43 protein-coding genes and 4 pseudogenes (2 of these 47 only partly in view) are annotated in these 57,671 nt (G+C 62.8%); 34 read left to right on the forward strand and 13 right to left on the reverse strand.

Features of this window, described 5'->3' with window-relative positions; all coding sequences use genetic code 11:
* From iolD to FOY51_RS06210, 6 genes are all read right to left on the reverse strand, one after another.
* Positions 1-1,676, reverse strand: partial view of a 3D-(3,5/4)-trihydroxycyclohexane-1,2-dione acylhydrolase (decyclizing) gene (gene iolD / locus FOY51_RS06185; protein ID WP_149429296.1) — the 5' portion only. The gene continues 220 nt to the left of window position 1, outside the view; 1,676 of the gene's 1,896 nt are visible here — the first part of the coding sequence; the start codon lies at positions 1,674-1,676; its stop codon lies off the left edge, out of view.
* Positions 1,677-1,678: 2 nt separating this feature from the next.
* Entirely contained in the window at positions 1,679-2,542 is an 864-nt protein-coding gene (iolB, locus tag FOY51_RS06190) for a 5-deoxy-glucuronate isomerase (RefSeq protein ID WP_149429297.1), read from the reverse strand.
* Positions 2,539-3,444 carry a Cgl0159 family (beta/alpha)8-fold protein gene (locus tag FOY51_RS06195; protein WP_149429298.1) on the reverse strand — a complete coding sequence of 302 codons (906 nt, stop codon included), beginning with the start codon at positions 3,442-3,444 and terminating at the stop codon, positions 2,539-2,541. Before FOY51_RS06195 ends, iolB begins: the two co-directional genes overlap by 4 nt.
* Positions 3,437-4,399 (reverse strand): 5-dehydro-2-deoxygluconokinase, encoded by a 963-nt coding sequence (gene iolC / locus FOY51_RS06200; RefSeq protein ID WP_149429299.1) that lies wholly within the window; start codon positions 4,397-4,399, stop codon positions 3,437-3,439. Before iolC ends, FOY51_RS06195 begins: the two co-directional genes overlap by 8 nt.
* Positions 4,400-4,434: 35 nt before the next feature.
* Positions 4,435-5,925 (reverse strand): DEAD/DEAH box helicase, encoded by a 1,491-nt coding sequence (locus FOY51_RS06205; protein ID WP_149429300.1) that lies wholly within the window; start codon positions 5,923-5,925, stop codon positions 4,435-4,437.
* Positions 5,926-6,190: 265 nt separating this feature from the next.
* A complete protein-coding gene (locus tag FOY51_RS06210; protein ID WP_371830408.1) occupies positions 6,191-6,817 on the reverse strand; it encodes a TetR/AcrR family transcriptional regulator in 627 nt (208 codons plus the stop codon).
* A gap of 91 nt (positions 6,818-6,908) precedes the next feature.
* Here FOY51_RS06210 and FOY51_RS06215 point away from each other — a divergent pair, with 91 nt between their 5' ends.
* The 5 genes from FOY51_RS06215 to nrdF all read left to right on the forward strand — a co-directional run bounded on the left by FOY51_RS06215 (position 6,909) and on the right by nrdF (position 11,811).
* Positions 6,909-7,457 carry an NAD(P)H-dependent oxidoreductase gene (locus FOY51_RS06215; RefSeq protein ID WP_149429302.1) on the forward strand — a complete coding sequence of 183 codons (549 nt, stop codon included), beginning with the start codon at positions 6,909-6,911 and terminating at the stop codon, positions 7,455-7,457.
* Between the two features lie 479 nt (positions 7,458-7,936).
* On the forward strand, positions 7,937-8,170 hold the full coding sequence (gene nrdH / locus FOY51_RS06220; RefSeq protein WP_149429303.1) for a glutaredoxin-like protein NrdH: 234 nt from the start codon (positions 7,937-7,939) through the stop codon (positions 8,168-8,170).
* A gap of 47 nt (positions 8,171-8,217) precedes the next feature.
* Positions 8,218-8,661, forward strand: a complete 444-nt coding sequence (gene nrdI, locus FOY51_RS06225; RefSeq protein ID WP_149429304.1) for a class Ib ribonucleoside-diphosphate reductase assembly flavoprotein NrdI — start codon at positions 8,218-8,220, stop codon at positions 8,659-8,661.
* The gene (nrdE, locus tag FOY51_RS06230) at positions 8,619-10,799 is read left to right on the forward strand and encodes a class 1b ribonucleoside-diphosphate reductase subunit alpha (protein WP_149429305.1); all 2,181 of its coding nucleotides are present in this window, start codon (positions 8,619-8,621) and stop codon (positions 10,797-10,799) included. The genes nrdI and nrdE overlap by 43 nt, the downstream gene beginning before the upstream one ends.
* Positions 10,800-10,848: 49 nt before the next feature.
* Positions 10,849-11,811 carry a class 1b ribonucleoside-diphosphate reductase subunit beta gene (gene nrdF / locus FOY51_RS06235; RefSeq protein WP_214633075.1) on the forward strand — a complete coding sequence of 321 codons (963 nt, stop codon included), beginning with the start codon at positions 10,849-10,851 and terminating at the stop codon, positions 11,809-11,811.
* A 308-nt stretch (positions 11,812-12,119) separates the two neighbouring features.
* Here nrdF and FOY51_RS27825 read toward each other — a convergent pair whose 3' ends face one another.
* The 3 genes from FOY51_RS27825 to FOY51_RS27505 all read right to left on the reverse strand — a co-directional run bounded on the left by FOY51_RS27825 (position 12,120) and on the right by FOY51_RS27505 (position 14,133).
* Positions 12,120-12,254: a hypothetical protein gene (locus FOY51_RS27825; RefSeq protein ID WP_290367875.1), complete on the reverse strand. Its 135-nt coding sequence runs from the start codon at positions 12,252-12,254 to the stop codon at positions 12,120-12,122.
* A gap of 506 nt (positions 12,255-12,760) precedes the next feature.
* Positions 12,761-13,963, reverse strand: a complete 1,203-nt coding sequence (locus FOY51_RS06245; RefSeq protein ID WP_149429307.1) for an MAB_1171c family putative transporter — start codon at positions 13,961-13,963, stop codon at positions 12,761-12,763.
* Positions 13,960-14,133, reverse strand: coding sequence for a hypothetical protein (locus FOY51_RS27505; protein ID WP_235916146.1), 174 nt, complete (start codon positions 14,131-14,133; stop codon positions 13,960-13,962). The genes FOY51_RS06245 and FOY51_RS27505 overlap by 4 nt, the downstream gene beginning before the upstream one ends.
* A 463-nt stretch (positions 14,134-14,596) precedes the next feature.
* On the opposite strand from FOY51_RS27505, the pseudogene FOY51_RS28175 reads away from it, so the two are divergent.
* From FOY51_RS28175 to FOY51_RS06260, 3 genes and pseudogenes are all read left to right on the forward strand, one after another.
* Positions 14,597-14,810, forward strand: a pseudogene (locus tag FOY51_RS28175) (DDE-type integrase/transposase/recombinase); the annotation flags it as partial.
* 274 nt (positions 14,811-15,084) lie between these two features.
* Positions 15,085-15,777: a helix-turn-helix domain-containing protein gene (locus FOY51_RS06255; protein ID WP_149429308.1), complete on the forward strand. Its 693-nt coding sequence runs from the start codon at positions 15,085-15,087 to the stop codon at positions 15,775-15,777.
* The gene (locus FOY51_RS06260) at positions 15,767-16,171 is read left to right on the forward strand and encodes a hypothetical protein (RefSeq protein ID WP_149429309.1); all 405 of its coding nucleotides are present in this window, start codon (positions 15,767-15,769) and stop codon (positions 16,169-16,171) included. Before FOY51_RS06255 ends, FOY51_RS06260 begins: the two co-directional genes overlap by 11 nt.
* Here the strand turns inward: FOY51_RS06260 and FOY51_RS06265 are convergent.
* On the reverse strand, positions 16,168-17,589 hold the full coding sequence (locus tag FOY51_RS06265; protein WP_290367878.1) for a cytochrome P450: 1,422 nt from the start codon (positions 17,587-17,589) through the stop codon (positions 16,168-16,170). The two genes, FOY51_RS06260 and FOY51_RS06265, sit on opposite strands and share 4 nt — an antisense overlap.
* Positions 17,590-17,725: 136 nt before the next feature.
* Between FOY51_RS06265 and FOY51_RS06270 the strand changes: the two are divergent.
* From FOY51_RS06270 to FOY51_RS27940, 21 genes and pseudogenes are all read left to right on the forward strand, one after another.
* Positions 17,726-18,656, forward strand: a pseudogene (locus FOY51_RS06270) (IS5 family transposase).
* A gap of 78 nt (positions 18,657-18,734) precedes the next feature.
* On the forward strand, positions 18,735-19,028 hold the full coding sequence (locus FOY51_RS06275; RefSeq protein WP_149429311.1) for a hypothetical protein: 294 nt from the start codon (positions 18,735-18,737) through the stop codon (positions 19,026-19,028).
* Entirely contained in the window at positions 18,976-19,422 is a 447-nt protein-coding gene (locus tag FOY51_RS27930) for a transposase (RefSeq protein ID WP_149429312.1), read from the forward strand. The genes FOY51_RS06275 and FOY51_RS27930 overlap by 53 nt, the downstream gene beginning before the upstream one ends.
* A 369-nt stretch (positions 19,423-19,791) precedes the next feature.
* A complete protein-coding gene (locus FOY51_RS06285; protein WP_290367876.1) occupies positions 19,792-25,524 on the forward strand; it encodes a type I polyketide synthase in 5,733 nt (1,910 codons plus the stop codon).
* A 2-nt stretch (positions 25,525-25,526) separates the two neighbouring features.
* Positions 25,527-32,252 carry a beta-ketoacyl synthase N-terminal-like domain-containing protein gene (locus tag FOY51_RS06290; protein ID WP_149429314.1) on the forward strand — a complete coding sequence of 2,242 codons (6,726 nt, stop codon included), beginning with the start codon at positions 25,527-25,529 and terminating at the stop codon, positions 32,250-32,252.
* Complete coding sequence (locus FOY51_RS06295) at positions 32,249-33,850, forward strand: PfaD family polyunsaturated fatty acid/polyketide biosynthesis protein (RefSeq protein ID WP_149429315.1); 1,602 nt, start codon at positions 32,249-32,251, stop codon at positions 33,848-33,850. The genes FOY51_RS06290 and FOY51_RS06295 overlap by 4 nt, the downstream gene beginning before the upstream one ends.
* A gap of 3 nt (positions 33,851-33,853) precedes the next feature.
* Positions 33,854-34,129 carry an acyl carrier protein gene (locus FOY51_RS06300; protein WP_149429316.1) on the forward strand — a complete coding sequence of 92 codons (276 nt, stop codon included), beginning with the start codon at positions 33,854-33,856 and terminating at the stop codon, positions 34,127-34,129.
* Positions 34,126-35,130: a 3-oxoacyl-ACP synthase III family protein gene (locus tag FOY51_RS06305; protein ID WP_149429317.1), complete on the forward strand. Its 1,005-nt coding sequence runs from the start codon at positions 34,126-34,128 to the stop codon at positions 35,128-35,130. The genes FOY51_RS06300 and FOY51_RS06305 overlap by 4 nt, the downstream gene beginning before the upstream one ends.
* A gap of 37 nt (positions 35,131-35,167) precedes the next feature.
* A complete protein-coding gene (locus tag FOY51_RS06310) occupies positions 35,168-36,037 on the forward strand; it encodes an SAM-dependent methyltransferase (protein ID WP_235916147.1) in 870 nt (289 codons plus the stop codon).
* A gap of 26 nt (positions 36,038-36,063) precedes the next feature.
* Positions 36,064-37,179: a fatty acid desaturase family protein gene (locus tag FOY51_RS06315; protein WP_149429318.1), complete on the forward strand. Its 1,116-nt coding sequence runs from the start codon at positions 36,064-36,066 to the stop codon at positions 37,177-37,179.
* An 8-nt stretch (positions 37,180-37,187) separates the two neighbouring features.
* On the forward strand, positions 37,188-38,540 hold the full coding sequence (locus FOY51_RS06320) for a cytochrome P450 (protein WP_149429319.1): 1,353 nt from the start codon (positions 37,188-37,190) through the stop codon (positions 38,538-38,540).
* Position 38,541: 1 nt separating this feature from the next.
* Positions 38,542-39,411 carry a cyclopropane mycolic acid synthase family methyltransferase gene (locus tag FOY51_RS06325; RefSeq protein ID WP_149429320.1) on the forward strand — a complete coding sequence of 290 codons (870 nt, stop codon included), beginning with the start codon at positions 38,542-38,544 and terminating at the stop codon, positions 39,409-39,411.
* 2 nt (positions 39,412-39,413) lie between these two features.
* Positions 39,414-40,577: a ferredoxin reductase gene (locus tag FOY51_RS06330; protein WP_371830409.1), complete on the forward strand. Its 1,164-nt coding sequence runs from the start codon at positions 39,414-39,416 to the stop codon at positions 40,575-40,577.
* Between the two features lie 58 nt (positions 40,578-40,635).
* Positions 40,636-41,613: a Rieske 2Fe-2S domain-containing protein gene (locus FOY51_RS06335; protein WP_187776198.1), complete on the forward strand. Its 978-nt coding sequence runs from the start codon at positions 40,636-40,638 to the stop codon at positions 41,611-41,613.
* Between the two features lie 96 nt (positions 41,614-41,709).
* Positions 41,710-43,068: a cytochrome P450 gene (locus FOY51_RS06340; RefSeq protein ID WP_149429323.1), complete on the forward strand. Its 1,359-nt coding sequence runs from the start codon at positions 41,710-41,712 to the stop codon at positions 43,066-43,068.
* A gap of 184 nt (positions 43,069-43,252) precedes the next feature.
* Complete coding sequence (locus FOY51_RS06345) at positions 43,253-44,227, forward strand: methyltransferase (protein WP_149429324.1); 975 nt, start codon at positions 43,253-43,255, stop codon at positions 44,225-44,227.
* A 71-nt stretch (positions 44,228-44,298) separates the two neighbouring features.
* On the forward strand, positions 44,299-45,336 hold the full coding sequence (locus FOY51_RS06350) for a ketoacyl-ACP synthase III family protein (protein WP_149429325.1): 1,038 nt from the start codon (positions 44,299-44,301) through the stop codon (positions 45,334-45,336).
* Positions 45,337-45,825: 489 nt separating this feature from the next.
* Positions 45,826-47,298, forward strand: a complete 1,473-nt coding sequence (locus FOY51_RS06355) for a DHA2 family efflux MFS transporter permease subunit (protein WP_149429326.1) — start codon at positions 45,826-45,828, stop codon at positions 47,296-47,298.
* Positions 47,299-47,618: 320 nt separating this feature from the next.
* A complete protein-coding gene (locus FOY51_RS27935) occupies positions 47,619-47,669 on the forward strand; it encodes a KxYKxGKxW signal peptide domain-containing protein (RefSeq protein WP_353961359.1) in 51 nt (16 codons plus the stop codon).
* Between the two features lie 109 nt (positions 47,670-47,778).
* On the forward strand, positions 47,779-48,336 hold the full coding sequence (locus FOY51_RS06365) for a PaaI family thioesterase (protein WP_149429327.1): 558 nt from the start codon (positions 47,779-47,781) through the stop codon (positions 48,334-48,336).
* Between the two features lie 53 nt (positions 48,337-48,389).
* Positions 48,390-48,560, forward strand: a complete 171-nt coding sequence (locus FOY51_RS27940) for a transposase (protein ID WP_149429328.1) — start codon at positions 48,390-48,392, stop codon at positions 48,558-48,560.
* Positions 48,561-49,002: 442 nt separating this feature from the next.
* Here FOY51_RS27940 and FOY51_RS06375 read toward each other — a convergent pair whose 3' ends face one another.
* The gene (locus tag FOY51_RS06375) at positions 49,003-49,902 is read right to left on the reverse strand and encodes a MerR family transcriptional regulator (protein ID WP_149429329.1); all 900 of its coding nucleotides are present in this window, start codon (positions 49,900-49,902) and stop codon (positions 49,003-49,005) included.
* Between the two features lie 600 nt (positions 49,903-50,502).
* Here FOY51_RS06375 and FOY51_RS06380 point away from each other — a divergent pair.
* The 4 genes and pseudogenes from FOY51_RS06380 (at position 50,503) to FOY51_RS06395 (ending at position 54,595) form a co-directional block, all read left to right on the forward strand.
* Positions 50,503-51,612, forward strand: coding sequence for a ParB/RepB/Spo0J family partition protein (locus FOY51_RS06380; protein ID WP_149429330.1), 1,110 nt, complete (start codon positions 50,503-50,505; stop codon positions 51,610-51,612).
* Positions 51,613-51,949: 337 nt separating this feature from the next.
* Positions 51,950-52,367: pseudogene (locus FOY51_RS06385) on the forward strand (VOC family protein).
* Positions 52,368-52,396: 29 nt separating this feature from the next.
* Entirely contained in the window at positions 52,397-52,993 is a 597-nt protein-coding gene (locus FOY51_RS06390; protein ID WP_149429331.1) for a CHAP domain-containing protein, read from the forward strand.
* Between the two features lie 127 nt (positions 52,994-53,120).
* Positions 53,121-54,595: pseudogene (locus FOY51_RS06395) on the forward strand (carotenoid oxygenase family protein).
* On the opposite strand, the gene FOY51_RS06400 reads toward FOY51_RS06395, so the two are convergent.
* Together FOY51_RS06400 and FOY51_RS06405 are read right to left on the reverse strand one after the other, a co-directional pair.
* Positions 54,592-55,065 (reverse strand): NUDIX hydrolase, encoded by a 474-nt coding sequence (locus tag FOY51_RS06400; protein ID WP_149429332.1) that lies wholly within the window; start codon positions 55,063-55,065, stop codon positions 54,592-54,594. The pseudogene FOY51_RS06395 and the gene FOY51_RS06400 sit on opposite strands and share 4 nt — an antisense overlap.
* 3 nt (positions 55,066-55,068) lie before the next feature.
* Positions 55,069-56,073: an ABC transporter substrate-binding protein gene (locus FOY51_RS06405; RefSeq protein WP_149429333.1), complete on the reverse strand. Its 1,005-nt coding sequence runs from the start codon at positions 56,071-56,073 to the stop codon at positions 55,069-55,071.
* A 387-nt stretch (positions 56,074-56,460) separates the two neighbouring features.
* Here FOY51_RS06405 and ctaD point away from each other — a divergent pair, with 387 nt between their 5' ends.
* Positions 56,461-57,671, forward strand: partial view of an aa3-type cytochrome oxidase subunit I gene (gene ctaD / locus FOY51_RS06410; protein WP_187776199.1) — the 5' portion only. Its footprint extends 577 nt past the window's final position; the window shows 1,211 of its 1,788 coding nt (coding positions 1-1,211); it begins with the start codon at positions 56,461-56,463; its stop codon lies beyond the right edge, outside the window.

The raw sequence follows: 57,671 nt of genomic DNA on the forward strand, positions 1-57,671 counted from the left end.
GCGTTGGCGACGCGGATGACGTTGGCGCCGAGGCTTGCCGCATTTGCCGCCAGATCGACGGGCAGGTGGTCGCCGTCGAGCCGGCCGCCTGCCGATCGGTATCGATACTGCGTACCGAAGCGTTGCGAGCCAACTGATTCCGACAACGAACCGATCGATGCGAAACCGTGGTTCTGCACCACCACCACGATCACCTTGATGCCTTCCTGTATCGCGGTGACCAGCTCGGTGGCCATCATGAGATAGGAGCCGTCGCCGACCATGACGAACACGTCGCGGTCTGGACACGCAAGTCGCACGCCGAGTCCACCGGCGATCTCGTAGCCCATGCACGAGTAGCCGTACTCCACGTGATAGCCCATGATGTCGCGTGTGCGCCACAACTTGTGCAACTCACCCGGCATCGACCCCGCTGCACAGACGACGATGTCGCGTGGATCGGACAGCGTGTTCACCAAACCGATCACCTGGCTTTGATTCAGCGCTGAACCAGGGTTGTCGATCCGGTAGGCGGAGTCGACTGTTCGGTTCCAGTGAGACGTCAATTCACCTGTGCGAGAACGAAAATGTTCGTCCACCTGGTAGTCGGTCAGCTCTGCCGTCAGCGCGTCGAGGGCTTCGCGGGCGTCCGATATCAAGGCGGCGCCGCTCAGTTTGGCTGCGTCGAGGGAAGCGACATTGATGTTGACGAAGTGAACGTCTGGGTGCGCGAATGCCGTCCTGGACGCGGTGGTGAAATCGCTGTAACGCGTGCCGATTCCGATCACCACGTCTGCCTCGGCTGCCAGCGCATTGGCCGCAGTGGTTCCGGTCGAGCCGATGGCGCCGAGGCATTGCGGGTGGTCGTGGGGCAACGATCCCTTTCCCGCCTGCGTCTCGCCGACCGGAATCCCGGTGTGCTCCACGAATTTCGCCAGGGCGTCGGTTGCCTGCGAGTACCCGACACCGCCGCCCGCGACGATCAGCGGAGTACGGGCAGAACGCACGATCTCGGCGGCGCGGGCAAGTGCGCCGTGCTCGGGGAGCGGCCGACCGACATGCCACACCCGTTCGGCGAAAAGCGATTCCGGCCAATCGTGCGCCTCGGCCTGCACGTCCTGCGGCATGGCGACGGTGACGGCTCCGGTCTCGACCGGATCGGTCAAAACCCGCATCGCGCCGAGCAGGGCGGCGGGCAGTTGCTCTGGACGCCACACCCGATCGAAGTAGCGGGAGACCGGCTTGAAGGCATCGTTGACCGAGATGTCACCGCTCGACGGCAGTTCGAGCTCTTGCAACACCGGCGCGCTGACGCGGGTGGCGAACGTATCGGCGGGCAACAGCAGCACCGGAAGTCGATTGACGGTCGCGAGTGCTGCGCCGGTGACCATGTTGGTTGCGCCGGGTCCGATGCTGGTCGACACCGCCCACGTCTGTAGTCGGTTCTTCATGCGGGCATAGGCGACGGCGGTGTGGACCATCGCCTGCTCGTTGCGGCCGAGTACGTACGGCAATTCGGTCAGGTCGTCCAGCTCCGCTTGCAGCAGCGCTTGGCCGAGGCCGGCGACGTTGCCGTGTCCGAAGATTCCGAAACAGCCCGCAAACAGCTTGTGCCGCACTCCGTCACGTTCGGTGTACTGCTGGGCGAGGAAGCGCACCGTGGCCTGAGCGACGGTGAGCCGAAGCGTCGGTTCCATGTTCACACTCCTCGCTTCTGGAAGGGCAGACGGGCGTCGATGGTCTGGTCCTTCCAAGTGTCTCGGATCCAGGTGAGTGCGGGATCGTCGACGATCTTCCACGCCCGGTCGGCCCCCGGCCCTGCCATGACGTTGAGGTAGTACATGTCGTATCCGGGTGCTGCTACGGACGGGCCGTGGTAGCCGTGGGGAACGAGGACCGCGTCGCCGGTCCGGACTTCGGCGAGAACGTCGATCGGCCGGTCTGCGGTGCCGTAGACCCGGTGATAGCCGAATCCTGCTGCATCACCAGCGATCTCGAAATAGTAGATCTCTTCCAACGCCGACTCGTGTTCTGTCTCCTCGTCGTGCTTGTGACTCGGATACGAGGACCAGTTGCCGCCCGGAGTGAGCACCTCGCACGCGATCAGGGATTCGGCGTCGAAGGTGTCGGCGCTACCGAAGTTGTGTATCTGCCGACTGCACGAACCTGCGCCTCGCAGTTCGACGGCCACATCGCCGGCAGGGACGTATCGAAACGGCTTGCGGGAGTGGGCCCGAGCCCCGCACAGCGCGAACCGTCCGCCTAGCTCGCTGCTGATCGTGTAGTCGGAATCTATACCCACGTAGGCGAAGTCGGTCGGACCGTCGAAAACGGACCGTCGCCCCACGAGACTGAATGTCACGTCCTCCGATTCGACGACGGCGGGTCCGGTGAGCGGAACGATCATGACCTCGTCTTCGTCTGTGGACAACGCCTGGCTGTCGCCCGCAGCCAGGTCCAGAATCCGCAGGCTCGATTCGGTCCAGCCTGCGGTCTGTGGCGTGATGGACAACGAGAACGGTTCAGCAGCAGTGGAACCCGCGCGCAGGTGGTAGTCGGTCATCGGACCATCGATACTGCCGTGTGCACCGCGGCAGCGACGTCGTCGTCTGCCGGATAGAGCAACGTCCGACCGACGATGAGGCCTCGAACCGAAGGCAGTTCCAGCGCCTTCTCCCAGCTCGCGTACGCCTCGTCCTGATCGGTGGGATCGCCGCCCAACAGCAGTGTCGGAAGCGTCGTCGATTCCATGACACGTTCCATGTCGTCGACGACGGGCGCTTTGATCCAGGTGTACGCAGAGGTGGAGCCGAGGCCTTGCGCGATGTGGATCGACTTGATGACCGCGTCAGGGGTCAGATCGTTGCGGACCGCGCCGCCGACTCGAATCGAAAGGAACGGCTCCACCATTGCGATCAGACCGGCGTCGGCAAGTTCGTCGATGGCAACTGCACACGCCGCCATCGTGGCAACCGTTCCTGGATCGTCGAGTGCGATGCGGCACAGCATCTTTCCGCCATTCATTCCTGCCTGTGCTGTCGCTGCCGCGGTGGCGCCCGTCATCGTGTCGTCGAATTCGAAGCGCGAGCCGGCGAGTCCGCCGCGATTCATCGACGAGAACACCACCTTGTCGTCGAGCGCGCCGAGCAGAACCAGGTCGTCGAGGATGTCAGCGGTGGCGAGGACACCGTCGACGCCGGGATCGGCGAGTGCCGTACGAAGCCGATCGAGGAGATCGGTGCGGCTGCTCATCGCGGTAGCGCGCTCGCCCACCTTCAAGACGCCGCGAGCCGGATGGTCGGCCGCAACGATCATCAGCCTGCCGTTGCCCCGCGCTATCGGGCGGCGGATGCGAGCCGACCACGCGCGCGAAATGGCTTGTGGTTCGGTAGCGCGGAGTTCGGTCACGTCGGCGTAGGTGCGGCACAGCGGTTTTGGGCGCTCAGGCTCTGCATGCTCAGACATCGGCTGTCTTCTCTGCGAGCTGGGCAACCTCGGCAGCGGTGGGCATGGCAGTAGAGCATTCCAGCCTTGACGCGACGATGGCGCCCGCCGCATTGGCATAACGCAGAATTTTCTCCAGCGGCCAGTCGGCGAGCAGTCCGTGGCAGAGGCTGCCACCGAAGCCGTCGCCTGCGCCGAGCCCGTTGACCACGTCGATCCGGTTGGGCAGCACAGTGATCGACGTGTTGCGGGTCTTGCCGAGTACGCCGTCGGGCCCCTGTTTGACGATGGCGAGTTGGACGCCGAGGTCCAGCAACGCGTCGGCCGCTCGGTGCGGATCCGTTTCACCGACGGCGATTTCGCATTCCTCACGATTGCCGACGGCGACGGTGACGTGCTCCAAGGCACGCTGCATCTGCGTAGAGGCGTCGGCGGGGGAGGCCCAGAACATCGGTCGATAGTCGAGATCCAGCACCGTGTGCGACGCGCGTCCCCGCGCCGCCCAGGCGGCGAAATGCGCGCTGCGGCTTGGCTCTTCGGACAACCCGGTGACCGTCGACCAATACAGGCGAGCGTTCCGAACGGCGTCGAAGTCCACGTCCGTCGAACGCACCTGCAAATCGGGTGCGCTGGGGCGTCGATAGAAGTACAGGGGAAAGTTGTCCGGCGGAAAGATCTCGCAAAACGTCACCGGCGTCGGGTAATTCGAGTCGGTGCCGATATAGCGGTTGTCGACGCCCAGCCTGGCGAGTTCGTTGCGAACGTAGTCACCGAAGGGGTCGCTCCCGACACCGGAGATGAGCGCGCTCCTGCGGCCGAGCCTGGCCGCGGCGACCGTGACGTTGGCGGCGCTGCCGCCGAGGAACTTGCCGAACGTCTCGACCTCGGCAAGGCCGACCCCGACCCGCAATGGGTAGAGATCGACCCCGCAACGTCCGATGGCTAGGACATCGAAATGTGACTCGGCGGCGGGCACGCCTCCGACTCTATGCGTTCAGAGGCTCCATGCGTTCAGGGGCGAGTGGCGCGTCGACGTTGTCCGTTGCCGGAGCCTGTGCCGTTCGGAGCTGCTGCACGGGGTGCAGAAGTCCGTGGTGCAGACGTGCGGGGTGCGGCGGTTCGGCCCGACTGGCCGCGGCCGCTGCCCTGCGAGCTTGCGTGACCGGAACCCTGGCCGCGACCGCCCTGACCGGCTCGGCCGCGGCCACCCTGGGCGCCACCGCGTCCGCCACCAGCGCGTCCGCCACCATTACGGCCGCCACCGCTACGGCGTTGTCCGCCACCGTGATTGGTGGGTTGCGTCGTGGGACGAGCGGTCGGAATCACGTGGGGCGCGATCTCGCCGACGAGAGCGTTGACCGGCTCGGAATCCGCCGTGACCTGCTGCGGCGTCACCTTGATGGCTGCCTTGCGCATGAGGATCGCGAGATCCTTGCGCTGCTCGGGCAACACGACGGTCACCACGTCACCTGCGCTACCCGCGCGGGCGGTACGACCGGACCGGTGCAGGTAGGCCTTGTGCTCGGCGGGCGGATCCACGTGGACAACGAGTTCCACGTCATCGACGTGGACGCCACGTGCGGCGACGTCGGTGGCGACGAGGACGCGGGCCTCGCCTGCCGAGAATGCGGCGAGGTTCCGGTCACGGGCGGCCTGCGACAGATTGCCGTGCAGATCCACCGAGGGGATACCGGCTTCGGTGAGCTGACGGGCCAGCTTGCGGGCCTGATGCTTGGTCCGCATGAAGAGAATGCGACGGCCGGTGCCGGACGCCAGCTTCTGCACCAGTGCCTTCTTGGCGTCGACGCCGTGCACGTCGAACACGTGGTGAGTCATGGCGGCGACGGGGGAGTTGGCGTCGTCGACCGAGTGCAGCACCTCGTTGTGAAGGAAGCGCTTGACCAGCTTGTCGACGCCGTTGTCCAGCGTTGCGGAGAACAGCAGACGCTGACCGTTCTGCGGAGTGGCGGCGAGCAGCTTGGTGACGACGGGCAGAAAGCCGAGGTCGGCCATGTGATCGGCCTCGTCGAGGACGGTGATCTCCACGGCGTCGAGGCTGACGAGCTTCTGCTTCATCAGGTCTTCGAGGCGACCGGGGCAGGCGACGACGATGTCGACGCCGGCCTTGAGGGCCTGCACCTGACGATGCTGCGAGACGCCGCCGAAGATGGTGGTGATGCGCAGGTCGTAGGCGGCGGCCAGCGGCTCCATCGCAGCTGTGATCTGGGTAGCCAGCTCGCGGGTCGGGGCCAGCACCAGCCCGAGCGGGCGGCCCGGGCGACGCTTACCGCCTGCGAGGTCGCCTGCGAGCCGAGCAACCATGGGGATCGAGAAGGCCAGGGTCTTGCCGCTGCCGGTCTTGCCGCGGCCGAGCACGTCGCGGCCTGCGAGCGAATCGGGCAGGGAGTCGACCTGGATGGGGAACGGCGATGTGATGCCGTTGGCGGTGAGCGCCTTGACGAGGGGGTCGCGCACGCCGAGTTCTGCAAAAGTTTTGGTCATCGAGATTCGATTGCCTTTCAGGCATCGGGTTGCACTGATGCGGCGGTGCAGTTGTGAATGCACGTCGATCAGCACAAGGTGGCGAGATTGCCGGTGGGCAACATCGATCGCCGTAAGAAGAGCTTGTGCTGGGGTGCACCGATCGCACGTCATCGGGAGTGAACCCGAGTCGGAGGAGGAAGCGTTCCACGACGTCTGGCGCAGGTGTTGCGCGCGCCAAGTAATTTAAATATTAGCGAACTTTCCGACCTGTGTCTCTAGACGACTACGTCACACCACCCGCGACGCGGCGCGCGAGGACTTCCCAGTTGTCGGCGATGCGATCGATCGGCATGTGCTGGTCGTGGATCTGATGGAGCACGAGACTCGCGTCGAGGGCGGCGAGCAATGCGTCCGCGAGCAGTCGAAGATCGCCGGGAGTTCCGTTCTGGCGCAACATCATCACGATGTGAGAGACGCTGACCAATCGTGGCGCTGCGGTATAGCGCATGTCGATTCCAGCTTCCGCCGCGCGCAGAATTTCACCTTGCAGCTCGATCAGATCCAGGCGGGCGCGACCGAATGCAACCAGCCGGTCGATGGGCTCGGCGCCGGGCCCGAGTGGGGGTGGGCCGAACATGAATGCGGACTGCAGCTCTTTCTCGGAGTGATCGAGCAGGGCGTGCATCAAGCCCGCGCGGCTACCGAAGCGGCGAAAAACGGTGCCCTTGCCGACGCCGGCGCGGGCGGCGACGGCCTCCATGCTGATGCAGTCGACGCTGCGTTCGGCAACCAGGAGAGCGGCGGCGTCGAGCAGCAGGCGGCGGTTGCGGGCAGCGTCGCCACGCTCGGATGTGTCGGTTCCGAGCAAGTCCGCGTCGCCGCCGGCGATGGGTAGCTCGGTACGGTTCACGAAGTCGATGCTACCGTCGGGAATGAAAGTGGACCTCGGTCCGTTTAAAGCTGTGACTCTCACAAGAGACACCACACATACAGGAGAAATCATGGCTCAGTCCCGAGTACTCGTTCTTGTCGGCAGCCTGCGCACGGCGTCGGTGAACCGACAGCTCGCCGAAACGGCAGTGCATGTTGCACCGGAAGGTGCCGACGTGGTGGTCTTCGACGGCCTCGGCTCGATCCCGTTCTACAACGAAGACATCGACACCCCGGACGCACCGATCGATTCCGTCGTCGCGCTGCGCTCGGCTGCTGCAGATGCAGACGCGTTGCTGCTGGTCACGCCCGAATACAACGGCACGATCCCGGCTGTGTTGAAGAACGCGATCGACTGGCTCTCGCGGCCGTACGGGCAGGGCGCCATCTCCGGCAAGCCTGTCGCCGTCATCAGCAGCTCGATCAGCGCCAACGGCGCCAAGTGGGCCCAGGATGACGTTCGCAAGTCCGTCGGCGTCGCGGGCGGCAAGGTGCTCGAGGATGTCGCGCTGACCGTCGGCGCCACCGGTCAGAAGTTCGGTGAGCTGCACCCACGTGAGAACGCCGAGGTCGCCGGTCAGATCGCCGTGGTGGTGAAGGACTTGGTCGCCGCAGCCTGATCTTCGCTATCTACAACTGAGCGCGTCACCTGGTTTCAGGTGGCGCGCTCAGTTGTGTGGGTAGGTCCTTAGCCACCAGCCCCATCCGCCTCACTCCGTTGGGATGGGCCGAGAAATCGATGGTGCGGCAGTGCGCTGCGCTCGCCCCGGTGTCGGTATGACTGCATGCGGCGTACACGGTTAGCTGGACCGGCGCATATGGCACCGAAATGTGATCCACGACACGCCGAGACACGCCGCTATTTTTCGTCTTTCGGAGTTTGTCACCTGGGAATTTCATCGATGTGACTCGCAACATGTCGTGTTTGCATTTTCTGTCGGACACTAGGTGTAGTGTCTTGAGGACTGGAAGACCACAACGGGAAAGAGCCGAAAAGGGCCCCGAACCGCAGCTCCGAGGCGGTCGACTCCAGCTACCACTTGTTGAGCACAGCAGCACGAAACCCACTATCTCAATGGCCGCGGAAAGAGGGACTTCAATGACCATCACCGTCTACACCAAGCCCGCCTGTGTTCAGTGCAACGCCACCTACCGCGCGCTCGACAAGGCCGGTATCGATTACTCCGTGGTCGACATCTCGCAGGATGCGGATGCGCGTGACTATGTGATGGCGCTGGGCTACCTGCAGGCACCGGTCGTCGTAGCCGATGATGCGCACTGGTCAGGCTTCCGCCCCGATCGCATCAAGTCGCTCACCGCGAACGCTGCCTGATCCACATCGGATCGTCGGACTCGGACGAAAGTGATGGCGAACACACCATGGCATCACTCGTCTACTTCTCGAGCGCATCGGAGAACACCCACCGATTCGTCCAGAAGCTCGATATTCCGGCAGCTCGAATTCCATTGCACGACCGCGAAGGCAACTTTCGCGTAGACGAGCCGTACGTATTGATCGTTCCCACGTACGGCGGGGGTAATCACTACACCGGCGCCGACAAGGGATTCGTTCCCAAGCAGGTCGTCAGGTTCTTGAACAACTCGCACAATCGATCATTGCTCAGGGCGGTCATCGCGGCCGGCAACACGAACTTCGGCGACACTTATTGCTTTGCCGGAGACGTGATCTCGAAGAAGTGTCAGGTCCCGTACCTGTATCGCTTCGAACTCATGGGGACTACCGAGGACGTCGAGCGCGTCCGAGAGGGATTGGGATCGTTTTGGTACCGACAGTTACAGATGCAGGACCGGTTGAGCGTGTAGACGCTTCGGGTCGGGTCGAGTCCACCGAAGGACTCGACTACCACGCGCTCAATGCGATGCTCAATCTCTACGGCCCCAATGGCGAGATCCAGTTCGAGAAGGACCGCGAAGCCGCGAATCAGTACTTCCTGCAGCACGTCAACCAGAACACCGTCTTCTTCCATGATCTGGACGAGAAGCTCGACTACCTGATCAAGGAGAACTACTACGAGCGCGAGGTGCTCGACCAGTACTCGCGCAATTTCGTCAAAACCCTTATCGCGCATGCGTACTCGAAGAAGTTTCGGTTCCCCACCTTCCTCGGCGCGTTCAAGTACTACACGTCGTACACGCTCAAGACGTTCGACGGCAAGCGCTACCTGGAGCGTTTCGAGGATCGCGTCTGCATGGTCGCGCTGACGTTGGCGTCGGGCGACGAGATTCTCGCGACGCATCTGGTCGACGAGATCATCGCCGGACGTTTCCAGCCTGCCACGCCCACGTTCCTCAACTCGGGCAAGAAGCAACGCGGCGAGCCGGTGTCCTGCTTCTTGCTTCGCATCGAAGACAACATGGAGTCGATCGGCCGGTCGATCAACTCGGCGCTGCAGCTGTCCAAGCGCGGCGGTGGAGTTGCTTTGCTGCTCAGCAACATTCGTGAGAACGGTGCGCCGATCAAGCGGATCGAGAACCAGAGCTCGGGCGTCATTCCGATCATGAAGCTGCTGGAGGATTCGTTCTCCTACGCCAACCAGCTCGGTGCCCGACAGGGTGCAGGCGCGGTGTACTTGCACGCGCATCACCCCGACATCTACCGCTTCCTCGACACCAAGCGCGAGAACGCGGACGAGAAGATTCGCATCAAGACCCTCTCGCTGGGTGTCGTCATCCCGGACATCACGTTCGAGCTGGCGAAGAAGAACGAGGACATGTATCTGTTCTCGCCGTACGACGTCGAACGCATCTACGGCGTGCCGTTCGCCGACATCAACGTCACCGAGAAGTACTACGAGATGCGCGACGACAAGCGCATCCGGAAGACGAAGATCAAGGCGCGCGAGTTCTTCCAGACCATCGCGGAGCTGCAGTTCGAGTCCGGTTACCCGTACATCATGTACGAGGACACGGTGAATCGCGCCAACCCGATCGCGGGCAAGATCACGCACTCGAACCTGTGCTCGGAAATCCTGCAGGTGTCGACGCCGTCGAAGTTCAACGACGACCTCACCTACAGCCATGTGGGCAAAGACATTTCGTGCAACCTGGGTTCGTTGAACATTGCGAAAACGATGGATTCGCCGGACTTCGCGAAGACGATCGAGACGTCGATTCGCGCGCTGACGGCAGTGTCGGATCAGACGCACATCTTCTCGGTACCGTCGATCGAGCAGGGCAACAACGATTCTCACGCGATCGGGCTCGGGCAGATGAACCTGCACGGGTACCTGGCGCGCGAGCGGATCCTCTACGGCTCGGACGAGGGCATCGACTTCACGAACATCTACTTCTACACAGTGGTGTTCCATGCGGTGCGGGCATCGAACGAGATCGCCAAAGAGCGCGGCACCTACTTCAAGGGCTTCCCGGACTCGAAGTATGCGTCGGGGGAGTACTTCGACAAGTACACCGAGCAGGCGTGGGAGCCGAAGACGGAGCGGGTGCGTCAGCTCTTCGCCGAGGCCGACCTGCACATCCCGACGCAGGCAGATTGGTTGGCGCTCAAGGAGTCTGTGCAGCAGCACGGCATCTACAACCAGAACCTGCAGGCCGTTCCACCGACCGGCTCGATCTCCTACATCAACAACTCCACCAGCTCGATTCACCCGGTGGCGTCGAAGATCGAGATCCGCAAGGAAGGCAAGATCGGCCGCGTCTACTACCCGGCGCCCTACCTGACCAACGACAACCTGGACTACTACCAGGATGCCTACGAAATCGGGTACGAGAAGATCATCGACACTTACGCCGCCGCCACTCAGCATGTGGATCAGGGTCTGTCGCTGACGTTGTTCTTCAAGGACACGGCGACGACGCGCGATATCAACAAGGCGCAGATCTACGCATGGCGCAAGGGCATCAAGACCTTGTACTACATCCGCCTACGTCAGATGGCACTCGAGGGCACTGAGGTGGAAGGTTGCGTCAGCTGCATGCTGTAAGGCTTGCTAACGATCTTGTGGATGAAATGAGGCTAGCGTGAGCGAGAAGATCAAACTGATCGACCGGGTGTCGGCGATCAACTGGAACCGGGTACCCGACGAGAAGGATGCCGAGGTCTGGGATCGTCTCGTCGGCAACTTCTGGCTGCCGGAGAAGGTGCCGGTGTCCAACGACATCCCGTCGTGGGCCACATTGAAGCCCGTCGAGCAGCAACTGACGATGCGGGTGTTCACCGGTCTCACCCTGCTGGACACCATCCAGGGCACCGTCGGCGCTGTGAGCCTGATTCCGGATGCGATCACTCCGCACGAGGAGGCGGTGTACACCAACATCGCGTTCATGGAGTCGGTGCACGCGAAGAGCTACAGCTCCATCTTCTCGACGCTGTGCTCCACCCGCGAGATCGACGACGCCTTCCGCTGGTCGGAGGAGAACTCGAACCTGCAGCGCAAGGCCGAGATCGTCCTCGACTACTACAAGGGCGACGAGCCGCTCAAGCGCAAGATCGCGTCGACGCTGCTGGAGAGCTTCCTCTTCTACTCCGGCTTCTACCTGCCGATGTACTGGTCCAGTCGCGCCAAGCTGACCAACACCGCCGACCTCATTCGCTTGATCATCCGCGACGAGGCCGTGCACGGGTACTACATCGGCTACAAGTACCAGAAGGGCCTGGAGCAGCTCACGGTTGCCGAGAAGGACGATCTGAAGAACTACACCTTCGATCTCCTCTTCGAGCTCTACGACAACGAGGTCGAGTACACGCAGGACCTCTACGACGAAGTCGGGCTGACCGAGGACGTCAAGAAGTTCTTGCGCTACAACGCGAACAAGGCGCTGATGAACCTCGGTTACGAGGGTCTGTTCCCGAAGGACGAGACGGACGTGAACCCGGCGATCCTGTCCGCACTGTCACCGAACGCCGACGAGAATCACGACTTCTTCTCCGGCTCCGGCTCCAGCTATGTCATCGGCAAGGCCGTGAACACCGAAGACGAGGATTGGGACTTCTAGATCTCGGGGCGCATAGGCGTCCTCGAAGGGGGTTTAACCGTTTCGTTTCTCGTCGGGGTCGGGTTACGGTGGGTCATCGGCAGGCCCGTGAACAGGTGAAATGTCGGTCAGCGCCGCTCACTCGAAGCCCGGTCTGCTCGCTACTCCGGGGTTCCTGTGGCACTTTTGTGGCTCTTTCAGCGCTTTAACCGGGGTCACGATCAACGTCTGCGTATCCGTATCGGGCTCGGAATGCCCGATGCGATCCGGTGCTCGCCAACCACGACATGGATTCAGGCAGCCCGTTCGTCAGTGGTGCTGGTCGGATGTCATGTGAAGTCGGACAACCGGCGCCGTGACGGCGCCCGCGACATGGGGTGCTCGCCGCGCTGGATCAATGCATCGCGGTCCGCGACACGATCGCCGGGATGAGCGCAGGCGGCACCGTCGACTACATCCGCCACCGCTGCAAGGTCGCCGGAAACTCCGCAACGCTCTTCTCCGACGACGCGATCGCCGAATCCACAAGGCCGCCCGCAGCCACCCAAGCGCGGTCAACAACCTCGCGTTGCATTCGCTCGCGCCGCGTTTGCCGCCGATCACACCAACGTCCGAGGAGAGGGCGGCACGCATCGCGATATTCGATATCGCTACGGGCTGTATCGGATTCGTGCCAGTCCGCGTACCGCTACATCACGCCAATAGGCATCCCGTCGTCACGCCCACCACCGCGCCACTCACGAACATGAGCGAGCGCTTCACAGCACGATCGTCGTCACGCTCAGTGACGCCATCATCGTCAGCGTGGTCGACGGTCAACATCAACGTAGCTCTTGGTTGGCTCACATGCGAAGACGTGTGAGTTCGTTCGCCGGGCAGCGCCGGATCCGGCAGACAGTGAGGTCGTCGCACGAATGGCGACGACGACAACCCCGATCCCGCCGGCGACCTCAACCCGTCGAGATTTGATCTACTGCGAGGGGACTGTCGCATCATCTCGACCGCCTCGCCGATGGAGACGGCGCCAGATACGTGCGAGCTCTACGAGCTGATTGAGCTCGGCCGCGAGGTCGCGTCGCTGCGTGCCTCGCCCGGCCTGCCGGGCGTGGCTGAGTGCTGATGATGACGGCAGTTGCCCGCTCCGCTTCGCGGCGACCACGACAGAGATTCGTTGCGCATAGTCTCTCAGTTTGTCGCGTTCAGATCCTGCTATGCCGTCATGCCGCAACGGCAGTGTGTGTCGGTTCAGGCGGACGAGACAGTCCCGGACCTCCATCGTCATGCGGTGCAGCTGACTGATCGAGTCGGCCGGCGTCCCTGCTGCCGGGCGTTCGAGGACCACTTCGGGGTAGGTGTCGGTCAGGTCACGCCAGAGGGGGCGAATACGCCGACAGTACCGTCCGGGTCGATCCCAGCCTGTGCGGACAAGAGCGGCACCGATGAGGGGGACGGTGAGAATTGCGGCACCGGCGATGAGCGCCACGAATGCGATGAGCGCCTGCGACTGCATCGATGGATCCTTCGCAGCAGAGCCGGCGAGAACAGCAGTCACTGTCGCGAACGGTACATAGATCGATTGCACGGTGAGAGCCCCGAAGTAGACCAGGACGACGATGTAAATGGCGCTTTCGCGAACTGTGTTGTCGCCGCCGCGGAGTTCCCCGATCATGATATAGATGATCGATATCGACGCTGCCGCGAGCACGGAACAATACGCGATCCAGGCGACGGCCGCTCCCCAACCGAGGTACTCGTCGATCAGCATGTCGTGCGCCCGGGCGGGGGTTCCCGCGGCGAGGATGACCGCGGTAGCGGCGATAGCGACCGCATCGTAGCGCCGCTGACGACGCCACATCGTCCCCGAGTCGTCACTGGGAGAAGAGGCGAGCCGCGCCATCCCAACGATGCACATGAGTGAAAGCAGAACCGGACCGAACGACGCCTGCCGGACAATGTTGATTATGTTGGCGCCATCGAACATCGAGAAGACACGGGCGATTTCTTTCTCGACCCAGTCGTTACGGAGCATGTCGCACATGAGACCCAACGACAGTGCACGGGTCGCCAAACGGTCCATCGGAGTGTGACTGACCAGAATGCAGCGGCCCACCAGAACGATCGCGACGAACACGAATGCCGTCCACTGCACAATGTCTGGGATCGCCGAGGTCATCGGTAGCGCGCGCGGAAGAGGGTGCGCCGCACTACGGATGGCCGACGGCGAGGCAGTGTGGCCTCGACCATCAGCATGTCCGCGAAGGTCTCCGCCGCGGCTTCGCGTACGTTGTCGTAGTCGCTGCGACCAAGAACGCTTTGTATCGAGTCCGGCGACAACTCAGGCATGAGCGCATGCAACGGCGGTCGGTAGGCGGGAGTGCCGTCGGATGCACCTTGTCCATCGTGGCGTAATAACATGTGCCCTATCTCGTGGGATATCACATGATCCGCATGCCATTCTGTGTCCGCGTTGTACAAGACGATGTCACTGTGGGTGGTCTTAATCCATAACCCGCTGGTAGTTGTCCCACATCCGAGGCCGGACAGTGCCGGAGGGTCGTCGACCCGCTGAAGGAAGATCGGTCGGCCCCGATTCTTCGCAACTGCCGCAACGAACGTGGCGCGTTCCCACGGAAAGGGGATCTCGATGTTTCGCATCAAGTCCCCGAACCGGGCCGCCATATCAACCATTTGCCGCTCCCCCTCCTCGCGCAGCGCCCCCTTCATGCATTGTATGAGTTGCGGCGGAACGCGGCAGGCAGTACCCCAAATTCTCGCAACAATATTGTTAGCAATTGGGGAAGAGGCGGTGCGTGCGTTGGCTACCCGCGAGCACACCGAGCCGTTCGGGCGGCCGTTTCGGATCTGGCGGGACGGTCGACGGTTCGATCCGCGCCTGGCGATGCCGCGAATTTAACGCCCTGGTGCCCAGCCCGCGACGGTGCGCGCACCCCAGGGCGGAAGTGCTTGAGATCGCGGTCGCGTTGCATGAACCCGGACGCACCGCGGCCGGCCTGAATCGTTGTCGACCTGAGACAAGGGGCGATCGATCGATGAAGGTCTATTCAGCAGCACCGCTGATGACTGGCGAGCCGATTCCGCCGGGTGTGGTAGGTCTGCGTCTTCGCACGGCGTTGCGTGTGATCGAACTGAGCGTGGCGCAGCGCTCTCTGGCTACGCAAACTTCCGCACCGCACCGCAAAACCATGCGACTCCCACCGACCGCTGGTTGGAAAATCCAGCTGGTGGCTAATTGTTCGATACGATAGTGATAGATGACCGTTTAGTCTGGTCCGTATGCGTCAGCCAGACGATCCAGAGCATTTTGCGCGCCACGTGAACTTTCGTCGCGAGCAACTGGGCCTGAGCCACAAGGGCCTCAAGGCTGCGGGTGGCCCTGCGCCGCCGACAACCTCGAAAGCTGAGAACGGCAAACTCGACCCACGACCGGAGACCTTCGCCAAGCTCGACCGAGGTTTGAGTTGGACACCCGGCAGCGCTGCGTACACCTGGCATGGGGGGGAGCCGACACCGCTGGAATTGGCGATGTCGACGCCGTTGCAACCGACGCCAGACTCGCAGCCGGTGGCGATGTCCGCCGTATTAGCCCTGGTCAGTGCCTACCGACGCATGGTCGAACTTGACGAAGCGGACCCCGGACCGATATCCCACGAGGCCTTCACAGACGTCCGCCGGCAGACGGGTGAAGCGGTTAGCGCAGTGACCGGTGCGCTGGTGACCGACATCCTCGAACGCCACAGCCGTACTGACGCGGTCACGCCATTGACCAACGATCTGATCGAGTTTGCACTCAGGGATTACATGGCGCTGCCCGTCGTCGCTGACGAACCCAATCGAGAAGAAAAACTGTATCGGAGATGGCTCGTGGGAAGAGCCGGCGACATTGAACCTTCGCTACGGCGGAAGTTCCGCCGGCGGCTCGACCGTAAGCTTCATAGAAGCGAAGGGGTGCAGCGCTTTGAAACCTAACGTACGTCTGTCGGTCAAGATCGACAAACTTTTCGACACGTTCCATCCGGTAGGCGAACCCGAACAGAGTCCACACGTGGTTGCCCAGGTGGTTAGTGCCGCTCTCGGCGCCGACATTCCGGCGCAGATGATCGAGGACCTCAGGCACGGGCGATACGAGGATCCGGTGGACCCGACGGTGCTGATCGCGATCGCAGAACACTTCCAAGTTCCGGGTTACTACCTGACCAGCGACGGCGAGCTCGCGGATTCGGTGGCGGAACAGCTCGAATTCCTCGCTGATCTGCGCCATCTGGGGGTGAACGCTCTTGACTATCGCGGCGTTCGACTCGACCGGCAGCAGGTTCGGGCAATCCTCGCAAATTTGACTCGCTCAGACAATCCGGGATCTTAAGAGCGCGAGCGCAACCGCATCCTGAGTCCCGCTGGCTTCAGAGTCACGAGTTCGTCGACAGCAAGCCGATACTTCAAGTCCGGCTCGAGGTCGAACGCGTACAGGATGTGGGCTAGTGTCAGGACGATTTCGTGAAGCGCGAACTGTCGGCCGATACATGATCGCAAACCTATTCCGAACGGCTTGTAAGCCCCCGGCTGGCGCTCCTGAGAAGGGTCGCGGACGAACCGCTCCGGATCGAACTGGTCGGCATCGGATCCCCAAATATGTTTGTCGCGGTGGACACCGATGAGATTCACGTATACCCATTCGCCTCGCCTGACGGTGTATCCACCCAGCTCTGTGTCCTGTTTGGGACGCCGAAAGAACCCGCCGGCAACGGGCCACAGTCGTAATGTCTCGTCGACCACTCGACGCAAATAGCGAAGCTTCGCTACCTGCTCGTAGGCGAGTGTCGTGGGGTCACCCCCGGTGATCGTGTCGATCTCCTGGCGGACCCGTTTGACGACGTCCGGCCGGTGCGATAGCAGGTGGAGAGCAAAGGTTAAGGTGCCAGCACTCGTTTCATGGCCGGCGATCAGAAATGTGAGCACTTGGTCCCGAACGACGGATCGCGCCAGCGGTTGCCTGGTCTCCGGGTCCGAGGTTTCCATCATTCGCTGTAGAAGATCAGGAGCGCCGGCAACATCTGGCCGGCATTCGTCGATCATGTCCTCTGCGAGACGCTGCAGCTCCGCGACGTTGAGCTGGTTGCGTCGTCGCGCGGCCCGTCCGATCGTCGCGTCCAGGAGCTCGATGGAGACCGGTCGACTGGCATAGCGGAGCACGTCGAGCATCAGGTTCACGACGGGCATGTTCGTCCCGGCAGACGGTTCGTCAAGATTCGCAAAGCTGTACCCGAATCCAGCACGGGCCATGATCTCGAGCGTCACGGTGTTCATGTCGCCCGCTACGTCGATGGGATCGCTACAGCGGCCCCAACGGCGTATCAACTCGCTGACTACATCAGTCATCACAGGGTGGTATAAACGCATCGACTCGCGCGTGAATCCCGGCATTAATACGCGGTGCGCGGCCCCCCATTGCGGATCGTTGGTTGACGCGACGATAAGCCCGGAACTTCCCAGCATGCGCAGTCGTCGGATAGGAGGTCCGAACGCCTTTTCCCATTGAGAATCCGATTGCACCGTGTCGGCGAGTTCCGCACCGTTGATGATCACCATCCGCTTCGGACCGAAACGCAACTCGTAGATCGGGCCGATGCTTTCTGACAACTTAGCCATCGACTGAACAGGTTTACGTGGGTTGAGGGCCAACACATCACCTAGCATCGGAAGTCTCCCCCAAGGGCCTGGTAGCTCGCTCACGACGCGGCATCTCCCTTCGATTTCTGTGAGAGTAGTGCACGGCAAGGACATCTTCGATGGCAAGTCCGAGTCCAGCTTGGATGCTTGGTTCGCTTTCGGCGGGTTCGGGCTAGCTAGTCTGGGCTGGTAGGGACGGGCTAGGGCGTGTCTCCTGAATATTCGTGTCCTGACCAGCGAAGATTGACCGGTGACACGGATGGGTGTGATTTCTGACGAGTTCTGGGCTGCTGTCGAACCGGTGATGCCCTCGGATAAGGGCAAGCGGGGCAACAGGTTCGGTGATCACCGCGTGATACTGGAAGCGATCGCGTGGAGGTTCCGCACGGGCAGTCCATGGCGGGACCTCCCGGCCGATTTCGGGCCGTGGCAGACGGTATGGAAACGTCATCACCGCTGGTCCTTGGACGGCACCTACGACGAGATGTTCGCCCAGGTTGCGGCGGTGTTCGGGTCTGACTCCGTGATGGTCGACGGCAGCCTCGAGAGGCTGCTGTCGGTGGATTCGACGAGCGCGCGAGCACATCAACATTGCGCGGGGGCACGATCAGACACACTCGCCAAAGGGGGCTCTGTCGAATTACAAGAAAGCCGCCGATGAGCCTGCCGACCATGCGATCGGCCGCTCGCGCGGTGGACTCACTACCAAGATCCACGCCCTGACCGATCAGCGGCACGCTCCGGTCACGGTCCGGTTGACGGCCGGGCAGGCAGGCGACAACCCCCAACTGGTCGAGCTGCTCGATGACCACGCCCACGCGTGCCGCAGTCAGGGTGAGTCGACTCGACACTTTCGGCTACTCGGCGACAAGGCGTACTCGCATCCGAGCACGCGAACCGAATTACGTTCCAGAAGAATCAAACACACGATCCCGGAGCGCAAAGACCAGATCGCCAGACGTAAAGCCAAGGGCTCTACCGGTGGTCGGCCTCCCGCGTTCGACGGCGAGCTCTACCGGAGGCGTAACACCGTCGAACGAGGCTTCAACCGGCTCAAGCACTGGCGCGGCATCGCGACCCGCTACGACAAATACGCTCTGACCTACCTCGGTGGTGTCCTACCGGCGTGCGCCGTCATCCACGCGCGAGTCGCGGCCAACGAATCAGGAGACACGCCCTAGGCTAGCGCGTGTCTCCCATTGACTGAAACGGGTTGGGCGGCAGCATCTTTCGGCGTGAGGTGTTCTGAGTTTCAGTATGTGACGTCGACCGACACTCAGCTGGAGCTGCTGCCGTCCTCGCTTGATCGGCCCGGACCGAACTTCCAGAACACGCGCACTGTGGTGGAAGGCAGGCTGTTACGGCTTCGGACCGGATATGCCAAGGCGGGACCTGCCCGTATTTCGGGCCGTGGCAGACGGTGCGGAAGGGCTACGGCCGCTACGCGAAGGATGGCACACCTGGGACCCCGGGTATTGACCGCGTTAGCGGCGATGGCCGATGCCAACGGAGATATCGATTGGGCGCTGTCGATCGACTCGACGGTCGCGTGAGTCCATCAGCACGGCACGAACCTCGCGTGACTCAGAGCGATCTTCCGGTTATAGCAACCTCGACGTCGAGTCTGCTGATCAGGGCCCTTTGCCGTTCTCGTGGCGGGCTGACCACCGAGATCCATTTGGCTTGCGACGGCACGGGCGGGCCTTGGCGGTGTTGATCGGGCCGGGTCAAGGCCACGATGGCACGATGCTCGCATCGCTGTTGGACGGGATCCGGGTGCCCCGATCCGGTGGCCGCGTGACGCGGACTCGACCGGACCGTGTCCGCGCGGACAAGGCGTACGCATCACCAGTGAATCGGAAGTTGTTGCGTGCCAACCACATCACCGCGGTCATCCCCGGCGAATACCGACCGCTAGTCGTTGTTGGTTGGATAGTTAATCGATAATTAGTCGATTATTGGTTGCCAAGTGAACGTAGCTTCTGGCATGGTGACCATCATGCTCGCCGCTGGATCGGACGGCGGCTCGCATGCGTAGGCAGTTCTTGTGACTGTCTTGTGATCGGGGTTCCGCTATGGGGGTGTCTTTCGTGTCATCGGAGTTTGTTGGCCGTGAATTCGGTGTCAGACGGTGTCGTTCGACGACGCTCCGTCGGATTCGGTCGAAATTGAACCAATTACTGGCGCCACCTCATGTCGTGGTATGGCCTAGTGCGATGGCGCCGCCGCATTCCGCTCAACCGGCTTGGTCGTCGCAGCTGCCGCCCTTGTTTGCCCGCCGTTCGCGGACTTCGCGCTAGATCTTTTGGAAGACAAATGCCTGAGCGTATATTTCGTGCACCGACGCGGCGCCTGGCCGACAATCCGATAGCGATTGTGGGTATGAGCGGACTATTCCCGAAGGCGAGGAACGCGCAGGAGTTTTGGCGAAATGTAGTCGATGCTCGCGACTGCATTGAAGATGTCTCTGACCTCCAGTGGTCGACTGAACATCACTTCCACCCGGACCCTGCAGCGCGCGACAAGACATATTGCCGCCGGGGCGGATTCCTGCCGCCGATCGATTTCGACACGCTCAAGCTCGGCATGCCGCCCGCGCTCCTGCCATCGACCGACATTGTCCAACTGCTCAGCCTAGTCGTGGCCCGGGACCTGTTGCAGGATGCCAAGGCGGTGGGCGCCGACTGGTATCGGCCGGCAGATACCGGCGTGGTGCTGGGCATCAGTGGCACGCTCGCGCTGACGATTCCACTTAGTTCTCGGCTGCAGGCGCCAGTTGTCGCGGAGGCCGCGCGCAGCGTCGGCCTTTCCGAGCACGACGCGGGCGAGATCGCCGAGCGGTTCTCCCGAGCCTATGTCGAATGGGACGAAGCCTCGTTCCCCGGTGTGCTAGGCAACGTAGTGGCGGGCCGAATTGCCAACCGGCTCAACCTCGGTGGGATCAACTGTACGGTCGACGCCGCCTGTGCGAGCTCGCTGGCGGCCATGGAGGTCGCCGTGCGGGAGTTGGTCGACGGTCGACAGGACATGATGCTCACGGGTGGATGCTCCGTCGACAACACAGTGTTCGCCTACATGGCCTTCTCCAAGACACCCGCGCTGTCCCGGTCGGGTCGCGTGCGGCCGTTCGACGGCGAGGCCGATGGCACGCTGCTCGGCGACGGCATCGGGATGATCGCGCTGCGACGCCTCGAGTCCGCACAGCGCGACGGCAACCGGATCTACGCGGTGTTGCGCGGGCTGGGTGCGGCGAACGACGGCAGGTCGGGCAGCATCTATGCGCCGCAGAAGGGCGGCCAGGTGCTCGCGCTGCAGCGCGCCTACGCCGACGCGAACGTATCGCCCGCCTCGATCGGACTGTTCGAGGCGCATGGCACCGGCACGAGAGCTGGCGACCGTACCGAACTCTCCTCTCTCACACATGTTGTGGATGCGGTAGGTCGGCCGTTCACGGCGGCTGTGGGAAGTGTGAAGTCCCAAATTGGGCACACGAAAGCCGCGGCCGGCGCGGCTGGCGTCATCAAGGCGGCGTACGCCCTGCATCAGAGAGTGCTTCCGCCGACCATCAATGTGACTCGGCCCACCGAAGGGGCGGCCTCGCAGCATGGGCTCTACATCAACACTCTGGCTCGTCCGTGGATACACGGGTCGTCGACGACGCCTCGGCGAGCCGCGGTGTCCGCGTTCGGGTTCGGTGGAACGAACTTCCATGTCGTGCTGGAGGAGTATCTCGGCGGCGATGCGGCACCGAAGGTAGTCGCCACGACGGCGAAGGTGGCGATCTGGTATGCGGCAAATGCCGAAGCCTTGGCGGAGGTAGTGACCTCTGGCAGTCCGGCGGCAGATGATGTTCCGGTCCCGGCCGCCGCTGCGCGGATCGGCTTCGTCTACCGGAACCCCGACGAGTTCGCCTCGCTGCGTGGGACAACCGCTAAACTGCTCAAGGCGAATCCCGGAGCCGCAATGTGGAAACATCCGGAGGGGATCGTCGGCTTCCGCGTTGCCAAGGCGAAGGGCGGCAAGGTCGCGGCGTTGTTCTCGGGCCAAGGAAGTCAATACATCAACATGGGCCGCACTGCGACCCTGAATGTGCCGCCGGTGCGAGAAGCCTTCGAGGCGCTCGCCCAATGCGGCCCCGGTGAAGCGCTGCTGCCCGCCATCGCGTTTCCGCCACCGGCATTCGATGACGCGGGCCGAGACCAACAAGACGCGACGCTCAGACGAACCGAACATGCACAGCCATTGATCGGTGCCCTGTCGGCCGGCCAATACAACTGGCTCAAGGAACTCGGTTTCACGCCGGATGGCTTGCTGGGCCACAGCTTCGGCGAGTTGACGGCGCTATGGGCGGCCGGAGCGATCGACGGTCCCGATTTCTACGCTCTCGCCGTAGCACGGGGGAATGCGATGGCCCCGCCGTCGGGACGCAGCGATTTTGATTCCGGTGCGATGGCGGCATTGACCGCGTCGGCGTCGGAAGCGGCCGAATTGGTGAACTCGTACTCCTCCGTGTCCATTTGCAATTACAACGGCCCCGGCCAGGTGGTAGTCGGCGGGTCGACCGCCCACATCGAGCGCGTGCTCGACGACGCCCAGCGCCGTGGCCTGCGGGCCACACGGCTGCCCGTTTCCGCGGCGTTCCACACACCGTTCGTCGGGCATGCCGTCGACACCTTCCGAAATGCGCTGCGGGGCATCGAGATGCGGCCTCCCAAACTCCCGGTGTTCGCGAATACTACGGGCGCGACATATGGCGACGACCTGCGATCGAACAAGCACGTGCTGGTGGAGCAACTACGACAGCCGGTCGACTTCGGTGGCCGGTTGGCTCAGATGTACGAGGAGGGCTACCGGGTTTTTGTCGAGTTCGGTCCCCGCTCGACGCTGACTCGAATGGTCGAGCGAACCCTCGCGGACAAGGAAGTCGTCTGTCTCGCGACCGACGTGGGCCCGGACGTGTGTTCCGATGTCGCCCTCAAGCGTGCAGCGATGCAATTGCGGCTACTGGGGCTGCCCATCCTCGACATCAACCGGTATGAGTCCGAATCGCTCTCGGCCTCTGCGGGGACCGCGGCGAGTGTTGAATTGTTGGGCGTCAACTACGTGCCTAAGTCTGCGTCCGAGTCGTACGCGGCAAACCTAGCCGCACCCTATGTTCTCACCAGCGAACTGCAGCCGAAGACTCGACCCCGCACCGAAACACTCCCCGCTACAACGTCATCCACGCGGACAGTACGCGACGCAGCCGGCAGTGCCGGCAAGATTGGAGTTAACGTGGCCCTCGATCTCAACCAGGTCGTTCAGGTACAGATGGCATTAAACGACAAACACCTCGACTCGCAACTCCAGACCATCCGCGGGCTCATCGCGGCGGTGTCGAACAATGTCGGCCGGCAATCCTCCGATGATCTGCGGGCCTCGCTGAGCGTTATCGACCGCTACGGCCTGCTCGTCGCCGAAACACAAGCGCAGGCAGGTCACTCGCTGCGTTCCTTCGTTGCCGACCAAGCGATCAATCCAAGAGACACGACACAGGACAGTGGCTCCCAGGCCGCCGCACCCGCGTTGCCGATCCCGGCTGCGGTGCCGACCGCAGTTCCCGTGGTGCCAGCCCCTGAAGCTGCCGCGCCGGCGGCCGCAGCGGTGGCGAGGCCGGTAACCGACGAGTTGCCCCCGATGCCGCTTGCCCCGAATGGTCATGGTGCAGAGTCGGTTTCGAATCCGGCGACTGGCAACGGGACACCCGCTTCAAAGGTGGCGGCCGACTCCGACGTGGTGGATCAGGCGCGTGCGGTGTTGCTGGAGGTGGTGGCTGAGAAGACGGGTTATCCGGTGGAGATGCTGGATTCCGAGATGGATATCGAGGCCGACTTGGGCGTGGATTCGATCAAGCGTGTGGAGATCGTGAGCCAGTTGCAGCCTCGTTTCCCCGGGGTTCGTGACGTGCCCGCGCAGCGGTTGGGTGAGTTGCGCACTCTCGACGACGTCGTGAACCTGTTGATCGGTCTCGCTCCTGCAACTCCTGCGGTGGCGGAGTCGATCGTCGACGAGTTGCTCCCGATGCCGCTTGCCCCGAATGGTCATGGTGCAGAGTCGGTTTCGAATCCGGTGACTGGCAACGGGACACCCGCTTCAAAGGTGGCGGCCGACTCCGACGTGGTGGATCAGGCGCGTGCGGTGTTGCTGGAGGTGGTGGCTGAGAAGACGGGTTATCCGGTGGAGATGCTGGATTCCGAGATGGATATCGAGGCCGACTTGGGCGTGGATTCGATCAAGCGTGTGGAGATCGTGAGCCAGTTGCAGCCTCGTTTCCCTGGGGTTCGTGACGTGCCCGCGCAGCGATTGGGTGAGTTGCGCACTCTCGACGACGTCGTGAACTTGCTCGTCGGTCTGACTCCGGCATCGCCAGCCGAAGATCCACTGGCTTCTTCGTCCGGAATAGGCCGCTCCGCAGTCGGCTACGAGGCCACCGGAGACGTGGTGAACCGGGGAAAAGCGTTCGCGGCCTCGGCGGCCGCGATGATCATTGATGACGGTGCTCCGCTGACCACTTTGCTGGTCGCGGAACTGCGGTCCATGGGCCTGCGCACGTTTGTCATCGCGATTCCCGGCACGCGGGCTTCGGCCAGTAGTGAAGTGCTGCTCGACAGTTGGGACGAAGCGAATCTTGCCGCGGCCGTTGCAGCGGCGATCGCATCGATGGGCCGACTGGATTTATGCGTTCAGGTCGCCGTGGCCGGACCGGGTACAACCGCGGCCGCCGTTGAGCGGTTGACGCACGCCGTGCTGGTGGCGAAGCTGACCCAGCGGCACCTGCAAGCTTCCGCGGACGACGGGCGCTCGGCCTTCCTCACCGTCACCCAGCTCGACGGGAGCGCCGGGCTCGGTGGCGCGGTGCCCATGCCGGACTGTCTGCTCGGCGGCCTCGGTGGATTGGTGAAGACGCTCGCGATCGAGGCACCCGAGTTATTCTGCCGAGCCATCGATGTCCGCGCCGGGTTGCCGGGTCAAACGGTGCGATCGATCTTCAATGCGGAATTGTGCGATGCGAACAGCCTGCCGCGCGAGGTCGGCCACGACGGTGTCGTCCGCCGGACACTCGCATTGCGAGAATGGAATTCGCGCCGCGACTGCCGCGGTACGACCCGGCCGCCGAGTGCGACCGACCTGGTCGTGGTAACCGGGGGGGCGCGTGGCGTCACCGCCGGGTGCGCCGCCGAACTCGCTGACAGGTTCTCGTGCGCCTTGCTGATTCTGGGCCGGACCCTGTTGTTCGATGAGCCTGCCTGGGCTCGCGGGCTGGTCGGGGCGGCACTGAAATCCGGCATTATCGCCCAGATCAAGGCCGAGCATCGGGACGTCGTGTTGAGCGAGGTCGAACTGCGCTTCCGGACACTGATCGCGCAGCGCGAAGTTCGCGACACCATGGATCGACTATCGGCCTACGGTGTGACGGCACAGTACATCGCAGTGGATATTCAGGACAGCGCGGCCGTCACCGCCGCTCTCGGGCCGTATCGGGAGCGGATCACCGGCTTGGTCCACGGCGCGGGAGTCCTGGCCGATCGACTGATTGCGGACAAACGGACAGTCGATGTCGAGCGTGTCCTTGCGACCAAACTGGCCGGCCTGGACAACGTCCTGGCCTCGCTGAACGTCGATGCCCTGACCCACGTAGCGCTCTTCTCCTCGGTTGCCGGAGTTTTCGGCAACAAAGGCCAGGCCGACTACGCGATCGCGAACGAGGCACTGAACCGGATCTGCATGGTGCTCAACGCCGGTCGGCCCGAAGGCCGTGCTGTGTCCATCAACTGGGGGCCCTGGGACGGCGGGATGGTAACCCGGCAGTTACGCGACGAATTCGAGCGCCGCGGTGTGGTGCTCGTTCCACTGCGTGCCGGTGCATCGATCTTCGCCGATCACTTCGCTGCGGAGTTCTCCGATGACGCGCTCGTGCTCGTCGGGCCGACGGCCAACTTCAACGGCTCGACAGCGGACCTGGAAGCCCGGGCCGGATCCGATCTGCTGAGCGCGGCGGCCAGGAATTGACGATGGTGCGGCACAACGACAGGTATGCGATCGTCGGCATCTCGTGCCTCTTCCCGGGAGCTGCCACGCCGGACGAGTTCTGGCGCAACCTCGACCAGGGGGTCGACAGTCGTACCGACGGTTCCCTCAAGATCTTCGCGGACGGCGCTCCGCCCGAAAGGAACTCGGGCAGGCCGCATCAGATCTACTGTACCCGTGGCGGTTTCATCAAGGATTTCGATTTTGATCCGTCCGGCTATTGCCTTCCCGCGACGTACCTGCGTGCGCTCGACCCGATGTTCCATTGGTCGGTGCAAGTCACCCGCGACGCATTGAACGACGCGGGACACCATCTGAACGGTCGCCGATTCCGGGGCGAGCGCACCGGGTTGATACTCGGCAACGCCGCCTTCGCCTCCACGGCCGCTGCGGATCGCGTTGCTGCACTGTGGCTTTCGGCTGTCGACAGCGGCTTGCGGCAGGCCGGCTTCGATCCGGGCGGCAGTCTGGTCGACGGCGAACCATCGATTCAGGACAATCCCTTGCCTACCGCGCACAACCTGTGGTCAGGGGGTATGCCCGCCCGCGTCGCGGCGGCCGCGGTCGGCATCTCCGGCCCGCAGTTCGCGCTCGACGGAGCCTGCGCGTCGGTGCTCTATTCGACCAAGCTCGCGTGCGACTACCTGGCGGTCGGGCGCGCCGATATGATGCTCGTAGGTGCGGTCTGCGGCCAAGACGTCCGGAGCATGCACCTGTCTTTCTCGGATCTGCATGCGTATCCGAAGGACGGGTTCAGCCAGCCCTTCGACGCCAGCTCCGGCGGCACACTGACCGGTCAGGGCGCGGGCATGATGGTGATCAAGCGACTCTCGGACGCGCACCGCGACGGCGACCGAATCCACGCCGTCATCGAAAGCGTCGAGCTTACAAACGACGGCGTCGGGCGCCACACCCTGGTTCCGCAACGTGGCGGTCAGGTCGACGCGTACCGACGGGCCTATGCTGCGGCGGGCCTCGATCCGTCCGCGGTGCAATATGTCGAGTGTCACGCGACAGGCACGCCGCTCGGTGACGGCGTGGAACTTTCCGGCATCCACGAGTTCTTCGGCCCGTCGGGCGTGCCGTTGCTCGGTTCGGTGAAATCCAATGTCGGGCATCTGCTTTCGGCGGCAGGCATGCCGAGCATGATCAAGACGATACTGGCGCTGCGGCACGGCAGCATCCCGCCGACGCCCGGGATCGGGACACCGCTCGACGCCGCTGGCGACCGTCTGGTCCGGGAACGCACTCCGTGGCCGGGCCGCGGGGTGCCGCGCAGGGCGGGTGTGTCGTCCTTCGGTTTCGGCGGCACCAACGCGCATCTGCTCCTTGCAGAGGCCGCCGCCCACCCGTCGCATCCCCCGTCTAGGCCGGTGGCGCTGCCACGCGTGGCGATCACCGGCCTGGGTTGCCACCTCGGGCCGTTCCAATCGGTGGACGAGTTCGAACAAGGCGTGCACCATTGCCGCACCGGGTTTCGGGCGATGTCCGATTGGATCTGGCGCGGTCTGCACCACGACCTCCCGGATTCGCCGCCCGCGATGGAGGGCGGCTACGTCAGTGAGTTCTCCTGCGACACTTTGAAGTCGCGGATCCCACCGACCGATCTCGACGGATACAACGATCAGCGCACGCTTTTCATCGAGGTCGCGGAGCAGGCGCTGAGCGACGCGGGCTTCCGGCAGCCCGCCTGTGGGCGCAGAGAGCCCCGGCGAGTGGCGGTGGTCGTTGCCGCGGAGCTCAATACGGTCTCGCACTCGTATCTGGCCCGTTACGAGGCGGAGTCGCGGCTAACCCGGCGAGTCAGCGAGCTCGGGCTCGCGGGCGATGCCGAGGCCGTTGCCGAGCTCATCGCAGCCGCGCAGCGCGGCATCGCTGACGGCTGGACGACGAACGCGGTGTTGAGCTTTCTCGGCGGCACCGCAACCAAGGTGTCGTCACTGTGGAACTTCACTGGACCGTCGTTCACCGTCGCCGCGGACAGCGCCGGATCGGCGGCCGCCGTCGAGGCCGCCGCGCTGATCCTGCTGGATGAGACCGTGGATGCGGTACTCGTGGGAGCGGTCGACTTTCCTGGAAATCTGGCGGACAGCCTTGCCCGCCAAAATCTCTCCGCGATGGGCGGTGAACCCGGCCTTGGAATAGGCGGCACCGGCGGGTGGCGGACTGGAGAAGGCGCGGCGGCGCTGGTACTCACCCGCGCCGAGGAGGCCGAGCGCGCGTACGCCACCATCGATGCGATGGAGGTTCATCGTGCCGCGGATTCGGTCGATGTCCCCACAGACACCTCGGCGGTATCCGCCGTCGCTCGCGCCGTGTTGCAGGCCGCGGCGGTCACGCCGACAGAGGTCGATTTCGTCGCGATGCACTCGTCGGGGATTCCGGCCCAGGATGCCGCCGAGTTGGACGGATTGGCCGCCGTCTGGACTGCCCCGGCGTCGGGTGAACGCAGCGCGGCGCTGGGCGCCGCGGCGGCGTACGTCGGTGACACTCAGCTGGTTTCGACGCTGGCTAGCGTGATCCTGACGGCGCTCAATCTGTACCACTGCCGTATCCCGGCGACGCCCGGGTGGCAGGGCCCGGCGGAGCGCTTCGGTGAGACCTTGTCCAACTCGGCCTTCTACGTGCCGACCGACACCAGGCCCTGGCTGAGAGCGTCCAAGGGAAGCGCCCGCCGCGCAGTGATCAATGGATTCGGCACTGCGGGCACCTATGTCGGATTGTTGATGTCGAGCGCTTCGGTGCGCGGCGACGTCGCCGAGGTGGAGGGCCCGGCGGTCCATGGCCAGATGCTAATTCCGGTCGGCGGTGTGGATCTCGAGGACCTGATGCGGCGGACGACGCGACTGCGCGACGGCATAGACGAGGGGATGTCGCTGCGCGGTCTTGCCGAAGCCGTGGCGCCCGCATCTGGCGACCGAGTGCGAATGGTTTTGTGTGCCAACACCGCCGAAGGCGTTCGGCGGGAGCTGGAACAAGCCGTCGGCAGCGTGCCGGAGGCTTTTCGTGCGGGCGAGGAATGGGTCACGCCAGGTGGAAGCTTTGCCACGCCGGACCCGATAGGCGCGGATGGCAAAGTGGCACTGGTTTTTCCGGGAATGCTCAGCGCCTACCCAGGTGTCGGGGCCGACATGTTTAGGGTGTTTCCGGGGTTGTTCGCGGAGGCCGAGCGTGCGGTCGACTGTCCGGCCGACCTGATCAAGACGGACTTGCTGTACTCGAAGACCATCCGCCCCGACAATGCCGACGAGCAGGCGGCCGCGGCCAAAACGCTACTGCAGGACTTCAATTCGGTAGTCGACGTCAGTAGCTCGTTCGCCTGGCTGAGCGCGCGGGCGCTGCGCTTGATCGGGTTGCCGGTGCAGGGAGCGGTCGGCTACAGCCTCGGCGAAGTCAGCATGCTCTACGCACTGGGCGTCTGCGAGCCGTCCTCACACGGCCCGCGCGAGCGGGAACTAGCCGCCGATGTCTTCCACCGCCGCCTCAGCGGGCCCAAACTCGCCGTGCGCGAGGCCTGGCAGCTCAGCGACGAGGTCGCCGACGACTTGGTCTGGTCTTCGGCGGTAGTCTTCGACGACGCGGACAAGGTGAAAGCCGCTGCTGCGCAATACGACCGGGTCTTCATTACCCAGGTGAACACCGCCACCGAGGTGGTGATCGCGGGCGATCCCGACCAGTGCGCGGAATTCGTCGCGGCACTCGGATCCAGCAGTCTGCCGGCGGCCGTGAGCCACGTGGTACACTGCCCCATACCCGACCCGGTACAGCTTGCGGCGAGCCTGTATCGGAAAACCAGGGCGGTAGACGACCTCGAGCTGTTCAGCTCATCGACTTATACCGCCATCACCGATTTCGATCCTAAGCTGATCGCGGCGAACTGTGCGGCCACCTTGCGCCAGACCATCGACTTCCCCCGTCTGCTCACGTCCATGTCCGAGCAGGGGTACCGCTATTTCGTCGAGGTCGGGCCAGGCGGGAACTGCACCAGATGGATCCGTGAGACATTGGCGGGTTCGGGCTTCTTGGCCGAATCCGTGGACCGTCGCCGAGAACCCGCGGCCGCCGGATTCGGCCGGGTGCTCGCGAAGCTGGTGGGTCATGGATTACCGATCGATCTGACACCATTCCTGCCCGCCGAATCCACACCCTGCCGACGCGCACCGTCCGTGCGCCGCATCAACCGAGGAGGCCCACCGGTTGCAGATTTGGTGAGTGAGGGCGCGCGCTCGGTGGTCGAGCGACTGTCGCACAGCGTTCCCGAGCGAATCGATGAAACCCTGATCACTTTCCAGCTAAGGACGCTCCACGACGAGCTCCCGAACCCGGGACCGGTCGTTCTGGACCGCGCGGATCTGGTCGAGTTCGCGACCGGGAAGCTGGCAAATGTCTTCGGGCCCGAATACAAATCGATCGACAATTACCCGCGTCGAGTACGGTTGCCCGCGGACCCGTTCCTGCTGACCTCCCGGGTCACCCGAATCGACGCCGATCGCGGCAAGTTCGAGCGTTCGTTCATCCAGTCGGAATACGACGTTCCCCACGGGGCGTGGTATTGCGTCGACGGCCAGGTCCCCTACGGCATCATCGCCGAAGCCGGACAGTGCGCACTGGTGCTGCTCAGCTACCTGGGCATCGATGACGTCGGCCAGGGCGAGCGCATTTATCGGCTGCTCGACGGTACGCTGACCGCGTTCGGCCCCGCGGTGCGCGAGGGCCAGCGACTGCGGTACGACATCACGATCGACCGTTTCGCCCAAGCCGGCGGTGCGACGCTGGTCTTCTCCGGCTACAAGTGCTACGCCGACGGCGAGTTGTTCTTCGATTCCGCCAACGGCTGCGCGGGATTCTTCACCTACGAAGAGCTCGCCGCATCGAAGGGGCTGCGGGAGCGACTGGAGCCGAGGCCGACAACCGGTCCGAACATGTATCTGAAGCCGCTGGCCCGGACCACCCGCACGAGCCTCGGGCGCGATGAGATCGACCTGTTGATCGACGGCCGGTTCGCCGATGTGTTCGGCGCGGCCTACGAACAGACTCCCGATGCCAACCGGTCACTGCGGCTCAACGGCACAAAGCTCCGCATGGTCGACGAGATCCTGCACATGGACCTCACCGGGGGAGTGAACCACCGCGGAACCTGCACCGCCGTCAAGCGATTGGACCCGGCGGAATGGTATTTTGCCAGTCACTTCGTCGGCGATCCGGTCATGCCGGGCACCCTGGTGGCAGAGGGATGCGTGCAGGTCTTGCAGGCGTACGCACTGTTTTCCGGACTTCATCTGTGCCTGCTTGACGCCACATTCCAGCCGATCAAAGGCCTGTCCACCACGACGAAGGTGCGTGGCCAAGTCACTCCGGCCACACGGGAGATTACCTACGAACTGTCAATAGTGGACATGGGTCTGCTGCCGCGCCCTTACGTCATCACCGATGTGCTGGTGTGTGCCGACGGTGTCCCCGTGGCCAAGCTGACCGACGTCGGGTTGGAAATCCGCGAGAAGCCGGGAACCCCCTACCGGCCGGACGACAACGGCCGCGTCACCCGGTTCCTCGGTCGGCGCGGAGTCGACGGCGCTCCAGCGATCCTGAGCGAAATGCACCTCGCGCACATCGCGAGGGGGGATCACCGGATGCTCGGTGAGGAGTTCGCGGTGTACCAGCGGATGCCGCACGTGCCGCGGCTGCCGAGCGCCGAGATGGGCTTTGTCGACCGCATGATGAACATTAATCGCGACCGCGGTGACCTCAGCCCCGGCGCTGTCATCGAAACCGAATACGACGTTGCCCCCGACGCGTGGTTCCTCACGGAGAACGGGAACTTCGTTCCGAACTTCGCGTTGATGGAAGCCGCATTGCAGACCACGGTGCTCGCACCCTATTACCTCGGCAGCACCCTGCGCTTTCCGACCGAAGAATTTTACCTGCGCAATCTGGGCGGGCAAGCGACCGTCGTGCGGGATGTCGACCTGCGCGGCAAAACGATGCGAACCCGCGCAGTGATGCTGTCGAGCGATGCAGTGGGCGGGGCCATCCTGCACCGGGCCGGCTTCGAAGTGAGTGTCAACGGCGAGGTTTTCTACCACGGCGAGGGGATTTCGGGCTTCTTCTCCCCGGCGCTGCGCACCGGAAACGTCGGCTTGGACCGCGGCCAGGAAACGCTCCCGTGGCTCGACACCGCGCAGCTGCCGCCCGGCTCGGTCCAGGAGGTCGATGTGGCCGCATTGCGCGCCGGAGTCGGTTCGCTCGGCATCGGCACCGGCCGTCTCGATCTGCTCGACGGTCTCCGCGTAGTGCCCGGCGGCGGCCGTTACGGCGCGGGCTATCTGGCCGGATGGCGCATGACCGGTGCCCGAGATTGGTACTTCCCCTTGCACTTCTACGAAGACGAGGTGATGCCGGGTTCCTTGGGCATCGAGGCGGTGCTGTCGGGTCTGCGCGGATATGTCATGACCACCGGGATGGCCGATGCGATGGCGCGACCGCGGTTCGGGCATGCGTGCGGCGTGAGCATGGAGTGGACATATCGCGGCGAATGCGCGCCCGAGGAAGCCCGTCTCGACTTCGATGCGCACATCAAAGAGGTGCGACGCGAGCCTGGCCGATTGCACGTGATCGGCGACGCGAGTGTCTGGCGAAACCGGCTGCGCATCTACGAGTGCAAGAACATCGCGATGGCGGTCTACGACGACGCAGAAGTTGGCCGGTCATGACCGCGCCCGCCCGCTGGAGCGGGAACACAGTCCCGAGGTTCGATGCCGACGGCATTCGAGCCGAGCTCGAAAACTTGGATCAGCATTGCTATCTAGTCAGTGACGGTGCGCGCACCGGCGCGGTCGCGGGCGGGCAGGTCGCGAGTGAGGGACCCTACGAGGTGCTGGCGCAGGCGTCGCCATCGGCGCCGGAGAGTCTGGGATCCAACGCGTTTCGTCGTGCACACGGTGTCCGCATGGCCTACATGGCGGGCTCGATGGCGAACGGAATCGCGTCGGTAGACCTCGTCGTGGCCCTGGCGCGCTCGGGCGGGCTGTCCTCGTTCGGGGCGGCGGGTCTCTCGATCGATCGGATATCGGCTGCGCTGGACCGGTTTTCGAGCGAGATTCCCGGTTTGCCGTTCGCGTGCAATCTGATCCATTCGCCCGCCGAGCCGAAGATGGAACGGGAGACCGTCGACCTGTACCTGCGCCGAGGGGTGCGGTGCGTGGAGGCCTCCGCGTTTCTGGATCTCACCCCTGAGATAGTGCGCTACAGCGTTTCCGGACTGCGTCGTGATCGAAGCGGCGGCATCCTCAACGAGCACCGGGTCATCGCCAAAATCTCGAGATCCGAGGTCGCCGAGAAGTTCATGCGCCCCGCGCCGTGGGCCGTGCTCGACGCATTGGTGGCCGACGGTCTTATCGAGCCCGAGCAGGCCGCGCTGGCCGCGGACATGCCCGTCGCCGGGGACATCACGGTCGAGGCGGATTCAGGCGGCCACACAGATCGCCGCCCGCTAGCGGTCGCCCTTCCGGCCCTGCTGCGACTGCGTAATTCGCTGGCAGCCACCCTCCGACCTATGGCCGGCCTGCGCATCGGCGCGGCCGGGGGCCTGGGCACCCCCGAGGCGCTGGCTGCGGCGTTCGCGATGGGGGCCGACTACGTCGTGACCGGCTCGGTGAACCAGTCGTGTGTCGAAGCGGGCACCTCCGCGCGGGTCAAGCAGCTGTTGTCGCGGGCGGGGGTTGCAGATTGCGCGATGGCACCCGCCGCCGACATGTTCGAGATCGGGGCCGAGGTCCAGGTCCTCAAGTCCGGGACCATGTATCCCATGCGCGCGGCGCGGCTGAGGGAGTTCTACCGAACATACGACGGCCTGGAAGCGGTGTCCGAGAAGGACGTGCGCTGGCTGGAATCGGTATTCGGTCTGTCGGTCGACGCAGTCTGGGCCGAATGCTTGGCGTTCTTCAACCGGCGCGACCCGGAACAAATCCTGCGGGCGAAGCACGATCCGAAACGTCGGATGGCGCTCGTCTTCCGCTGGTACCTGGGGATGTCGGCGCAATGGGCGAGCAGCGGTGAGGTCGGCCGAGTCCGGGACTACCAGGTGTGGTGCGGCCCCGCGATGGGCGGATTCAACGACTGGGCCACAGGCAGCCATCTCGAGGATCCCGCCAACCGCTTCGCTGCGGAGATCGGACGGCAACTGATGACCGGGGCCGCCTACCACCTGCGTATGACCCAACTACGGGCAGCGGGTGCTGCCCTCTCGGCGCGGATCGCCACCTTCGAACCCACGCCACGTACGGCGAATCACCACAGCGAGAGGGATTGACCCATGAACGACAAACTGACAGAGCCGAACTCGCACCAGGTCCTCACCGACGTGCGCGAACTGATCGCCAAACGGCTCGATATCGACGTCGCGCAGGTCGATGCGCAGACCCGGATGCTCGACCTGCCCGGCATCGACTCGCTCAAGCTGCTCAGCGGCCTGGTGGCGGTCGAGGACCACTTCGGGGTGACCCTCGACGAGCAGCAGGCGATGGCCGTCAGGACGGTGGGCGAGATCGCCGGACTGGTCAATACGGCAATCCGGAGCAGCGGGCGATGAGCCCAGGCACCCGGGTCCGCGGCACGGCCGTCTATCTACCGGAAGACCGAAGCGCGACGAGCGCCGTCGAACGCGATATTATGGTAGCGAATCCGCGACTCGACATCCCGGAGGGGCTCGTCGAACGTCTTACCGGGGTGCGGTACTGCCATGTCGCACCAGCCGGGTGGGTCGCGTCCGATCTCGCCGCCGAAGCGGCGATGAAGTTGCTCGCCGAAACCGGTTGCGACGTAGACGATATCGAGCTGATCATGTTCGCCGCCGCCAGCGCCGATGTACTCGAGCCGGCGACCGCGCACATCGTCGCACAGCGACTCGGAGCCTCCTGTCCGGTCTTCGACGTCAAGAACGCATGTCTGTCCATGCTCAACGCCATCGAGGTCGGCGACGCGCTGATCGGCAGCGGCCGCTACGCGCGAATTCTGCTGACCTGCGGCGAGATCCCCTCGCGGCTGCGGCGACGCGACTTCGACAGTCTCGAGGACTACGTGGAGAACGCCCCCGCCATCACGATGTCCGATATAGGCGCGGCGATGCTATTGGAGGCCGGTCCGGTGAATCAGGTGCTCGGGCACCGATTCGCCGCACACTCGTCCGCCTGGGACGCCGCGGTGACACCCATGGTCGACGAGGACGACGGCAGCCTGCGAGTGCTGAGCTTTCGGGTACGCCCGATGCAGCTGATGCGTGCGATGCAGACGATGAAGTTCACCGTGATCGAGCAATTTCTCGCCGACCACGGCCTGACGATGGACGACTTCGCCCTCGTTTGCGTGAGTCAGACGTCGGTCCCACACCTGCGACAGGTCGGCGACGATCTCTCCATCCCGCCCGAGAAGCTGATCGTCACCGTCGACGAGTATGGCAGCGCGAATGCCGCCGGTATTCCATTGCAATTGGTGCGCGCCGCTGAAACCGGCCAAATTCGGCCGGGCGACCTCGTCGCATTGATCGGTATCGGCAGCGGGATCAGTACCGGAATCGTCGTCCTCAGATGGTAATCAATCGACGGCACGGATCAGGACAACGGGAGTGAAAATGACAGCAATGGTGAAATCTGGCTACAGTGGTGCATCAAACACGGCAATCAGCCACCACTACGACATTTCGAATGATTTCTACGAATTGTGGCTCGACGAGAATGTCGTGTACTCCTGTGCGCTGTGGGGGGAGGGCGACACACTTGAGTCGGCGCAGTTGCGCAAACTCGACTATTTCGTCGAGCAGACCCAAAGTGCGAATGCTCGACGCGTCCTCGATGTGGGCTGCGGTTGGGGTTCGATGCTCCATCGCCTGGTCAGCGCGCATAACGTGTCGGAGGTCGTCGGCCTAACGCTGAGCGAGGAGCAGGTCGACAAGGTCCAGTCGCTGAATATTCCGGGATGCGAAGTGCGGCTGGAGAATTGGCACGATCACCAGCCGACGGGGCGCTACGACGCGATCATCTCGCTCGGCGCGTTCGAACACTTCGCACGGCGCGGGCTCACCCGCGAGCAGAAGGTGGCCGGCTACCGCACCTTCTTCGAGAAGTGCCGCTCCTGGCTCGAGCCGGGCGGCCGCCTCGGACTCCAGACCCTGGTCCGCGGAAATATCATCAAGTTCGACCGCCAATATATCCGCGATATGGAATTCGTGGCCGAACATATCTACCCCGACACCGAGACGCCCTACGTGTCCGAGATCATCGAAGCAAGTGAGAAGATTTTCGACACGGTCGCCGTGCGAATTGACCCGCATCATTACGAACGAACGATCCAGGAATGGCGTCGACGTCTGGTCGATAACCGGGACCGGGCGGTTGAAATCAGCGGCCGGCAAACCTACGACAATTACTTGCGCTACCTCGATACCTGTGAACACTCGTTCAAGTATCGGTTCGCAAGCCTGTTCCGATTCACATTCGAATAAGCGGACAACCGGCAAGGGGAAGTTCAATGTCAAATAAGAAGCTGGTCGAGGATCTACATCTGTGCGAGTCGGACATCGAGTCGCTGGGCGCCGAGTTGACGGCGATCTACGAACGGGTGCGCGCCGATCTCGGAGAGAAGGACGCTCAGTACATCTACGGCATGATCCGGCTGCAGCGCACCCTTGAGGTCGTCAGCCGGTTGGCGCTGGTCCTGGCCGCCTCCCGCAATCGATGGGGGTGGTTCATCAGCGCCTCGGCGCTGGGGGCTGCCAAGATCCTGGAGAACATGGAGGTCGGACACAACATCCTGCACGGGCAATGGGATTGGATGAACGACCCGGAGGTCAGCTCGGCCACCTACGAGTGGGACTTCGACGATCCATCGGAACTCTGGAAGCAATCGCACAATCTGGTCCACCACAAGTACACGAACATCATGGGCGTGGACGAAGACTTCGGGTTCGGACTGTTGCGGCTCACTCCGGAACGCAACTGGAAGCCGATCCACCTCGGCAATCTGCCCTTCAATCTGTTCTTCACGCTGATCTTCGCGACCGGCGTGGCGTTCAGAAATCTGCAACTGGTCGCAATCAATCGCGGCCGAGATGTCGACGACACCTTTCAGGGCAAGCTGAACACGGTGCAGCGCAAGATTATCAAGCTGTACGCCAAGGACTACGTGCTCTACCCGGCGCTGGCCAGCCGCGGCTCCTTCAAGGGTTGGCGGCGTGCCGCCTCGGCGGTGCTCGCCGCGAACATCGCCCGCAATTCCTGGGTGTACTCGCTGCAGATGGGCAATCACTGGCCGGCAAGCGTGGTGAAATTCCGGAAATCGGATATCGAGGACGAAACACGGTCCGAATGGTACGTGCGGCAGATAGTCGGCAGCGCGAACTTTCATTCGGGCACGTTCTTCAGAATATTCTCCGGTCATTTGACGCATCAGATCGAGCACCATCTCTTTCCCGATCTGCCGAGCAGCAGGTATGCCGAGATCGCTCCGGAGGTTCAGGAACTGTGCCAGAAGTACGACATCCCGTACACCATCGATTCCTTCCCGCGGCAGTGGCTCCGCGTCTGGGGTCTGCTCGCGAAAATGTCATTGCCGCCGGCCATCGCTCCGCAGTCGATCAATAGGTAGGTCTCGTCGTGGACAAAACTCAGGCAGACGTCTTCCCCGGCCCGTGGTGGCCCGCGTTGGCGCAGACTATATTGCTATACAGCCGCGCCTGGTGGATCGGCGGAGAATCCCTGCGCCACAAGTACGGAGAGGTATTCCGATTGCGGCTGGTCAACCCCGGTCCGAAATCGGCGAAGACCGGACTCGTCGTCGCGGACCCCGAAGAGATGCGGTCTGTTCTGACCGGGTCCCCGCAGATCTACGAGGCGGGCAAGAGCCATGCGCTGCGGCCCATCTGGGGAAAGCACTCGGTGCTCTCTGTGGATGGGGAGGCGCATGCCCGGCTGCGGCGACTGTTGATGCCGTCCTTCTCCGGAGCGGCGCTGCGCGGCTACGCGACGATGTTCGAGACCCTCGCCGAGGCGGATGCCAAGAATTGGCCTCTCGACACGCCGACCACCGCGCTGGAGAACACCCAGCGAATTACGCTGGAGATAATCCTGCGCACCGTCTTCGGAGTTTCGGATGAGGAGCGTTCCGCGGTACTGCGGCCTCTGACCGCCAGAATCGGAACGCTCGGGGTCGGGGAGATCCTCTGGCTGACCGTTCCTACCCTGAAAAAGTTCCGGGTCGGGCTGGAGTACCGCCAGGCGCTGATTCGGCTCCGCGAGATCATGGATCGCGAGATCGTCCAGCGCCGAACGGATCCCGATCTCCACGGGCGCGCAGACGTGCTTTCGAGAATGCTGGCCGTCGACATGGACGGCGACAGGCTGACCGATGCCGAGGTCCGCGACCAACTGGTCTCGCTCGTCACGGTGGGTCAGGAGTCCACAGCGAAGGCGCTAGCGTGGTGCTTGCTTCACCTGGCCTACAACCCCGATGTCCAGCGGAAGGCGCAGGCCGCCGCGGACGCCGGGGATCTAGGCTATCTCACCGCAGTCTTCAAGGAGAGTTTGCGTCTGCACGCCGTCGTCGCATTCGCGGCGCGGCGGGTGGCGGAACCGGTGAAGGTCGCCGGGCGCGAGGTTCCGGCGGGCACCGTGGTGCTCCCGTTCTTGAGCGCGCCGCACCGAGACGGACGCTACTTTCCGGAACCGACCGAGTTTCGTCCCGAACGATTTCTCGGTGAGTCCGACGATCAGCTCCGCAAGTGGCAGCCCTTCGGCGGCGGTGTCCGGCGCTGCCTGGGCGCCGGATTCTCCCTGGCCGAGTCTCCGATCATTCTGCGTTCGGTATTGACGCGTTACGACATCGCGCCGAGCCGTCCGGTCATGGAAGGCCCCAGCCGATTGCCCAATATTGTGGTCGGTCCGCGGTATGGCGGTCAGATTCGGCTGACCGAACGTCCGTCGACGGCGTCCGACCTCGAGGTGGGGTGATATGTCGGACTTAAAGCCCTTCTATTCAGACGTCCAGTCTCACTACGATTTGTCCGACGATTTCTTCGCCCTGTTCCTGGACCCGTCCATGACCTACAGCTGCGCATATTTTCAGCGGGAGGACATGACGCTAGAGGAAGCGCAGCTGGCCAAGATCGATCTGGCACTCGGGAAGCTGAACCTGGCGCCGGGGATGACACTGCTCGATGTCGGCTGCGGGTGGGGCTCGACGATCAAGCGAGCTCTCCAAAAATACGACGTCAATGTCATAGGTCTGACACTAAGCAGGAACCAGTACGACCGCGTGAACCCGGAACTGGCCGCCCTGCCGAATCCGACCGGCCGGACCGCCGAGGTCCGGCTGCAGGGCTGGGAGGAGTTCGACGGCCCCGTCGACCGGATCGTGAGTATCGGTGCCTTCGAGCACTTCCGGAAGGAGCGCCACACCGCGTTCCTGGAGAAGACGTATCGGCTGTTGCCCCCGGCTGGTCGGATGCTGCTGCATACGATCGTGCTCTACAACGATCAGGACCTCGCGGCGATGGGGATTTCTCCGTCCTTCGAGCGCTTGCTCTTCGGACTGTTTGTCTCGCAGGAGATCTTCCCTGGTGGTCAACTGCCCGACCCCCGAAAGATTCGCGACCTCGGCCCTGCGGCCGGATATGTCCTGGAGCGCGAGCAAGCCCTCCAGCTACATTACGCACGCACGCTCGATTTGTGGGCCGATGCCCTGCAGTCGCGGCAGTCGCGGGCCCTGGCCGTGGGCGGCCGGACGGTCTACGAACGGTACCTCAAGTATCTCACCGGATGTGCGGACAGCTTTCGCGAAGGTGCCATCGACGTCATTCAGTTCACCCTCGTGAAGGAGTGAGTGTGCCCGACATTGCTGATACCTTGGACGGCATCGGCCGCTGGTTGGTCGGCCCGGTGGCTGATGTCGCCGCGCCGGGCCGTGGGTCGCTGAACCTATTGCGGGGGATAGCGGCTCGCGCGACCGTTCCGCTGCTGCCCGACGACTACCTGCATCTGATCAACCCGCTGTGGAGCGCACGGGAGCTGCGCGGTCGCGTCGTCGAGGTGCGACCGGAAACACCCGACTCGGCGACACTGGTGATTAAGCCCGGCTGGGGATTCAGCTACGACTACCAACCGGGCCAGTACATCGGCATCGGCGTCAGTGTCGACGGCCGATGGCATTGGAGGTCGTACTCGCTGATCTCACCGCCCGGGCGGGATCGGGCGATCTCGCGCCGCGATGCCGCCGGGACGGTGTCGATCGCGGTCAAGGCGATGCCGGACGGCTTTCTGTCCGAGCACCTGGTCCGTGGCGTGCCCGCGGGCACCATCGTGCGACTGGCGCTGCCCGCGGGCAATTTTCGGCTGCCCGAGCCGCCGCCGCCTCGAATCCTGTTCCTGACCGCGGGAAGTGGGATCACGCCGGTAATGGGCATGCTGCGAACCATGGCTCGTCGCGACAACCTAACCGAGATCGTGCACGTGCATTCCGAATTGACTCGAGCGGGCGTGATGTTCGCGGACGAGCTCGAGGAGCTGGAGCGACGGTTCCCTGGTCGCTACCGGCTTCGGGCGCAGCAGACGCTCGAGGATGGGCGGATCACCCGGGCCCGGCTGGACGAACTCGTGCCGGACTGGCGTGCGCGGCCGAGCTGGGTGTGCGGACCTGCCTCACTGCTCGACGACGCCGAACGGTGGTGGACCGAGGCGGGTTTGGCGGATCGCCTCCGTGCCGAACGCTTCGAGTTGCCCCGGGGCGCGGCTGGGGAGGGTGGAACGATCACATTCGCCAAATCCGGTCGGACCGTCATCGCCGATGGGGCGACGTCCTTATTGCACGCGGGCGAGGGCATCGGCGTCACCATGCCATTCGGCTGCCGGATGGGTATCTGCCACACCTGTCTGGTGGGGTTGGCGCAGGGGGCGGTGGTCGACTTGCGCTCGGGCATCGAGTATCTGGCCGGCGACCGGATCCAGACCTGCGTGAGCGCCGCCGCGGGGGACTGCACGCTGGACTGCTGAATTCGACGGTGAAGACAAGATGTCAACGACACATCGGCCCAGAGGAGTTGAGCAGGCGATGTTGCAGGGATGGTTTCAGATCGGGACCTCAGCCGAATGCTCTGAGGGACAGGTCATTACGAGGAGAGTCTTCGACTCCGAGATCGTGTTGTGGCGAACGGCCGACGGGACGGTTACCGTGACTGACGCGCATTGCGGTCATCTCGGCGCCCATCTGGGCATCGGCGGCCGGATCAAGAACGACACGCTGGTCTGCCCGTATCACGGCTGGGCCTGGGACCGCACCGGCCTGTGCGCACGGGTGCCCTACGCCCCGAACGAAGTCCCGGACGCCAGGATTCGAGCGTGGCCGAGCGTGGAGCGGAGTGGTGGCATCTTCGTGTGGACCGGCCGCGCGGACAGTGTCGAGGAGTGTGATATCCCAGACGTCCACGGTGGGGAGGCAACGCCCAGTCTCATCGAGATGAAGGCTTCCCATGGTGTGGGCGACAGTAGAGCGGTCGTCTATCGCGATCGTGCGATCGATCCGCGCGTACCGGGCGAGCACAGCACCGATTTCGCGCACTTCAAATACATTCACCTCGCTACCGATGCCGCGGTCCAAACCAACTACTCTATCGCGGGGAATATTTTCCGGGCCGACTATGCCGTTGATTACAAGATTGGACCGGGGTCCCCCAAGCCGCACCGGGTTCGCTTTACGAATTTCGGCCCGGGCGTCGTCACCGTGGAGAATTGGGGCGTAGTCGACCACGTGCTCCTGGCATCGGTCACTCCCACCGGCGGCGGTCGCGTTGATGTCTATTACTCGGTATGGGTGACCGAAGAATTATCCGCAAGGGTGAAAATTGATTACGATCCGATCTTCACGGCTCTGATCGCCCAGTTCGAAGCTGATTTGATTGTTTGGGAAAATCAAACGTGGGTCGCCGACCCGCCGTATTTAGCCTCCGAATCGCGGTGTTTGCGGGACTACCGAATCTGGGCCGAGCATTTTTCCGCGACACGGCCGGGTGCCGATCGAACAACAATCTGAGTTGGTCAAGCTCGCCGGCCGCCGATGGTCGATGTTCGACCGGGGAAAATCCCCGGTCGAACAATCGGCCCTACAAATTACGATTGAAGGATCATCATGTCGCGCACAATCTTGGCGCAACCTCCGCTTGATAGTGGGCTGAAACCTATCCACGGCACCGGCTATTCGTGGCTGCAAGAGAGAATGTTGTTCGTCAGAGATCCGTTGCGGGTCGTGACGGAACGGCGTGCACGGTTCGGGGATATCACGTTCATGAACACCCTCGGTCGACATAAGGTTGTGATGCCGCTGACGGCGAGCGGCGTGGAAGAGATCGCGATGAACCGGGAAAAGGCGTTCGCAAGCGAACCCGCCTGGAGCTTCTTTATAGGTCCGTTCTTCCATCGAGGCCTGATGCTGATGGACTTCGAGGAACACCGGTATCACCGGCGAATCATGCAGCAGGCGTTCGCGGTCGGCCATCTCGAGCGCTATCTGGCGGCGATGGAGCCGGTGGTCGCTGAAGGAGTGCGGCGGTTCCCAGCCGGTGAGGGTGTGCACTTGTTGTCCGAGTTCAAGGCCTTGACGTTGGATCTGGCATTGCGCACGTTTCTCGGACTGGCCGTGCCCGCTGGCGAAGCGCGGAGGATCAATCGGGCTTTCGAGGATTGTCTTGCGGCCGGACTCGCGATTGTCCGGCATAATGTGCCCGGCACCAAGTGGGCCAAAGGGCTGGCGGGCCGAAAGATATTGGAGGAGTTCTTCTTTCGGCGGCTCGCGGCGAAGCGGGCGGTCGAGACCGATGATCTCTTCTCTGTGCTGTGCCACGCGATGTCGCCCGAAGGTGAGGTATTCACCGACGAGGACGTGGTGAACCACATGATCTTCGTTCTGATGGCTGCGCACGATACCAGCACTATCGCCCTCACCACCATGGCCTATTACTTGGCCCTGCACCCTGAATGGCAGGCCAAGGCCCGTGCCCAGTCGCAGGCGTTCGGCCGCGAGCTGGACTACCGGCGGATGGGGGAATTAGCCGTGCTGGATGCCGTCATGCGGGAGTCCATGCGGCTCAACGCGCCTGTACCTAGGCTGCCGCGGGAAGCGTTGATCGACACTCATATCGGCGACTACTTCATCCCGAAGGGCACGTTTGTCAGCGCATCGACGACGGTGACGCATTTCGACCCGACACTCTGGTCGGACCCGGAGGCGTTCGATCCGGGCCGTTTCGCGGCCGAGAGGGGTGAGGATAAGGCACATAAATTCGCATGGATGCCATTCGGTGGCGGGATGCACAAGTGCATTGGCTTGCATTTCGGGCAGCTGGAGGTCAAGGCGATCATGCATCACCTACTGCTGCGGTATGAATGGTCGGTTCCCGAGGATTATAAGTGGAAACTCGACTACACCACCCTGCCGGTGCCCAAAGACAAACTGCCGGTGCGGTTGCGGAAGCTCGGACTTATTGACTGAGCAAGATAATTTTCGGCTTGTCCATGTGAGAACAGCCGCCCCAATTCACTCGGCAGTTGCATCGTTCTATAAAAATTCTGCAGATTAGGAGCTTCTATGGGCACGGTCAGCGTTGTGAGAAGGCGAAATAGATGTCTGCTCGAACATCTTGTAGTGCCGGACTGCATTCGATACGATTCGCATTATGAGCACTGAGAACTTGACCGATTTGATGACGCCAATGGCGGTGCGAGTGGCGGCGACATTGCGTATTGCCGATCATATCGAAGCAGGCGAGGATCAATGTGACCGACTTGCTGCGATCACCCACTCCGATCCGTCCACGCTGGCGCGGCTGATGCGCTTTCTCGTAGTCCGGTCGGTATTCGACGAGCCGGAACCGGGACGCTATGCGTTGAATGCGTATTCGCGGCGCCTTCGTACGGGGGAGCAGATGCAGGCGTGGCTCGATCTTGAGGGTGCGGGCGCACGAATCGAACTTTCGTACACAGATCTGCTGCACACCGTCCGCACGGGCACGGCGGCTTGGGAGCATTTCTACGGCAAGCCGATGTGGGAAGACTTCGCCGAGCGGCCGGCACAGGACGAGTCGTTCAACCGCTTGATGGAATTGCATTGCCAGTGGCTGGCACCATCGCTGATCGAAGCGTACGACTGGAGCAATGTTGGACATATTGTCGATGTCGGTGGCGGCAACGGAGCTCTCCTCGCAGAGATCCTGGGCGCCCAACCACATTTGAAGGGAACAGTGTTCGACCAGCCGCATCTGGAAGCGCAGGCGAGCAACCTTATCCAGCAATCAGGTCTCGATGGCCGCTGCAGTTTTGCGGGCGGATCGTTCTTCGATGCTGTGCCTGCGGCCGATGTTTACGTCCTGGCCAATGTTCTCCACAACTGGCCGGATGCGGAGGCGACCAAGATTCTGAGCCGGTGTGTCGACGCGGCGCCGGATGCACCGATCCTGAACGTCGAATGGGCGATCACCGATGGCAACCCGCTGCGGGAAACCGAAATGGATCTTCGAAACCTCGTGCTAATGAACGGTAAGGAACGGACCGTCGGAGAACTCGAGGACATTGGTCATGAGGCTGGTGTCGCAGTCCGGAAAGTCGTCAAGCTGAAGAGTGGGCTGTCAATGGTGATCATGGGCTCTGCCTAGCCTGGATCTTTCGTACGGATATGTCGATGTTGGTCGCGCATCCATGACGGCCACGGTATGAGGTAAATAAGATGCTATTTGATAACGAGGTATGGGTAACTGGTGCTTCGGCGTGGATTCCCCCCGGTCGGGACACCGCGGAAGCAGCGGTCGCTCGCGGACAGATCGACACCGAATCGGCTGGCTGGAAGGCAACCGACCTGCTCGGCATAGCAGCCGATGTGTCGGGTCCGGAAATGGCTATTCAGGCATCGAAGTCGTGCTTGGCGAGTGCGGGCCGAGCGGCGAGCGACATCGACTTCCTCATCTACTCCTGGATTTATTATCAGGGACACGATCTCTGGTCGGTGGCGCATTACGTTGCCAACGAGATCGGTGCAGTCAACTGTTTGCCTATGACGATTCATCAGGGATGCGAAGGGGGTGTGCTGGCGTTACAAGATGCGGCTCTTCGGCTGAATGCCGATCCTACTGTACACACAGCGATGGTGACCGCAGCTGATCGTTTTGTACTGCCGGGAGTGGATCGGTGGAACAATCAAGAGGTCTACGTGTTGGGAGACGGCGGCTCAGCGATCGTCTTGTCGAATGAACCGACACGTGGGTATCGGTTGCGAATTGTCAGCGTGTGCACACAGGCGGTCACTGCGTTCAATATTTTCACGCGGGGTGACAGGGCCTTTGCCGACGTGCCGATGGGGAATGGATCGCCGACTCAGTTGGCAGACTCCGATTGGAATATGGCGTTTGAATCGGTCGGCGGCCGCCCGGAGTTTATCAAGATCAGCCAGCAGAAGGTGCGCGCGGCCTTCGACCAAGCCATCGAAGAAGCGGGCATTGCCCCTGAGGAGTTGGAACTGATCGTGCTCCCCCGCTGGAGCGCCAGGGCGACCGACAGGATATACGAATCCATCCTAGAGGAATTCGCGACGAAAGAGATAGTGAGCTTCTATTCTGAAACCGGTCACCTCGGGCCTGCGGATTGTGGTGCAGACCTTGCCCGGATCATGGATGACCAGCTGTTGACTGCAGCCCGTTTCGGGGCGTTGCTGGGTGTTGGTGGCGGGTTCACTTGGACATGCACGATCGTGCAAGCCTGCGCTGACTGATGCGACCGGCTAGGCTCCTCAACCAGCTCACCGAGACCGTTTTCGAAACCGCGTTGGAGGCGGAGAGACCGAGAACGTCGGCTACGACGAACGCGATCCGCTGGAGAGGGAAACCAAGCAGTCCCGCAACGGAACCCGATACAAGACGGTTGTCACCTAGATCAGCCCCACCGCGACGAGGTGATCGCGTTGCTGTATCGAAATGTTCGCAGCTCGAACGGAAGCTGGACATATTGACGGAGATGAGTACCTGGAGGACGGCGCAGTCGATGCCGTGTCGTTGCTGGGTCGAAACCGACTACACCCGAATCACTCTCACTTCTCGAGTGCATCGGTCACGAGGGTTGATCGCCGAACTACGCGAGCGCGAACTCGCCGTGGCCGGTAGTCGACGAGCAGACCGGCGTGCTCGCGGAACCGAAGGACCGCCTGGATCCGCTGCTGCTGCCGCCACCTCAACTGCCGATGCGTCCCTGATGGGTGAATTCCGTGACAACCGAACGTAATCCGTGGCCGGCGCTCTACGCCCTGGTCATCGGCTTCTTCATGATCCTGCTCGACACGACCATAGTCGCCGTAGCCAACCCGGTGATCATGGCCGACCTTGACACCTCCATCTCCAACGTCATCTGGGTGACCAGTGCCTATCTTCTGACCTATGCGGTCCCACTGCTGGTTAGCGGTCGTCTCGGCGACCGATTCGGTCCGAAGAATATGTATCTACTGGGACTGGCTGTGTTCACGCTGGCGTCGCTCGGATGCGGTCTGGCTGGCAGCATCGGCGTGCTGATCGCAGCGCGTGCCGTGCAGGGCCTCGGCGCTGCTCTGATGAACCCCCAGACCATGTCTGTCATCACGAGGACGTTCCCGCCCGACAAACGTGGTGCGGCAATGGGTTTGTGGGGTGGCGTCGCCGGCCTGGCCACGCTGGTCGGGCCGATTCTCGGCGGTGTGCTGGTCGACAACGTCGGTTGGCAGTGGATCTTCTACGTGAATGTGCCAGTGGGCGCCGTGGCCTTTGTGGCCGCGGCGTGGTTGGTGCCCGCCCTACCGACCTCGGCGCACAAGTTCGACATCCCCGGCGTCATCATGAGCGGTATCGGTCTGACGGCGCTCGTGTACGGCCTGCAGCAAGGCAATTCGTATCACTGGGCCGGATGGGTGTGGGGGCTCATCGCCGGCGGTATCGTCGTGCTCGGAGGGTTCCTCGTGTATCAGGGGCGTACTGTTAGCGAGCCATTGATGCCGCTGAGACTGTTCAAGGATCGTAACTTCACCTTGTCGAGCGTGGCGGTCATGTCGATGGGCGCATCGATCACCGCATTCATGTTGCCCACGTTCTTCTTCCTGCAAGTGGTCCTCGGATTCTCGCCAACCAAAGCAGGTTTGGTGCTGGCGCCGATGCCCGTCGTTACCGGCTTCTTGGCTCCGATACTCGGGCGGATCTCCGATCAGTTGAACGTGCGGATCATCCCGACTTTCGGATTCGTATTGTTCGCAGGCACATTGGCCTGGTTTGCGACGCTCGTCAAGCCCGAGACCTCGGTGGCGGCGTTGATGCTACCCATGGCCTTGTCCGGTGTCGCTAATGCCTGCATCTGGCCGCCGCTAGCGGCGATTGCGACCCATAATTTGCCAATGCAGTTGGCGGGAGCGGGATCTGGCGTTTTCAACGAGATGCGTCAGGTTGGTGCGGTAATCGGTAGTGCCGCGATGAGTGCGCTCGTCACCGCGCGCTTGGCGGCGCACGGCATCGAGGGTGGCGGAGCGCCTGCTGGCGCGAACACGAAGCTGCCGGCAGCCTTGGTCCATCCGTTCAGTTCGGCGCTCGGCGACTCGATGTATCTGCCTGTGGCGATTCTCATTATTGGGATCGTCGCGTCGTTCCTCTTCGCTTCTCGTCCAGGCGGCACTGTCGTCGCCAGCACACCTCTGGAGGAAACCAACGTCGACCGTTCGTAACCAGTCACGACTGCGTGCGCACTCGAACTCGCGGGGCACCGCGGTGTCGATTAGAGCCACGCGACGGCGGACTGCCTCCGTCAGTCGCCGCCGCCATCTACTGCGTGAGCTCAGCATGAATGATGCTGAGCCGGTGTCTATTCCAGCGTCATGGGCGACCTTGGCATGCGAGGCGCTTTCGGCGTAAGCGTCGGTCGACACGCCGAGACCGTGGACTTCGAACGGTCTCATGACCTGTAGATCGGCCAAATGCTTTACGACTCAACACGCTAGATTGACAGACAGCTCATCGATCGCCATATGATAGGAGCGACAACTAGATCCGGATGTACAAGTCGGGTCGATCGTGGGCGTCCGTTTGTCTTCCATGAGTATGGCGAGTCGCGACTTTTCGGCTGACTCGTGCGCACATCGGACGTTTTCATGTCTCACGTGTGACCCGAACTCCGCACAGCGCTTATCGAAGGATGGAGCTAGAGAATGGCAGACGACGCAGCTTCGTTGACCAAATTTCCGGACGGGTCGGGACACTTGCGGGTGCAGTGGGATGCTCCCCTCGATCCAATGCGAATCCTTCAGTTGTCCAAAGAGGAAGCATCCGAGGGCCTAGTCTCTGGCAGCATTCCGAAGGCGCCATTTCACGAATTGGTGAACTTTGTTATTACGGAAGCCGATCCAGATCGGGTTGTTGTTGAATTAGTGCTGGACGAGCGGCACTTGAACCCTGTCGGCGCGGTGGCCGGTGGGATGATCGCGACGGTTCTGGATTCTGCCATGTGGTGTGTTGTTCAGCTGGCGATGGTCGACAAGTCGATATTTTCCACTGTGAACATGAATATCAATTTTACGCGATCGGTCTCACTCCAGCACGGTACTATTCGCGCGGTAGCTAACACGCTGCACGTAGGGCGGTCGACAATCACGGCTGAAGCTCACCTCCTCGATGGGGCGGATAAACGCTATGCGCACGCCACCGCCAGCTTCGTTCGTATTGGTGGTTTGAACGGCTCCGATGGTTACCCGCAACAACGCCCTTGAGCAACAGTCCCTTCTTGTGCATATGAACTAAGCCGCGCCACGGGTTATGGGCGGTGCTGCGGCAAGAGGGAAGGTGCGGCGGTAACCGGAAGCAGGTGCACCGGCTGTGGAAGGAGGAGGGCTTGCAGGCGCGGATGCATTCCCGACGCAAGCGGGCTGGCATCTCCCGGGTGCCGCAGGTCCAAGCCCGACGCACCGAAAGCGTTGTGGGCGTTGGACTTTAAGTTCGACTCAACGATCGACGGCAAGGCGATCAAAATCGGATCGATGATCGATGAACGCACCCACGAGTCGCTGCTGCACGTGATCGAGCGGCCGATCACCGCCGAACCAATGACGATGAAGGCTGGCTCGTGCGTTTTCCTTGGTACCCTCCTGGCGTGGCGCCGGCTTCCGCTCGCCCGATCCATGCGCTGCTATTACCGGCCAATATTTGCGAGTGGTGGTTGCGACCCCAGGAGGCGTAGTTTCTCGACGACTCGCGATTCCGTGTCAGAGGATATCAGCCGTTTGCTCGGTTACAGCATCACCGCAGTTCGGCGGTTCAGGCCAACGGCGTGCACCCAAACGACTGTTGGAACCGGCCGCTCAACCTCTGTGACAGCCGAGTCAATTCGTCCGCGTCACCCTGCGGACAATCAGGTGCACCGTAGCGGTGGCCTGCTGTCACCGCTTCAGATGCACGGAATAGTTCAGTGCTTGACAAAGCCAGTGGTGGGCGTGGCCGACTGTAGCTGGTGTTCCGAGGAGTTCGGCGGTCAATGCCCAGTAGCGAGACGTATTGGGGTCGGCGTAGCGAGCCTCTTGCAGAAGCCGGCCGCGGAAGTGCGGCGAATCGTGCTGTTTGCGGGCAGTGGCGTGGGCGGCGACGAAGGCATCCAGTTCGCTGCCTGGGTGCGGTTGCACGCCTTGGGTTACGAGTGGCAGCACGTTGAGGCACACACGAGCCAGGTCAGTCAGAAAGCCGCGCTGATCCCGGATCTGTCCGAGCTGTGTCTTCCAGATCTGTTCCCACACGGCTGCTTTGCTCCGTGGGCGGGTGACGATGTCGGTCAATTCCGCGTAAGCAAGGACATCGGTGGGGTCGGGGCTCGCGGGTGGTTCGGGCACGCTCATGGCCAGATACCCGTCGAAATGTTTGGGACCCATCGCACCTAGAATCGATCGCCAGAATCGTACGAGCTCCTCGTGGGCGGCGTGGCCGTCTTGCGCTGCGGCCAGCAGCGCCAAGCGCGCGGCGCGCTGTTTTGGTGGGGCCGATTCGATCGCGCGCAGCGAGGCTCGCCTCCAGGCCAGCGTTGCGAGTTCGACGTCTAGCTCGGCGCATTGAACCGCAACGGCCTCGCCTAGAGATCGTTGATCGTGCAGCACGTCCGCGATCACAGGCAGCCCGAGCCCCAAAGCGCGCAGTCGCCGAATCAGCACTACGTGTCCGATCGCTATATCAGCATCGAACACACGGTGCCCACCCGAGCTTCGCTGTGACTCGAGGATGCCGTGGTCGCAGTAGAACCGAATTGTTCGCACCGGGAGGTCTGCTGCGGCTGCCAGCTGTCCGATACCCATGATCCGACCAGAAAATGTGTTGTCCGTCACAGTTGCTTGAACCTCCACCAGACTGGAACCTCTACCATACGGGCAAGCTGGCCACAGCGGCGAGACCCGGTCCGCTGCCGAACCTTGGGACAGGAAAGAAATGGGACGACTTCTTACTGAGCTCGATCTGTTGCGGGTTGCGGGAGGCCGGTCGCCGACGAGAACGTCAATCGTCATCGGCAATAGCGAAATCGTGGCATCCGCACGATTATGCGCAATGGGACGAGGACCGCAACTTGTCGCGATGGGTGAGGTTGACTGGGAGCCCGAGCAATCTCGATTGTCAGACCTAGCTAGTATCGGCGCAGCGATAATCGAATCGCCGTCTTGTCGACGGGTGACCTCAGGATATGGCTAGATCGGAGGTTGTGGCCGGGCCGTTTCGACGAGACGATCACCATTCGAACGCGGTGGAGCGCGAGGCCTGTGTGGCTTCGGAGCCCGACGTGGATTGGTGCAAAGATGTGCGACAGATATGCCCGGAGCGGGTAGCAGTTGTTGCACGATTGGTCCTTCTACTCATAGGAAGGAAACCCTAGCTTGACAGCGCATTGCACGGGGGAAGTTCAAATGTCGATATCGACGGAGAAGGTTGGCGAGCGTGCTGATTATACACCCATGATACGTAGCATCGAAAGCGGCGTCAAAGTAGTTCACGTATCAATCAATATGCTGCGAATCGGAGATTCGCCGCGCTCCGCGGGAATTGATGAGTCGCATGTACAGGCGCTCATTGAATGTAGCCTCGCTGATCTACCGCCGATCTTGGTCCATCGACCGTCAATGCGGGTTATCGACGGAATGCATCGCCTGCATGTGGCCGAACTTCGCGGCGACGCAACAATCAGAGTTCAGTTCTTCGACGGTGCCGCCGAAGACGTCTTCCTATTGGCAGTTAAGTCGAACACTTCCCACGGTCTGCCGTTGTCGCTAGCCGATCGCAAGATGGCTGCCCAACGTTTGATCGACACTCATTCCCAGTTGTCCGACCGGTCGATCGCCGCCGTGACCGGCCTGTCGCACAAGACGGTTGGTTCGATTCGTCGGTGTTCGGCTGGCGAAGATATCCAGCCGAACACCAGAGTCGGACGCGGCGGTCGAGTGACGGTTCTGGATGCCGCCTCCGGTCGTGCACGTGCTCGTGAGCTGTTTGCCCAGAAACCCTCGGCGAGCGTCCGCGAGATCGCCGAGGCTGCGGGGATCGCTCCCAGCACAGCTCTCGACGTGCGCCGTCGCCTGCGGGACGGTAGAGCGGACACCGATGACAAAGCGCCTGATGGCGGGGTATCGAATCCAGACCGTGCGGAGCCTGGAACTTCGCACCGGTCTGGCCCGCGAGCCACACCTCCCGAGCTGCCCGCGCCGAAAATGCAGAATCGGTCCGACCCGATCGGAGCCACGTTGCAGTCCTTGCGAAAGGATCCGTCTCTTCGGTTCAATGAGAAGGGGCGTCTGATTCTCCGGCTCCTTGATCTCCCGACTACAAATCGTGAGGAATGGTCGGCGCTCGCTCGCGCGGTTCCCCCTCATCTGCGCGACACCATGTTCAGAGTTGCCCTTGAATCTGCCCAGGCCTGGGAAGACTTCGCCAGAACTGTCAAGTCGCAATCCACAGCGTCGAACCTGCCGGTCGATCCGAGCGCCGACGAATGCCATCGACGGTCCGGATTTTGGGGCTGAGGTATTGGTAAAGCTGGAGAAGGACATACTGGACAGGTCAATTTGGCAGCTACCAACTCGGTCGTCCCGGTTGGCGAAATGCGCGGTATTCAAGCCGGCGCCCGGTGGCTGCCTTGAATCGCTGCACATGTCTACCTTGGTCAGCGGTCGCCATGATCTGGTAGCTGGAGCCGTTGATCTGCTTGAACAGCGACAACAGCGTTCCGTGGTGATCGTTTCCCGCCGCACCAGAGTCCCTGCAGGCGAGCCGTCGAGGTGGCCGCCGGGCCGTGTATAGCAGTTGACTGAACTCGGCGACCTGCGTGCGTCGTCGCGAGCCTACTGCGATAGCAGTCAAATCAACCGACGACGCCAGGAGCCGGCAAAGACAGGGCGAATAGTTCAATTCGAGGTCCCGTTCGACGACGGAGACCGCGCACCAGAGTTCTATCGGCAAGCGTTCGGCTGGAACGTCCTAGAGATGCCCGGCATGGACTACACGATGGCATCGACGGGTCCCGTCGAGGATTCGGGAATGCCGACCGAGGCCGGATACATCAACGGCGGCATGTTCAAACGAGACAGTGGCAGCCCGACCGGTCCTGTGATCACCGTCGATGTCCCCGACATCGACGCCGCCCTTGCGCAGATCGAGAAACTCGGCGGTTCGACGGTCACATCCAGGAAGCCCCGCCGGCGATGTGGGCTTCTTCGCCTACTTCACCGACACCGAGAACAACACGATCGGACTGTGGGAGAACGCTGCGCCGAGCTGACCAGGTCTGCGGTCCAGCTACTCTTGGGCATGACCACAGCTGAGCCGACCCGTAAACGCAGGCGTCTCGCGCCCTGGGGCGCGGCAGCTGTCGCAATTCTGATCATCGCTGCTGCGGGCATCCTGTGGTGGGCGCCGAGTCGATATCTACCGTGGGACACCGCCGACTTTCCTGCAGTCGACACGTCGGCTCTGTCACCCGATCAAGCGCGCGTGGTCGAGTTGTTACGCGAACAGCACGAGCAGCAGCGCCCCGGCACCTTCTACTCGGAGGGCGTCAAGGAGCCATGGTGCGCCGACTTCGTCAGCTGGGTGATGCGCGAAGCCGGTAAACCGTTGTCGAATCCGAACTCGGGCTCGTGGCGGATCCCGGGCGTCTACACCTTGCAGGAGTACTACCAGGGCGAAGGCAGGTTCGAGCCTGTCGGGAACTACCGTCCCGCCGTCGGTGACGTTGTGCTCTACGACAATTCGAGCTGGATCGGACAGCACACCAACGTGGTCGTTGCCGTCGATGGCGACACCGCAACCACGGTCGGCGGCAACGAACTCGGCAAGATCCGCGTGCACACAGTCGATTGGAACGACGATTCGGCGGTCGTGGGGTTCGGGCGACTCGAGACCTGATCGTGTGGATTACCTCCCGGATACCGGGAGAAAATCCACGCAAACGCCTCGGTGTCCACCGATCGGTTGACAGCCGAATTCCATTCGGGCGTCGCGAGCGGGGATGCTCCGCGACGAAGATCGAACCATGACAACTTTGGTCGACACCGACAGGCAATCTCCCAACCCATACCTTCGTGGGAACTATGCCCCTGTGCGGCAGGAGATTTCGGCACGCGATCTCGAGGTCGCCGGGACCATCCCCGACTTTCTCGACGGCCGCTACCTGCGTATCGGACCCAATCCGATCGATCCCGATCCGGCAAAGTACGAACTGTTTCTCGGCACCGGCATGGTCCACGGCCTACGCATTCGCGATGGGCAGGCGCAGTGGTATCGCAACCGCTGGATCCGATCGGCAGAAGTATGTCGGTCGCTGGGCGAACAATGGCCCGGCGGGGCGCACCGTGGTGGGTTCGACTTCGGCGCAAACACCAACGTGATCGGCCACGCCGGCCGCACGTTCGCGCTCGTCGAGGGCGGCGGGCGACCCTATGAGCTGACCGACGACCTCCACACGATCGGCGGCTCAGACTTCGGCGGCACGTTGCGAGATTGCTACAGCGGGCACCCCAAGCGTGACCCCGTTACCGGCGAGCTGCACGCCCTGTCCTACAGCTTGTTCGGCGCCAGCACGATTCGGTACACGGTCACCGACACCGACGGCTTCATCAAACGAGCAATGACATCCCGATGCCCGCAAACGTCATGATGCACGACTTCTCGCTGACCGAAAGATTCGTCGTCATCTACGACTTGCCAGTCGTCCGCGACCTCTCGGTTCTCGCGAAGAGTGGCCCCGCGAAGTCCATTGCCGCGCGCTTGACTCGTTTCGCGTCGCAACATGCCATGCCGGGGCCAGTCGCCGGTGCGGTGATGCGGGGATCGAGCCGGCCACAACCGAAGTTCGGTTGGCCGTACCGATGGGATCCGAAACATCAAGCGCGAGTTGGTCTTATGCCTCGTGACGGTGACGCGTCACAGATCCGATGGTTCGAGGTGCAGCCGTGTTTCGTCTACCACCCGCTCAACGCCTACGACGACGCGAACACCGTTGTGCTCGACGTCGCCCGTCTTGGCAGCACTTACAACGACAAGGGCGACCCGTTCACCGACACCAAGTCGCTCGACCGCTGGACCATAGATCTCTCGGACGGAACACTGCGCGAGCAGCGCCTCGACGATCGTTCGCAGGACTTCCCGCGCGTCGACGATCGCCTGGTCGGCAAACGCCATCGCTTCGGTTATACGGTCGGGTTCCAACCTGCTGCCGACGGCTTCGGTACACCCGATGCGCTCGTCAAACACGATCTGATCGCTGACTCGTCCACAACTGTGTCCTTCGGACCGTACACCGAACCCGGCGAATTCGTCTTCGTCCCAACGACATCCGATGCTCCGGAGGACGACGGCATCGTGATGGGCTTCGTCTACGACAAATCGACCGACCGCAGCGACCTGGTCATGCTCGACGCATCGTCGCTCGAACGGGTCGCGACCGTGCACTTACCCGCACGGGTACCGCACGGCTTCCACGGAAATTGGCTGCCGACCGCCGGCTAGCGAGCGAACCAGGTCTCCACGTTGCCTGCCAGTGCCTTCTCGATTCGCAACAACGATGTGGGCGTGAGGTTTTCAGGTAGATCCTGAATCGAGAACCACCGGACCTCCAGGTTCTCGTCGTCGGCGACATGCGCATCACCGGAGACGAATTGGGCCAGGAAGCACAGATCGAGGTACTGCGTGTGGTCGCCGTTGGGGTAGACGATGGGGGCTGTGACATCGACGCTGGTCAGTCGAATCAACTCGGCCACGATTCCTGTTTCTTCGCGAACCTCGCGGAGCGCGGTCGGACCGGGTTCCTCACCCGGCTCGAGAATGCCCGAGACCACAGCCCACCGACCGTTGTCGGCCCTGCGCGTCAACAGGATTCGATCCGCGTCGTCGAGGACCACGACGCTGACACCGGAGAGCCACAACGGGCCGTGGCCGATCTTCGAGCGCAGTTCGAGAACGAAATCGGGGACCGGCATCGATCAGTTCGTGTATCCGTTGAGCGATTCGTGGAGGTCGCTCAACACGGCCTTCGCTGCGGTGAGGCCCGTACCATTCCAGATGGCGTCCGCGACCGTGAAGACTCGGTGATCGTCGACGGCGCCCAACTTCTCCCAGGCATCCGTCGTCATCACGTCGGTGCCGTGTTCCTTGCCCTTCTCACCGTCGAAGATGACGTAGATCAGGTCGGCGTCCGCTGCTTTCGGATCGGCGGTGTCGAGGTCGAACGAGCCGCCTCGCTGTGAAGCAGGCCGACGCACGCTTGCGTCGGCAAGGATCCGACCCGCGAACGTGTCGTTTCCCTCGATCTGCGCTCCATCGGCGGTGAAGCGCACTACCGACGCCTCCGACTGCGACGCTCCGAGTTGCACGGCCGTATCGGTGGCCTGACGCTGAAAGTCGTCGAGCGCCTGCTGTCCTGCCTGACGCCGTCCGAGTGCCTCGGCACCGGCAAGAAACTCTTGCTTCCAGTCCGGGAAGAGGTTGTCGAACGTCGTCGCAGCGATGCCCTGCAGCTTGCCGATCACGTCGGGCCTCGGCGGCGTCGTCCCCAGGATCAGGTCGGGTTTGAGCGCTGCGATCTTGGCGACGTCGGGCGCGGCCATAGATCCCACACTCGGAATCTTGGCAATGCCGTCGCCGAAGAACTTCGGCTGCGTGCCCGCGTCGGGGGTGACAGCGCCGACCACGCGCTCCCACACACCGAGCGCGCACGCCGTATCGAGAGCTTGCGTGCTGAGCACCACGATCCGCTGCGGATCGACGTCCGGCGAATCCGGCGGCGTCGGGGTGGGGCACGCGGTAGCGGTGTCTCGCCCGAGCCCGACGACGCCGGCGCCGGCCACCATCGTCGTCGTGCGCACGATCGAGCTCTCGTCGTCGGTGGTCGCACCGGAACAGCCGGCAATCGCAACGAGCATCGTGGCGGCGGCAACACCGGACAAAGCCCGTCGTCGGGTCGGAATGGACGTGGCACGGGCGGGCATGCGGCTGAGGTTACTAGGCAGGCGACCGCGTCTCGTCGCACGACGCCGCAAGACCTGTGTCGGATCGGAATGCCGCAACGGTCTGCTCACACAACGCAATTGTGTAGTAATCGGCGTGTCACAACCGCTGAATCGGCTGGTCAGGGGAGTGGTCGGCGACGATGAGAGTTGTTGCTCCGCAGGCATTGACTGCTCTGCTTTGCAGCGGCGAAGATGGAAATACGACACAGAGTAGGACCGGGTCCGCGCGGGACCGTTGCACGGTCTACGATTCTCCTCGAACGCACGAAGCGGAACCCTGCGGATCGCTCCGAGGCAATTGAGCGGACCGCTCGGAGGCCATGTAGCGGAGCCTGCGGAGCGACCGAAGGCACAGTAGGAGGATTAGTGACTGCCGTAGCGCCACAGCCAGTCCCCGAGATCGAAGCCGTTCGGCCGTATCCGCCGCGCGTGGGACCCAAGGGCTCGTACATCTGGAAGATGGTGACGACCACCGATCCCAAGGTGCTCGGAATCATGTATCTGGTGACGTCCGTGGCGTTCTTCCTCGTCGGCGGCCTGATGGCCCTGCTGATGCGTACCGAGCTCGCGGTCCCTGGTCTGCAGTTCCTGTCGAACGAGCAGTACAACCAGCTCTTCACCATGCACGGCACGATCATGCTGCTGTTCTATGCAACGCCGATCGTGTTCGGCTTTGCGAATGTGGTGCTCCCGCTGCAGATCGGTGCGCCCGACGTCGCGTTTCCGCGACTCAACGCGTTCAGCTACTGGCTGTACCTCTTCGGCGCCACGATGGCGACCGCCGGCTTCATCACCCCCGGTGGTGCTGCCGACTTCGGCTGGACCGCGTACTCGCCGCTGACCAGCGCACTGCACTCGCCCGGCGTCGGCGCCGACCTGTGGATCATGGGTCTGGCCGTCTCCGGTCTCGGCACCATCCTCGGTGGCGTGAACATGACCACCACGGTCATCGTGCTCCGCGCGCCCGGCATGACGATGTTCCGCATGCCGATCTTCACCTGGAACATCCTGGTGACCAGCATCCTGGTGCTGCTCGCGTTCCCGCTGCTGACGGCCGCTCTGATGGGCCTCGCAGTCGACCGTCACCTCGGTGGCCACATCTACGATCCGGCAACCGGCGGTGTCCTCCTGTGGCAACACCTGTTCTGGTTCTTCGGTCACCCCGAGGTGTACATCATCGCCTTACCCTTCTTCGGGATCGTGTCGGAGATCTTCCCGGTGTTCAGCCGGAAGCCGATCTTCGGTTACACGACCCTGGTCTACGCGACGCTCGGTATCGCGGCACTCTCGATCGCGGTGTGGGCGCACCACATGTACGCCACCGGCGCTGTGCTGCTCCCGTTCTTCTCGTTCATGACGTTCCTGATCGCGGTGCCTACCGGTGTGAAGTTCTTCAACTGGATCGGCACTATGTGGCGAGGGCAATTGACGTTCGAATCACCGATGTTGTTCTCGGTCGGCTTCCTCGTCACGTTCCTCTTCGGTGGCCTGTCTGGTGTCATCCTGGCGAGCCCGCCGCTGGACTTCCACGTCACCGACTCGTACTTCGTCGTCGCGCACTTCCACTACGTGCTATT

The sequence above is a fragment of the Antrihabitans cavernicola genome, from assembly GCF_008297975.1.
Classification (GTDB): domain Bacteria; phylum Actinomycetota; class Actinomycetes; order Mycobacteriales; family Mycobacteriaceae; genus Antrihabitans; species Antrihabitans cavernicola.

What these genes read in the sequence shown, in the direction of transcription:
- iolB (WP_149429297.1), bottom strand. Translation starts at nt 2,542, where the DNA reads ATGACCGACTACCACCTGCGCGCGGGTTCCACTGCTGCTGAACCGTTC.
- FOY51_RS06195 (WP_149429298.1), bottom strand. Translation starts at nt 3,444, where the DNA reads ATGTCTGAGCATGCAGAGCCTGAGCGCCCAAAACCGCTGTGCCGCACC.
- FOY51_RS06205 (WP_149429300.1), bottom strand. Translation starts at nt 5,925, where the DNA reads ATGACCAAAACTTTTGCAGAACTCGGCGTGCGCGACCCCCTCGTCAAG.
- FOY51_RS06215 (WP_149429302.1), top strand. Translation starts at nt 6,909, where the DNA reads ATGGCTCAGTCCCGAGTACTCGTTCTTGTCGGCAGCCTGCGCACGGCG.
- nrdH (WP_149429303.1), top strand. Translation starts at nt 7,937, where the DNA reads ATGACCATCACCGTCTACACCAAGCCCGCCTGTGTTCAGTGCAACGCC.
- nrdI (WP_149429304.1), top strand. Translation starts at nt 8,218, where the DNA reads ATGGCATCACTCGTCTACTTCTCGAGCGCATCGGAGAACACCCACCGA.
- FOY51_RS06245 (WP_149429307.1), bottom strand. Translation starts at nt 13,963, where the DNA reads ATGACCTCGGCGATCCCAGACATTGTGCAGTGGACGGCATTCGTGTTC.
- FOY51_RS27505 (WP_235916146.1), bottom strand. Translation starts at nt 14,133, where the DNA reads ATGCCTGAGTTGTCGCCGGACTCGATACAAAGCGTTCTTGGTCGCAGC.
- FOY51_RS06255 (WP_149429308.1), top strand. Translation starts at nt 15,085, where the DNA reads ATGCGTCAGCCAGACGATCCAGAGCATTTTGCGCGCCACGTGAACTTT.
- FOY51_RS06265 (WP_290367878.1), bottom strand. Translation starts at nt 17,589, where the DNA reads ATGTCCTTGCCGTGCACTACTCTCACAGAAATCGAAGGGAGATGCCGC.
- FOY51_RS27930 (WP_149429312.1), top strand. Translation starts at nt 18,976, where the DNA reads ATGCCAACGGAGATATCGATTGGGCGCTGTCGATCGACTCGACGGTCG.
- FOY51_RS06285 (WP_290367876.1), top strand. Translation starts at nt 19,792, where the DNA reads ATGCCTGAGCGTATATTTCGTGCACCGACGCGGCGCCTGGCCGACAAT.
- FOY51_RS06290 (WP_149429314.1), top strand. Translation starts at nt 25,527, where the DNA reads ATGGTGCGGCACAACGACAGGTATGCGATCGTCGGCATCTCGTGCCTC.
- FOY51_RS06295 (WP_149429315.1), top strand. Translation starts at nt 32,249, where the DNA reads ATGACCGCGCCCGCCCGCTGGAGCGGGAACACAGTCCCGAGGTTCGAT.
- FOY51_RS06300 (WP_149429316.1), top strand. Translation starts at nt 33,854, where the DNA reads ATGAACGACAAACTGACAGAGCCGAACTCGCACCAGGTCCTCACCGAC.
- FOY51_RS06305 (WP_149429317.1), top strand. Translation starts at nt 34,126, where the DNA reads ATGAGCCCAGGCACCCGGGTCCGCGGCACGGCCGTCTATCTACCGGAA.
- FOY51_RS06310 (WP_235916147.1), top strand. Translation starts at nt 35,168, where the DNA reads ATGACAGCAATGGTGAAATCTGGCTACAGTGGTGCATCAAACACGGCA.
- FOY51_RS06315 (WP_149429318.1), top strand. Translation starts at nt 36,064, where the DNA reads ATGTCAAATAAGAAGCTGGTCGAGGATCTACATCTGTGCGAGTCGGAC.
- FOY51_RS06325 (WP_149429320.1), top strand. Translation starts at nt 38,542, where the DNA reads ATGTCGGACTTAAAGCCCTTCTATTCAGACGTCCAGTCTCACTACGAT.
- FOY51_RS06335 (WP_187776198.1), top strand. Translation starts at nt 40,636, where the DNA reads ATGTTGCAGGGATGGTTTCAGATCGGGACCTCAGCCGAATGCTCTGAG.
- FOY51_RS06340 (WP_149429323.1), top strand. Translation starts at nt 41,710, where the DNA reads ATGTCGCGCACAATCTTGGCGCAACCTCCGCTTGATAGTGGGCTGAAA.
- FOY51_RS06345 (WP_149429324.1), top strand. Translation starts at nt 43,253, where the DNA reads ATGAGCACTGAGAACTTGACCGATTTGATGACGCCAATGGCGGTGCGA.
- FOY51_RS06350 (WP_149429325.1), top strand. Translation starts at nt 44,299, where the DNA reads ATGCTATTTGATAACGAGGTATGGGTAACTGGTGCTTCGGCGTGGATT.
- FOY51_RS06365 (WP_149429327.1), top strand. Translation starts at nt 47,779, where the DNA reads ATGGCAGACGACGCAGCTTCGTTGACCAAATTTCCGGACGGGTCGGGA.
- FOY51_RS06375 (WP_149429329.1), bottom strand. Translation starts at nt 49,902, where the DNA reads ATGGGTATCGGACAGCTGGCAGCCGCAGCAGACCTCCCGGTGCGAACA.
- FOY51_RS06380 (WP_149429330.1), top strand. Translation starts at nt 50,503, where the DNA reads ATGTCGATATCGACGGAGAAGGTTGGCGAGCGTGCTGATTATACACCC.
- FOY51_RS06390 (WP_149429331.1), top strand. Translation starts at nt 52,397, where the DNA reads ATGACCACAGCTGAGCCGACCCGTAAACGCAGGCGTCTCGCGCCCTGG.
- FOY51_RS06400 (WP_149429332.1), bottom strand. Translation starts at nt 55,065, where the DNA reads ATGCCGGTCCCCGATTTCGTTCTCGAACTGCGCTCGAAGATCGGCCAC.
- FOY51_RS06405 (WP_149429333.1), bottom strand. Translation starts at nt 56,073, where the DNA reads ATGCCCGCCCGTGCCACGTCCATTCCGACCCGACGACGGGCTTTGTCC.